General features: G+C 52.4%; 49 protein-coding genes (2 of these 49 running past the window's edge). 32 read left to right on the top strand and 17 right to left on the bottom strand.

Annotated elements, in window-relative coordinates; all coding sequences use genetic code 11:
- The 3 genes in view from P2W70_RS11740 to lacZ are tightly spaced (at most 36 nt apart) and all read left to right on the top strand, a layout consistent with a single transcriptional unit that may run on beyond the window.
- On the top strand, positions 1 to 279 hold the 3' portion of the coding sequence (locus P2W70_RS11740; RefSeq protein WP_276481651.1) for a RagB/SusD family nutrient uptake outer membrane protein. The gene continues 1470 nt to the left of window position 1, outside the view; 279 of the gene's 1749 nt are visible here — the last part of the coding sequence; its start codon lies off the left edge, out of view; it ends in the stop codon at positions 277 to 279.
- Between the two features lie 29 nt (positions 280 to 308).
- Complete coding sequence (locus P2W70_RS11735; protein WP_276481650.1) at positions 309 to 1283, top strand: discoidin domain-containing protein; 975 nt, start codon at positions 309 to 311, stop codon at positions 1281 to 1283.
- 36 nt (positions 1284 to 1319) lie between these two features.
- Positions 1320 to 4940 carry a beta-galactosidase, LacZ type gene (gene lacZ / locus P2W70_RS11730; protein ID WP_276481649.1) on the top strand — a complete coding sequence of 1207 codons (3621 nt, stop codon included), beginning with the start codon at positions 1320 to 1322 and terminating at the stop codon, positions 4938 to 4940.
- A gap of 90 nt (positions 4941 to 5030) precedes the next feature.
- Here the strand turns inward: lacZ and P2W70_RS11725 are convergent, their stop codons facing one another.
- The gene (locus P2W70_RS11725) at positions 5031 to 6770 is read right to left on the bottom strand and encodes an SGNH/GDSL hydrolase family protein (protein WP_276481648.1); all 1740 of its coding nucleotides are present in this window, start codon (positions 6768 to 6770) and stop codon (positions 5031 to 5033) included.
- Between the two features lie 256 nt (positions 6771 to 7026).
- Between P2W70_RS11725 and P2W70_RS11720 the strand changes: the two genes are divergently transcribed.
- The 4 genes from P2W70_RS11720 (at position 7027) to P2W70_RS11705 (ending at position 13302) form a co-directional block, all read left to right on the top strand.
- Complete coding sequence (locus tag P2W70_RS11720) at positions 7027 to 7446, top strand: hypothetical protein (protein ID WP_276481647.1); 420 nt, start codon at positions 7027 to 7029, stop codon at positions 7444 to 7446.
- Between the two features lie 152 nt (positions 7447 to 7598).
- On the top strand, positions 7599 to 8681 hold the full coding sequence (locus tag P2W70_RS11715; protein ID WP_276481646.1) for an efflux RND transporter periplasmic adaptor subunit: 1083 nt from the start codon (positions 7599 to 7601) through the stop codon (positions 8679 to 8681).
- 24 nt (positions 8682 to 8705) lie between these two features.
- A complete protein-coding gene (locus P2W70_RS11710) occupies positions 8706 to 11873 on the top strand; it encodes an efflux RND transporter permease subunit (RefSeq protein WP_276481645.1) in 3168 nt (1055 codons plus the stop codon).
- Positions 11866 to 13302 carry a TolC family protein gene (locus P2W70_RS11705; RefSeq protein ID WP_276481644.1) on the top strand — a complete coding sequence of 479 codons (1437 nt, stop codon included), beginning with the start codon at positions 11866 to 11868 and terminating at the stop codon, positions 13300 to 13302. The genes P2W70_RS11710 and P2W70_RS11705 overlap by 8 nt, the downstream gene beginning before the upstream one ends.
- Before the next feature lie 180 nt (positions 13303 to 13482).
- Here P2W70_RS11705 and P2W70_RS11700 read toward each other — a convergent pair whose 3' ends face one another.
- From P2W70_RS11700 to P2W70_RS11690, 3 genes are read right to left on the bottom strand one after another with little or no spacing between them, the layout of a single operon-like run.
- A complete protein-coding gene (locus P2W70_RS11700; protein WP_276481643.1) occupies positions 13483 to 14277 on the bottom strand; it encodes a helix-turn-helix domain-containing protein in 795 nt (264 codons plus the stop codon).
- 35 nt (positions 14278 to 14312) lie between these two features.
- Positions 14313 to 15266: an SDR family oxidoreductase gene (locus P2W70_RS11695; protein ID WP_276481642.1), complete on the bottom strand. Its 954-nt coding sequence runs from the start codon at positions 15264 to 15266 to the stop codon at positions 14313 to 14315.
- Positions 15267 to 15280: 14 nt separating this feature from the next.
- Positions 15281 to 16180, bottom strand: a complete 900-nt coding sequence (locus P2W70_RS11690) for an oxidoreductase (protein WP_276481641.1) — start codon at positions 16178 to 16180, stop codon at positions 15281 to 15283.
- A gap of 223 nt (positions 16181 to 16403) precedes the next feature.
- Between P2W70_RS11690 and P2W70_RS11685 the strand changes: the two genes are divergently transcribed.
- Positions 16404 to 16949, top strand: a complete 546-nt coding sequence (locus tag P2W70_RS11685) for a hypothetical protein (RefSeq protein ID WP_276481640.1) — start codon at positions 16404 to 16406, stop codon at positions 16947 to 16949.
- A gap of 17 nt (positions 16950 to 16966) precedes the next feature.
- Here P2W70_RS11685 and P2W70_RS11680 read toward each other — a convergent pair whose 3' ends face one another.
- Positions 16967 to 18382: a phage tail sheath family protein gene (locus P2W70_RS11680; protein WP_276481639.1), complete on the bottom strand. Its 1416-nt coding sequence runs from the start codon at positions 18380 to 18382 to the stop codon at positions 16967 to 16969.
- A 131-nt stretch (positions 18383 to 18513) separates the two neighbouring features.
- On the opposite strand from P2W70_RS11680, the gene P2W70_RS11675 reads away from it, so the two are divergent.
- From P2W70_RS11675 to P2W70_RS11640, 8 genes are all read left to right on the top strand, one after another.
- Positions 18514 to 19518 (top strand): glycoside hydrolase family 43 protein, encoded by a 1005-nt coding sequence (locus P2W70_RS11675; protein WP_276481638.1) that lies wholly within the window; start codon positions 18514 to 18516, stop codon positions 19516 to 19518.
- Positions 19519 to 19603: 85 nt separating this feature from the next.
- Positions 19604 to 21580 (top strand): carboxypeptidase-like regulatory domain-containing protein, encoded by a 1977-nt coding sequence (locus tag P2W70_RS11670; RefSeq protein WP_276481637.1) that lies wholly within the window; start codon positions 19604 to 19606, stop codon positions 21578 to 21580.
- Positions 21577 to 23004: a hypothetical protein gene (locus tag P2W70_RS11665; RefSeq protein WP_276481636.1), complete on the top strand. Its 1428-nt coding sequence runs from the start codon at positions 21577 to 21579 to the stop codon at positions 23002 to 23004. The genes P2W70_RS11670 and P2W70_RS11665 overlap by 4 nt, the downstream gene beginning before the upstream one ends.
- A 43-nt stretch (positions 23005 to 23047) precedes the next feature.
- On the top strand, positions 23048 to 25018 hold the full coding sequence (locus P2W70_RS11660) for a tetratricopeptide repeat-containing sensor histidine kinase (RefSeq protein ID WP_276481635.1): 1971 nt from the start codon (positions 23048 to 23050) through the stop codon (positions 25016 to 25018).
- A gap of 4 nt (positions 25019 to 25022) precedes the next feature.
- Entirely contained in the window at positions 25023 to 25700 is a 678-nt protein-coding gene (locus P2W70_RS11655) for a response regulator transcription factor (RefSeq protein WP_276481634.1), read from the top strand.
- A 114-nt stretch (positions 25701 to 25814) separates the two neighbouring features.
- Positions 25815 to 27137 (top strand): MFS transporter, encoded by a 1323-nt coding sequence (locus tag P2W70_RS11650; RefSeq protein ID WP_338119833.1) that lies wholly within the window; start codon positions 25815 to 25817, stop codon positions 27135 to 27137.
- The gene (locus tag P2W70_RS11645; RefSeq protein ID WP_276481633.1) at positions 27125 to 27733 is read left to right on the top strand and encodes a CDP-alcohol phosphatidyltransferase family protein; all 609 of its coding nucleotides are present in this window, start codon (positions 27125 to 27127) and stop codon (positions 27731 to 27733) included. Before P2W70_RS11650 ends, P2W70_RS11645 begins: the two co-directional genes overlap by 13 nt.
- Before the next feature lie 41 nt (positions 27734 to 27774).
- Positions 27775 to 28548, top strand: a complete 774-nt coding sequence (locus tag P2W70_RS11640; RefSeq protein ID WP_276481632.1) for a hypothetical protein — start codon at positions 27775 to 27777, stop codon at positions 28546 to 28548.
- A gap of 41 nt (positions 28549 to 28589) precedes the next feature.
- Here the strand turns inward: P2W70_RS11640 and P2W70_RS11635 are convergent, their stop codons facing one another.
- The 3 genes from P2W70_RS11635 to P2W70_RS11625 are packed head-to-tail and all read right to left on the bottom strand — an operon-like array spanning position 28590 to position 30498.
- Positions 28590 to 29036 carry a VOC family protein gene (locus P2W70_RS11635; RefSeq protein ID WP_276481631.1) on the bottom strand — a complete coding sequence of 149 codons (447 nt, stop codon included), beginning with the start codon at positions 29034 to 29036 and terminating at the stop codon, positions 28590 to 28592.
- A 23-nt stretch (positions 29037 to 29059) separates the two neighbouring features.
- Entirely contained in the window at positions 29060 to 29809 is a 750-nt protein-coding gene (locus P2W70_RS11630) for a helix-turn-helix domain-containing protein (RefSeq protein ID WP_276481630.1), read from the bottom strand.
- 44 nt (positions 29810 to 29853) lie between these two features.
- Positions 29854 to 30498: an FISUMP domain-containing protein gene (locus P2W70_RS11625; protein ID WP_276481629.1), complete on the bottom strand. Its 645-nt coding sequence runs from the start codon at positions 30496 to 30498 to the stop codon at positions 29854 to 29856.
- Between the two features lie 156 nt (positions 30499 to 30654).
- Between P2W70_RS11625 and P2W70_RS11620 the strand changes: the two genes are divergently transcribed.
- Positions 30655 to 31434, top strand: a complete 780-nt coding sequence (locus P2W70_RS11620) for a PLDc N-terminal domain-containing protein (protein WP_276481628.1) — start codon at positions 30655 to 30657, stop codon at positions 31432 to 31434.
- A gap of 76 nt (positions 31435 to 31510) precedes the next feature.
- On the opposite strand, the gene P2W70_RS11615 is transcribed toward P2W70_RS11620, so the two are convergent.
- The 3 genes from P2W70_RS11615 to P2W70_RS11605 form a co-directional block, all read right to left on the bottom strand.
- A complete protein-coding gene (locus tag P2W70_RS11615; protein WP_276481627.1) occupies positions 31511 to 32875 on the bottom strand; it encodes an alkaline phosphatase family protein in 1365 nt (454 codons plus the stop codon).
- Between the two features lie 190 nt (positions 32876 to 33065).
- Positions 33066 to 34349 carry an MFS transporter gene (locus tag P2W70_RS11610; protein ID WP_276481626.1) on the bottom strand — a complete coding sequence of 428 codons (1284 nt, stop codon included), beginning with the start codon at positions 34347 to 34349 and terminating at the stop codon, positions 33066 to 33068.
- A gap of 3 nt (positions 34350 to 34352) precedes the next feature.
- Positions 34353 to 35066 (bottom strand): MarC family protein, encoded by a 714-nt coding sequence (locus tag P2W70_RS11605; RefSeq protein ID WP_276481625.1) that lies wholly within the window; start codon positions 35064 to 35066, stop codon positions 34353 to 34355.
- Positions 35067 to 35217: 151 nt separating this feature from the next.
- Here P2W70_RS11605 and P2W70_RS11600 point away from each other — a divergent pair, with 151 nt between their 5' ends.
- The 5 genes from P2W70_RS11600 to P2W70_RS11580 all read left to right on the top strand — a co-directional run bounded on the left by P2W70_RS11600 (position 35218) and on the right by P2W70_RS11580 (position 38675).
- Complete coding sequence (locus tag P2W70_RS11600) at positions 35218 to 35457, top strand: hypothetical protein (RefSeq protein ID WP_276481624.1); 240 nt, start codon at positions 35218 to 35220, stop codon at positions 35455 to 35457.
- Between the two features lie 112 nt (positions 35458 to 35569).
- The gene (locus tag P2W70_RS11595) at positions 35570 to 36574 is read left to right on the top strand and encodes a hypothetical protein (protein ID WP_276481623.1); all 1005 of its coding nucleotides are present in this window, start codon (positions 35570 to 35572) and stop codon (positions 36572 to 36574) included.
- Positions 36571 to 37170, top strand: coding sequence for a hypothetical protein (locus P2W70_RS11590; RefSeq protein ID WP_276481622.1), 600 nt, complete (start codon positions 36571 to 36573; stop codon positions 37168 to 37170). The genes P2W70_RS11595 and P2W70_RS11590 overlap by 4 nt, the downstream gene beginning before the upstream one ends.
- 88 nt (positions 37171 to 37258) lie before the next feature.
- A complete protein-coding gene (locus P2W70_RS11585) occupies positions 37259 to 37861 on the top strand; it encodes a hypothetical protein (protein ID WP_276481621.1) in 603 nt (200 codons plus the stop codon).
- A 148-nt stretch (positions 37862 to 38009) separates the two neighbouring features.
- Entirely contained in the window at positions 38010 to 38675 is a 666-nt protein-coding gene (locus tag P2W70_RS11580; RefSeq protein ID WP_276481620.1) for a hypothetical protein, read from the top strand.
- 99 nt (positions 38676 to 38774) lie between these two features.
- Here the strand turns inward: P2W70_RS11580 and leuB are convergent, their stop codons facing one another.
- The 4 genes from leuB to leuC all read right to left on the bottom strand — a co-directional run bounded on the left by leuB (position 38775) and on the right by leuC (position 43597).
- Positions 38775 to 39848, bottom strand: a complete 1074-nt coding sequence (gene leuB, locus P2W70_RS11575; RefSeq protein ID WP_276481619.1) for a 3-isopropylmalate dehydrogenase — start codon at positions 39846 to 39848, stop codon at positions 38775 to 38777.
- 92 nt (positions 39849 to 39940) lie between these two features.
- The gene (locus P2W70_RS11570; RefSeq protein ID WP_276481618.1) at positions 39941 to 41434 is read right to left on the bottom strand and encodes an alpha-isopropylmalate synthase regulatory domain-containing protein; all 1494 of its coding nucleotides are present in this window, start codon (positions 41432 to 41434) and stop codon (positions 39941 to 39943) included.
- Positions 41435 to 41484: 50 nt separating this feature from the next.
- On the bottom strand, positions 41485 to 42081 hold the full coding sequence (gene leuD, locus P2W70_RS11565) for a 3-isopropylmalate dehydratase small subunit (protein ID WP_276481617.1): 597 nt from the start codon (positions 42079 to 42081) through the stop codon (positions 41485 to 41487).
- A 112-nt stretch (positions 42082 to 42193) separates the two neighbouring features.
- Entirely contained in the window at positions 42194 to 43597 is a 1404-nt protein-coding gene (gene leuC / locus P2W70_RS11560; RefSeq protein WP_276481616.1) for a 3-isopropylmalate dehydratase large subunit, read from the bottom strand.
- A 426-nt stretch (positions 43598 to 44023) separates the two neighbouring features.
- Between leuC and P2W70_RS11555 the strand changes: the two genes are divergently transcribed.
- From P2W70_RS11555 to P2W70_RS11545, 3 genes are all read left to right on the top strand, one after another.
- Positions 44024 to 46147, top strand: a complete 2124-nt coding sequence (locus tag P2W70_RS11555; RefSeq protein ID WP_276481615.1) for a tetratricopeptide repeat protein — start codon at positions 44024 to 44026, stop codon at positions 46145 to 46147.
- Complete coding sequence (locus tag P2W70_RS11550) at positions 46029 to 46772, top strand: NIPSNAP family protein (protein ID WP_276481804.1); 744 nt, start codon at positions 46029 to 46031, stop codon at positions 46770 to 46772. The genes P2W70_RS11555 and P2W70_RS11550 overlap by 119 nt, the downstream gene beginning before the upstream one ends.
- 1039 nt (positions 46773 to 47811) lie before the next feature.
- On the top strand, positions 47812 to 49023 hold the full coding sequence (locus tag P2W70_RS11545; RefSeq protein WP_276481614.1) for a DUF763 domain-containing protein: 1212 nt from the start codon (positions 47812 to 47814) through the stop codon (positions 49021 to 49023).
- A 107-nt stretch (positions 49024 to 49130) separates the two neighbouring features.
- Here the strand turns inward: P2W70_RS11545 and P2W70_RS11540 are convergent, their stop codons facing one another.
- Together P2W70_RS11540 and P2W70_RS11535 are read right to left on the bottom strand one after the other, a co-directional pair.
- On the bottom strand, positions 49131 to 50033 hold the full coding sequence (locus tag P2W70_RS11540; RefSeq protein WP_276481613.1) for a glycoside hydrolase family 43 protein: 903 nt from the start codon (positions 50031 to 50033) through the stop codon (positions 49131 to 49133).
- A 53-nt stretch (positions 50034 to 50086) separates the two neighbouring features.
- Positions 50087 to 50617, bottom strand: coding sequence for an SRPBCC family protein (locus tag P2W70_RS11535; protein ID WP_276481612.1), 531 nt, complete (start codon positions 50615 to 50617; stop codon positions 50087 to 50089).
- A gap of 242 nt (positions 50618 to 50859) precedes the next feature.
- On the opposite strand from P2W70_RS11535, the gene P2W70_RS11530 reads away from it, so the two are divergent.
- From P2W70_RS11530 to P2W70_RS11500, 7 genes are all read left to right on the top strand, one after another.
- Positions 50860 to 52386 (top strand): sulfatase family protein, encoded by a 1527-nt coding sequence (locus P2W70_RS11530; protein WP_276481611.1) that lies wholly within the window; start codon positions 50860 to 50862, stop codon positions 52384 to 52386.
- A 138-nt stretch (positions 52387 to 52524) separates the two neighbouring features.
- Complete coding sequence (locus tag P2W70_RS11525; protein WP_276481610.1) at positions 52525 to 53370, top strand: aldo/keto reductase; 846 nt, start codon at positions 52525 to 52527, stop codon at positions 53368 to 53370.
- Positions 53371 to 53541: 171 nt separating this feature from the next.
- Entirely contained in the window at positions 53542 to 54555 is a 1014-nt protein-coding gene (locus tag P2W70_RS11520; protein WP_276481609.1) for a lipid A deacylase LpxR family protein, read from the top strand.
- A 56-nt stretch (positions 54556 to 54611) separates the two neighbouring features.
- Positions 54612 to 54995, top strand: a complete 384-nt coding sequence (locus P2W70_RS11515) for a hypothetical protein (RefSeq protein WP_276481608.1) — start codon at positions 54612 to 54614, stop codon at positions 54993 to 54995.
- Positions 54996 to 54997: 2 nt separating this feature from the next.
- Positions 54998 to 55816, top strand: coding sequence for a sterol desaturase family protein (locus P2W70_RS11510; RefSeq protein ID WP_276481607.1), 819 nt, complete (start codon positions 54998 to 55000; stop codon positions 55814 to 55816).
- 92 nt (positions 55817 to 55908) lie between these two features.
- A complete protein-coding gene (locus P2W70_RS11505; RefSeq protein WP_276481606.1) occupies positions 55909 to 57156 on the top strand; it encodes a cation:proton antiporter in 1248 nt (415 codons plus the stop codon).
- Positions 57157 to 57203: 47 nt separating this feature from the next.
- Positions 57204 to 57671: the 5' portion of a sulfatase family protein gene (locus tag P2W70_RS11500; protein ID WP_276481605.1), read on the top strand. Its footprint extends 885 nt past the window's final position; only the first 468 of its 1353 coding nucleotides appear in the window; its start codon is at positions 57204 to 57206; the stop codon falls past the right edge of the window.

Here is a 57671-nt window from a genome sequence, read left to right as displayed (position 1 = left end):
CCCATTGTAAACGGCCAGGAACTGGTACAGAAGATCCGCGCCGAACGCCGTATCGAACTCGCGTATGAAAGCCACCGCTGGTTCGATGTGCGCCGCTGGAAGATCGTAAAGTCAGCCATGGGTGACCTGCATGGCATGGATGTCAACAAAGATGGTAATGACTTTTACAAGCGCGTAGTAGCCGACAACCATATCTGGAAAGACGCCTACTACTTCTTCCCACTCGCCCAATATGAAATGGACCGTGGCCTGAAGCTGGTACAAAACCCCGGCTGGTAACCTTTATTGACAACTTTTATCAAAACACCATGAACACAACATACAGATCCATGACGTGGCTGGCAGCCATCCTGGCAACTGGCGCAGGCATCTCCGGATGCAAAAAGGTCGCCATTCCCCGGGAAGAGCTGACCGACTCCTTCAACCGCATCTATATCGCCGCTGCAGCCAGAAACCCCAATATCACCACGCTGAAGATGGTAGACTCAACCTATACGATCACGTATGGGGCTACCTTTGGCGGATACGGTACAGCCCCCGAAGACATCGAACTGCAGTTTACCGTAGACCAACAACGCGCGGAAGCCTACAACAAAAACAATGGTACCAGCTACCCCCTGTTACCCGCCTCAGCGTACCAATTGAAGCAATCCACTGCCGTTCTGACCAAAGGCACCCTGTCGACCGCACCGCTGGTGCTCGCGATCAATCCTACCAAAGGGTTGGATTTGTTCAAAGAATACATTATTGCCGTGACGGTCACCCCGACCAAAAGCCAGGTACCCGTCAGCGAATCCCTACGCACCGCTTATTTTATCGTAAAAGGATCGTTGGATTTTGCCGACTTCCCCGAATTTGACCGCAGCAATTGGTCGATTCTGGGCGTATCGTCGGAAGAACCGGAAGAAAAAAGCAATGGAGGTTTAGGTATACACGCGATCGACAACAACGCGGCCACTTTCTGGCATACCAAATGGAATGGCGGATACCCACCTCCCCCACATTGGATAGCCGTCGATATGGGTAGCTCAAAAATGTTGCGTGGCCTGTCGTTTACAGGCCGCCAATCCACCAACAATGGTAAACCCAATGTGGTATTGGTGGAGGTAAGTACCAATGCGACCGACTGGCTGGCCCTGGGCACCTTGCAATTGCAGAATAACAATACCACCCAGAAGTTCTTTTTACCCAGCTTCCAGCAAGCGAGATATGTGCGTATCATGGTCCTGTCTAATTACGGCAATACCGAATTCACGCATCTTGCAGAATTGAAAGCATTCTAATTCATCCATAAACAATTCCCGCAAAGTAGTAAAGCTATGAAGTCCAGGTTTTGGAAGTCCGTACCCGCCGTGATCGTATTTTTTCTCACCGGCCAAGCGCCCGTAAGCGCGCAATCGTTTGTCGCCAGCAAGCATTACCGGCTTGTTTCAGCCCGGCAGCTGACAGCCGATGTATCAGACAACAGCGACAACAATGCCCCCATCGTAGCAGTCCCGTTGGGCAAGCCACAGCCGCTACAAGCATGGCGCCTGCATTTGCTGGATAATGGCGCTTACAACATCAGTATGGCCGGTGCCTCAAAAAGTATCGATAATGGCAACCGGAAAAGACAGGAAGGCAATCCGGTCATTCTCTGGGATAGTGAACCGGCGAATAAGAACCAGCAATGGTATGTGCAACCCGCCGATACAGGATACAGGATCTACAACGCAGCCAGCGGGCAATATCTATCTACCCGGCGCAGGAACGACAGAACCGTGTTGTTTCAGGCGCCTGGTGATACCACTGATGCTGCCCAGCTCTGGCAGATTGAATCCGTGAAAGTTAAACTGCCCCGCCCCTCCAACACCAAACCTGAAGACTGGGAAAATGAAGCGGTATTTGCCATCAACAAAGAACCAGCACACGCTACTTATATTCCCTATCCTACGATGCAACAGGCACAGGCGCCGGATACCAACAGGTTCCGGTCGCCCTGGTGCCAGTTGCTGAACGGGACCTGGAAGTTCAATTGGGTGAAGCAGCCCGCCGAAAGGCCCATCGATTTTTATCGCAAAGATTTTAACGATAGCAAGTGGTCGACCATCTCCGTTCCGTCCAATATGGAAATGCAAGGATATGGTACGCCAATCTACACCAACATCACTTACCCCTTCAACAACAATCCGCCCAAAGTAATGGGCCGGGTACCGGCAGACTGGACGGCCGCCAAAGAGCCCAATCCTGTCGGCTCCTACCGGCGAAGCTTTACCATTCCGGCTGATTGGGGTGATAAAGAAGTGTTCGTGCATTTTGAAGGTGTCATCAGCGCCCTATATGTGTGGGTAAACGGGAAAAAAGTAGGCTATAGTGAAAACAGCTTCAGCCCAGCCGAATTCAACATCACCCGGTATGTACGTCCTGGCAACAATACTATAGCTGTTCAAGTATACAAATACAGCGATGGCAGTTACCTCGAAGACCAGGACATGACGCGCTTCAGTGGCATTCACCGGAACGTATTCCTCTTTGCCACTCCTAAGCTGCACATCCGTGACTTCTTCATCAAAGCCGACTTCAATAAAACATTGACCAGTGCCCAGCTGTCGATCAACACCGACATCGTCAACAGCCAGCAAAAAACAAATGGCGTCGCTACCGTAGAGGCCTTGCTACTGCGTCCGGATGGAACAGTAGCAGGCAAATACGGTCCTATCTCGATCGCACCGTTGAAACCAGGCGCAGCAACCAGCTATGCCATCACAGGAACGGTCGATCACCCCGTGCTCTGGTCAGCCGAACAACCGGTACAATACACCGTGGCCTTGACCCTGAAGGATGCCAAGGGCCAAACACTCGAAACCATCACCACGCCCTTCGGCTTCCGGAAAGTAGAGATCGTCAATAGCCAATTGCTCGTAAACGGCGAACCCATCCTACTGAAAGGCGTTAACAGACACGAGATTCACCCAGTACTAGGCAAAGCAGTAACTATTGAAAGCATGATCCAGGATATCCTGTTGATGAAGCAGCACAATGTCAATACCGTGCGCACTTGCCACTACCCCAACGATCCAGTCTGGCTAACCCTGTGCGATGCCTATGGTTTATACGTCATCGACGAAGCCAACCACGAAACGCATGGTCATCAGCGGATCGCTACATACCCTTCCTGGCAGCCCGCGATCATCGACCGTACCGTACGCCTGGTACAACGGGATAAGAACCACCCCTCTGTGATCATCTGGTCATTGGGCAACGAAGCCGGTGGTGGCGACAACTTCGTAGCTGCCCGGGCAGCTGTACGACAGCTCGACCTTTCGCGGCCTATACATTATGAGGGCATGAATAGCGTGGGGGATATCGAATCCAATATGTACCCCTCCGTCAACTTTATCATAGAACGGGGTAAGGCAGCTTCGGAAAAACCTTATTTCATGTGCGAGTACGCCCATGCCATGGGCAATTCCGTAGGTAACCTGAAAGAGTACTGGGATGCTATTGAAAGCCACCAACGACTGATCGGCGGTTGTATCTGGGAGTGGGTCGACCAGGGCATCACCGCACCAGTACCAGGCGACAACAGTGGTAAAACCTACTACGCCTACGGTGGTCAGTTGGGCGATAAACCCAATGACGGTACTTTCAGCATCAAAGGTCTGGTCACCTCCGACCGGCAGGTAAAACCAGCCTTGCTGGAAGTGAAGAAAGTGTATCAATACATCAAGTTTGCCGATGCTGGTGTGTTGACCGGCAAAGTCCGGATCAGCAACCGGTACGACTTTACCCACCTCGATCAATTTGAGGTTACCTGGAAACTGTTGGAAAACGGTGTAGCGGTACAGCGTGGCGTACTGCCCGCCCTTTCCATCCGTCCCAACTTCGACAGCACCATCACTGTTCCATTCAGACAACCGGCAGGCAAACCTGGTGCAGAATATTTCCTCACCCTCGAAGCACGCTTACGGCAAACTGCCTCCTGGGCACCCAAAGGTCATGTAGTAGCGCAGGAGCAACTGGCAGTGATGATAGCAGTTCCGGCATTAACAGCCGGTAATGCCGGCAGTTTCCCCACACCAACGCTGGAAAACAACACCCAGGAGATCGTGGTGAAGGGACAGCAATTCGAAGCACGTTTCCACAAAGGCACCGGCCGGCTATCGCAACTGAAGTATGGAACCTACCAATACATTGACGGCCTGCAAAATGGCCTGGTGTTTAATTTGTATCGTGCCATGCTCGACAATGACCATACCAGCGATTGGGGACAACCTTATGATACACGTGCATACGGGTTTGACAATCCCGGTTACGAAGTGCAAAATCTACATGCCACAGCATACCCTGACTACATAGGGGTCTACCTCACCATGCGTGCACACACGGGCAGCGGTTTTGGCACGGATGTACAGGTGAATTACAGCATCTATCCCAACGGACATATCAAGGTGCAGGCATTACTGAAGCCAGATGAAACACGCCTGTTCATTCCCCGTCTCGGATTACGCATGTCCTTATCGGGCGGACTGGAAAACGTAACCTGGTATGGGCGTGGCCCACACGAAAACTATATCGACCGGAAAGAATCGGCCTTCATTGGCCTGTACAATCGAACCGTTTCGGAGATGGCAGAGCAGTATGAGAAGCCCCAAAGCATGGGCAATCGCGAAGATGTTCGCTGGTTACAACTGACCACACCCGGAGGAGGCAATGGTATCCGCATCACGGCACAAGGCCCCTTACAGTTCAGTGCCCTGCATTTTACAGACCAGGACCTGGGCAATGCAGTCCATCGCTACGCGCTGAAACCAAGGCCCGAAACCGTTGTATGCCTCGACTACCGGCAAATGGGACTGGGCAATGGTAGTTGCGGCCCGATGCAACTGCCGCAATACCTGGTACCGCAGCAACCGGTGGAACTGGTATTCACCATCGCTCCGGTAGACTCTGCCCAATAAATGATACACTTACTATACGCATAACGCCAGGAGGCTGTCTCGACCAGCGACAGCCTCCTGGCATTAACTTCAGTGGGTTAGCCATACAACTTACCGCCCGATCAATCCGCTAAGCCCCTTCCCCAACACCTCGTACCCCTTACTGTTCGGATGCAGCCCATCGGGTTGAAAAAGCGATGCGTTGATCGTTTGGCCAAGCAGGAAAGAAGCAGACAGATCCACAAACCGTACCTGCTGCAACGTCGCCATACGTTTGATCTGTTGATTGAGCAACCGCACGCGCGGTTCCTTCCCCTTCCTGGGCAGTATGCCGACCATCGTTAGTTTAACACCCGGTTTGCGTACAGCGATCTGTTGCAACAGAAAGGAAAGCCCCTGCACGATCTCTTCATCGGTATTGACAGAGAGGTTATTGGTACCGATCATCACGACGATCTGCTGGCCCCGGAAATCGTCCAGCAAGCCATGGTATACCCGCCACAACACGTTCTCGATACGGTCATACCCGAAGCCCGCATTCTGTACGCGCAGCGGCTCCATGTAACGGAGCCAGGCACTATCTGCCACAGGCGGCATTTTCGTAGACCTCGGTTCACCACCCCAAAAGTTGATGATGGAATTACCGATCAGCAAAGTGGAAGGATTGGTTTGTTGGATGCGCTCGATGATCTGGGCATGGCGCAGTTCCCAATCGAACCCATCCCGGTATTGCGACACGGGCTGCCGGGCAGTGCCCGTCGCTTTCGGCTCACGCAGTATCTCCCGCACCTTTTTTTCGTAGGCGACCGCGTATTGCTGCATGCCGATATCGTTGGGATGCGTCATTTCGGTCAGACTATTGATATCAAACCCGATCTCTTTCTCCGTCAGCAAATAGAGCTGCTGAACACCTTCCTGTTGCAAAGTCTTGAAAAGCTTTACCAGGAAGGCGTTGGCCGCATGACGTGGACGCAGCAAGGCGGTATCGGTGTAATAAGGAATATCGCCGTTGGGATACTCAGTAAACAGGATCGGTGTGTTGGGATGCGCAGCCCGCAAGGTCTGAACGCCATACCGTATGCGCTTTTCCACAGAGTCTGGCTGACTCAATACTTCGGCCGTCAGGTTGGGCATACAGTCCAGGATATACAAAGCCGCATCGACCTTGGCCATATGATCGAAAAGAGGCTTTTCGTACCGGCCATTACCCGAGAATCCCAGGTTGATGATCAGGCGATCCAGTTGACGACTGAGCACATTGGTCCAGGTGAGCCCGGGGCGGGAAGTAACCGCCCCCTGCATGATAGAAGTACCATACGCTACAATAGGTTTTCCCCGCAGCTCCGGCACCCAGCTAAACGATTCCGATGTGCGTGCCCCGACCGACAGCCACTGCACGGTATTGTACAACGGTAAAAACAGGTAAAAATCAACCAGGGCGCCGGGCGCTATGCCGATGTTATTATAGGTATACACACAGGTATCACCGAAACGATAGCGCGGCGGCATCCAGTTCCATTGCCCGTCCTTGTCTTTGATATACAGATCGAGGCCACTAACACCGGTAGACGGCATATGCGGCATGCCCATCGTTTTATTCGCCACGCCATACCGCACTTCAAAAGAGCGTGCGGAGGTTCTGAAATGAATGAATTCACCAGCCGTTTGCAGCGACAGGTTCCAGACGACCGGCCGCACCGAGTCTTTGAGCGACAGCGGCAGGCGGTAAAAGATATGGGAGCTATCCCGGACGGCGATTCCTTCTATCCGGGTGGGTGTGTGCCAGGTAGAATCCTGGGCTGGCAGGCGGGCAATCGATAACAGCAGCAAAAGGGTGGCAAGTAGTCTCATGAAATGGGTTGTTCTAAGTAGTTTGGAGGTAAATATAACCATGGACCGCAGCATTTACACCATCATTTTCACCGCAGCGTACAATGGGCCACCCTCACATTAATCCAATTTTAATATCATTCTCAGCAGCTACTAATGGCAAAGATTTAGGCGGGAAGGCCTTTTATTTATCGAGTAAAGCTTGCCTGGTTATTCATTTGTTAACGACACCCTTCAAAAAGGCAACCCATTGACTACCGACTACATTTGCCGGCAGATGAAGGTTTTGTTCCGATTCGTATTGATGGTGTCACTCCTCCTGTTGCAGAGTTACTTCTTTCTGCGACCGACTTCGAATCCCGGCCACCACAACCGTGTTCGGGTCATCATGCCACGGGGTGTTGACCAATACACCGCTTTCACCCGGCAGGTAGAACAAAAAACCAGCCTCCGGCAACAGGACCCACTAGACAGCAGTACCCCGTTCGATGCAGAAGCGCCGGTCGAAGCGGAAGAAGAGGAAGACGAAGAAACGGCCAAAAAGCAAAACAACACCAGCCCTCATCACACCCGCACCAGCGCCTATTTCACCTCCGGTCTATGCACCGCTACCACCGATCATCACCTGCCGCCCGAACAGCAACAAGCGGCACCACCCAACTATAAGAATATCTTTCATTGCGTATTCAGGATCTGATCCTGCGGCACCCCCATAAGCTTTACCACCACCTTTGCCATATACCAACCATTGCTTGCTGCCTGTGCCATAGCACAGGGGTAAAGCCCGTTTTTGCCGTCACCCACCCATAACAAGCGACCAATCCTCCAATCATCACCCATAAATCATTTATGAAAAGTACACTCCTGCTCATGGGTTTGTGTGCCACCATTGGCTACACAAGCTGTAAGTCTGAACACCACGAAAAAGAAGAGACCACCAAATTGCTGGTCACCAGCCCGCTGAAAATGGACACCACGATCATCAATGAATACGTGTGTCAGATCCGTTCCATCCGCAATATCGAATTGCGGGCACAGGAAAAAGGGTATCTGCAGGCCATCTATGTAGACGAAGGCCAGGCCGTCAAAAAAGGCCAGCTGCTGTATAAGATCATGCCTACCCTGTACGAAGCAGAACTGCAAAAAGCCCAGGCCGAAGTGGACGTTACACAGATCGAGGTGCAGAACACCGAGTCGCTGACCGATAAGAATATCGTTTCCAAGAACGAACTGGCCATGGCCAGGGCCAAATACAACCGCGCCAAAGCAGAACTCGAACTGGCGAAAGCACACCTGGCCTTTACCGAGATCAGGGCCCCCTTCGATGGACTGATCAACCGCCTCGATATGAAACTGGGTAGCCTGGTAGAAGAAGGAGAATTGCTCACCAGCCTGTCAGACAACAGTCAGATGTGGGTGTACTTCAATGTATCGGAACCAGAATACCTCAACTATACCGCCCATAGTGGTTCGTCTGAAAGAAAGACCGTGAACCTGCTCATGGCCAACAAAGAAAAATTCAATCACCCCGGCGTGGTAGAAACCATCGAAAGCGAGTTCAACAACGAAACCGGCAACATCGCTTTCCGGGCCACCTTCCCCAATCCCGAACGCCGCCTGCGCCATGGAGAAACCGGTAATATCCTGATGGAGGTATCGCTGAAAAATGCGTTGATCATCCCCCAGAAAGCAACGATGGAAATTATGGACAAACGTTATGTCTATATCGTCGACAAGAACAATGTGGTAACCCTGAAGCCCATTACAGTAGGGGCAGAAATGCCCGACCTGTTTGTCGTCAGCGAAGGCATTGCCGAAGGTGATAAGATCCTGCTCGAAGGCCTGCGCAAGGTGAAGAACAACGATAAGATCGCTTATGATTTTGAAGCACCCCAACAGGTGATCGCGCACCTGAAGTTACCGACCGAATAATTCTGTACCCCAAAAAGCAAGTTCATGTTTAATATATTTATGAAGCGGCCGGTCTTCGCGATCGTGATCTCACTCGTGATCATCTTCATGGGGATACTGGCCATCAACACACTGCCAACGTCGCAGTTTCCTTCCATTGCGCCACCGCGGGTAATCGTCAGTGTGGCCTACCCCGGTGCCAGCGCCGATGTACTGGTACAATCCGTACTCATCCCGATGGAAAAAGCGGTAAACGGCGTACCTGGCATGAAATACATCACGTCCGATGCGGTGAGTGCCGGTGAAGCGAATATCCAGGTGGTATTCGACCTCGAGACCGATCCGAACGTTGCCGTGGTCAACGTGAAGAACCGCATCGAGCAGGTAACGAGCCGTCTGCCAGAGCTCGTGCAGCGGGAAGGTATCACCGTAAGTGTACTGCAGCCAAACATGCTGATGTATGTGAACGTATACAGTACCGATACCAAGGCCGACGAAAACTTCCTGTACAACTATGCCAGCATCAACATCCTGCAGGAGCTGCGCCGGGTAAAAGGCATCGGTAGCGCCCAGATCCTCGGTAGCCGGCAATACGCCATGCGTATCTGGCTCAAACCCGACCGCATGCGGGCCTACAACGTATCCACCGAAGAAGTGATGGAAGCATTGGGTTCACAAAGCATTATCGGATCGCCCGGCCGACTTGGACGAAGCGACGGCAAACGCTCCCAGGCCCTGGAATACGTACTCACCTACAAAGGACGTTACAACAAACCCGAGCAATACCAGGATGTGATCATCCGCGCCAATCCCGAAGGCGAGATCCTCTACCTCAAAGACGTGGCCGATGTGGAGTTTGGCAGCGAATTCTATGATATCTACTCCAACCTCAACGGACACCCTTCCGCGGCGATCGTGCTGAAACAAACCTATGGCAGTAATGCCAGCGATGTGATCAAGCGCATCAAGGCCAAACTGCAGGAGATCAAAGTGGGTCAGTTCCCCCCCGGAATGGATTACGAGATCAGTTACGACGTATCGAGCTTCCTCGACGCCTCGATCGAAAAGGTGATACATACCCTCACTGAAGCGTTTATCCTGGTAGCCATCGTGGTATTCCTGTTCCTCGGCGACTGGCGCTCTACCCTCATCCCTACCCTGGCGGTACCCGTATCGCTGGTGGGTGCCTTCTTCTTCATGCAGCTATTTGGGCTCACGATCAACCTCATCACGCTGTTTGCCCTCGTACTGGCCATCGGTATCGTGGTGGATAATGCGATCGTGGTGATCGAAGCCGTGCATGCCAAGATGGAAGAAGAACACCTCTCGCCTTACCAGGCAACCGTAAAAGTGGTACACGAGATCGCAGGGGCCATCATCGCCATCACCTTCGTTATGGCAGCGGTATTTATCCCGGTGGCATTTATGTCGGGCCCGGTGGGGATCTTCTACCGCCAGTTCTCGATCACCATGGCAACGGCCATCGTGTTGTCGGGTGTGGTAGCCCTGACGCTCACACCGGTGCTTTGTGCCATCATCCTCAAGAATAACCACGGCAAGCCGCGTAAGAAGTCGCCGATCAACCGTTTGATCGATGGTTTCAACCGGCTCTTCGAAAAGCTCACCGGTCGGTATACCAGCCTGCTGAAAGTCATCGTCAACCGCCGTCTCATCACCTTTGGTATGCTGGCTGCCTTTGCGTTCGGCATCTTCGGCATCAGCCGCGTACTGCCATCCGGCTTCATCCCCAGCGAAGACCAGGGCATGATCTATGCCATCATACAAACACCGCCGGGCTCTACCCTGGAAAGAACCAACGATGTATCCCGTCACGTACAGGAGATCGCTGAAAAGATCGAGGGTATCCAATCCGTATCTGCCCTGGCAGGTTATGAAGTATTGACGGAAGGCCGTGGATCCAACGCCGGCACCTGTTTGATCAACCTGAAACCCTGGGACGAACGCAAGCAGTCGGTGACGCAGGTCATCGAAGAACTGGAAGAAAAAGCGAAAGAGATACCAGGTGCTACCATCGAGTTCTTTGGTCCGCCCGCCGTACCGGGTTATGGCGCCGCTGGTGGCTTTGCCTTGCGCCTGCTCGATAAGACCAACAGCGACGACTACCGCGATCTCGAGAAAGTGAACGACGAGTTCATGGCCGCCCTGGAAAAACGCAAAGAGCTCACCGGTCTGTTTACCTTCTTTAGTGCCAACTATCCGCAGTTTGAGCTAGAGATAGACAACAAGGCAGCCATGCAAAAAGGGGTTTCCATCGGTAAGGCAATGGACAACCTGTCGATCCTCATCGGTAGTACCTACGAGCTGGGCTTTATTCGCTTTGGTACTGCGCTGAAAGTATATGTACAGGCATCGCCCGAATACCGCGCCCTGCCCGATGACCTCATGAAACTGTATGTGAAGAACAACCGCGATGAGATGGTGCCGTACTCGGCCTTCATGTCGGTGAAGAAAACACATGGCCTCAATGAGATCACCCGGTACAATATGTACACCTCATCCGCCATTCGCGGGGAACCCGCTGCCGGCTTCAGCAGTGGAGAAGCCACCAAGGCCATCCAGGAAGTCGCCGCACAAATACTGCCCCGCGGCTACGACATCGATTGGGAAGGTCTTTCCAAAGATGAAAACGAACGTGGCAACGAGGCCGTCTACATCTTCATTATCGTACTGGCCTTTGTGTACCTCATCCTCGCCGCGCAATACGAAAGCTTCATCCTGCCGTTGGTCGTGATCCTGTCACTGCCTGCTGGTGTATTTGGCGCCTTTGCCCTGGTTAAGGTCATGGGGCTGGCCAACGATATCTACGCGCAGGTGGGGTTGGTGATGCTCGTGGGACTGTTGGGTAAAAATGCGGTACTGATCGTAGAGTTTGCCGTGCAGCAACACCGCGCAGGCGCTACCGTGTTGCAGGCAGCTATCGAGGGAGCCCGCGTGCGTTTCCGCCCGATCCTGATGACCTCCCTGGCCTTCATTGCCGGTCTGATACCGCTGTTGTTTGCGACAGGTCCGGGCGCGATCGGCAACCACACCATTGGCGCGGCTTCTGCCGGAGGTATGTTGCTGGGTACCATTTTCGGGGTCATCCTCATTCCCGGATTGTATTACATATTCGGCAGCCTCGCCGCCAAACGCAAGCTCATCCGGGGTGAAGATGAGAATCCATTAACAGAAGAAATCGATCACAATGTGTAAGCACACGATAGTCAAAACACTGGGGGCGATCGCTTGTATCGCCCTCCTTTACCCGGCTTGTAAAATTCCCGTGCTCACAAACCGGGAAGCCAACAACAAGACACCTGACAGTTATGCCGGCAGTCAGGATTCCACCAACTCCGGTTCGGTGGCCTGGAATACCTTCTTTACCGATCCCCACCTGCGGGCGCTGATCGATACAGCGATCAAGAATAACCAGGAGCTCAACATCACCCTGCAGGAGATCAAGATCACCCGTAACGAGATCCAGGCCCGTAAAGGGGAATACCTGCCCTTTGTAGGCGTGAAAGCAGGCGCTGGTATCGACAAGGTAGGCCGCTACACCAGCCAGGGTGCCGGCGATGCCACGACCGAGATCAAACCCGGCAAAGAAATGCCGGAGCCACTGCCCGATTTTCTGATTGGCGCTTACGCCACCTGGGAGCTCGACGTGTGGCACAAGCTGCGCAACGCCACCAAAGCATCCGTCAACAGGTACCTCGCTACGGTAGAAGGCCGGAATTTCGTGATCACCAACCTGATCGCAGAGATCGCCAATTCGTATTACGAGCTGCTGGCACTCGACAACCAGCTGGCGATCGTAAAACAGAATATCGCCATCCAGCAGAACGCCCTGGAAATTGTAAAGGCACAGAAAGAAGCAGCCCGTGCCACGGAACTGGCTGTACGAAAATTCGAGGCGGAAGTACTGAACACCAAAAGCCTCCAGTTTGGCATCCAGCAACAGATCACGGAAACCGAAAACAGGATCAACTTCCTGCTGGCCCGGTTTCCCCAACCGATCCAGCGCGATGCGCAGGCTTTCAACAAGGATATGCTGACACCGGTGCATGCTGGCTTGCCTTCTCAGCTGCTGGTCAACCGGCCAGATATCAGGCAGGCAGAATTGGAATTGACCGCCAGCAAACTCGATGTACAGGTAGCCAGGGCGCAATTCCTGCCTTCCATTGGCCTGTCGGCTTCACTGGGCTACAATGCCTTTAGTCCGGGCCTCTTGTTCAAGACGCCCGAGTCGTTGTTATACTCGCTGGCCGGCGACCTGATGGCGCCGCTCGTCAACAGAAATGCGATCAAGGCGGGCTATTCCAATGCGAATGCCAAACAAACCCAGGCCATTTACCAGTATGAGCGTACGATCCTCAACGCCTATATCGAGGTGGCCAACCAGTTGAGCAATATCGGCAACCTGGAAAAGAGTTATGCGCTGAAAGCACAACAGGTGGAAGCGCTGACCCAATCGATCAGTATCTCCGGCGACCTGTTCAAATCAGCGCGCGCCGATTATATGGAGGTGTTGCTGACACAGCGCGACGCACTCGAATCTAAATTCGAATTGCTTGAAACGCAGAAACAACAGATGAACGCAGTCGTGAATATTTACCGCGCACTCGGCGGTGGTTGGAAATAACGACATCCTGTAAATAATTGGGCAGCCTCGAAAGGGCTGCCCAATTTATTCAAACCTATAGAGCACATATAGAGCCGTCCGCTTATGGTATCCTGCAGGGTCGCTGTATGTCTGCCAATGGGTTGTCAGTATACCTACCCTGCCCGAGCCGTATCGTTTCCCGTTTACAAGACAGCTGCCCTACGCCGCCAGCCTGCGCACTTCCGCCGGCGTTTTCCCAAATCGCTTCTTAAAAGCGAAGGAGAAATGCGACAGGTCCTCAAATCCAACTTCCGCGTATACGTCATTGGGCTTGCGCTTTTCCGTGTGCAGCAAGAAATACGCTTCCTCCAGCCGCTTTTGCGTTAGCCAATGTCCTGGCGTACTGCCAAAGGTTTTCTGAAAATCCCGTTTGAAAGACGACAGGCTTCTCCCCGTCATCAGGGCAAACCGCTCGAGACTCAGGTTGAACCGGAAATTCCGGTTCATATAATCCTCCAGGTCGATCTTTTCCGGGATGGTGAAATTGAACAAAATATCCGCCAGTCCGGGTTGTTGCGACAAGAGGATCAGCAGCAACTCCTCCCGTTTTACATCTACAAATGTTTCCTCGATTTGCTCACCCCCATTGTAATACGGCTCCAGCGATTGAATGAAAGGATGGATGCGTCCCTTGTCTTCAATAAACAAAAAGGCTTCTTCGTTTTGCACCGGGTGCACCACATAAGGATGCCTTTCCAGGAACCGTTGCAGAAAAGGTTCATCCAACGTGATGATGATCTTCTCAAACACATCCCCGTCTTTGTATTTCGTATACCGTATGGGATAGTTCTTGCGGGCGATGGCAAAATCACCGGGTTGCAGCGTGTATTCCTTGCGACCATCATAGGCCACCATCGATCCGGCGAGCAGGTACAGGAAGAAATGTTCCGGAATAAAATGCTCCGGCGATATTTCAGGGCCCAACTGACAGGAATGAATATTGTTGAATTTCACCTTGCTTTGTTTTACACCACACCAAATTTACACCATTACACCGTATCGACACTGGCCAGCAGCGCTTCCTCTTTGGAGCGGGGTTGCCAACCCAATACGTTACGCGCCTTCTCATTGGAGAGCGTAATATAAAACGCTTTATCGGTGGGGTTCATCGCTGCTATATGAGCAGCACGGTGGGGCCGCTCCTGCCGGATCAATTGTGCCACATCGTAAAAACTCAGGGCACCTTCGGCGGTAGCGAGGAAACGTTGTCCCGCAGCAGCAGGAAGCACCATGGCCTTCAGGTGTATATCGGCCACGTCACGCACATCTACCACGCCCAGGGTAAAGTCGGGGCTGACATTGGTGGTACCATTAATGATCCCTTTCACCACCACATCGATAGAAGAAGAAGTAATGCCGCCAATAGCAGGCCCAAAGATTCCCACGGGATTGACTACCGACAGTTCCAGCGCACCACCCTCATTGGCGATAAAATCCCAGGCTGCGATTTCAGCTACCGTCTTTGATTTGATATAGGCCGGCAGCGGGATGGCAGGGTCCGTCCAATCCCGTTCGGTATAGACGTGATCCTGCGGAGGCGTGCTGTAACCAATAGCGGCAAATGAAGATGTCAGCACCACACGCTTCACGCCGGCATCCCGGGCAGCTTGCAGCACCCGCAAGGCACCGTCACGGGCAGGCAGAATCAGTTCATTTTCATCGGCAGGCTGACCAGTCGGAAAAGGCGAAGCGACATGCAATACATAATCGCAACCCGCCACCGCAGCTGCCCAGCCCTCGTCTGCGTTCAGGTCTGCCTCGTAGTAAGAAAGCCGTTCGAAGGAAGAAAGGCCGGCTTCCTGCAACGCCTTTTCGATCTCTGTTTTCCGCGACAGGGAGCGCAAAGTCGTCTTAACGGTATATCCCTGCTGTAATAATTGCAAGAGGATATGAATACCTACAAAGCCAGTTCCACCGGTTACGAGTACGGTTTGATTGTTCATGCTATAGAATGGATTTAGAATGAAAAATGGATGCCGGTGACTTCGGTGGCATAGTCCCACAGGCGGGCTGCCAGTTGCTCATCCTGCATAGCGGGCGTGTTGTAATGGGATAAGGCGGGGTAACCGGAAAACTCCTGGTCGCCATCCGGGCCATAAAAAGCCCCACCTGCAATACCAGGCGCCGTAGCGGTGTACAGTTGCGGCAAAGCACCCTGCCAGGGTTCCATCACCGTATCGAACCGGGCAAACAATCCTGCCAGTTCTTCGGCGGGTATATGACGTTGCAGGTCTGTTCTGGTAACACCCGGGTGGGCGGCTACAGACAGGATACCGGACGCTTTTCTGTCGAGTTCTCGGGTAAAGAGGATATCGGCCAGTTTGCTCACGGCATACTCGCGCCAGGCATCGTAGGGTTTCTCCAGCCGCAGGTTGTCGAAGTCGATGCCATCTACCCGGATGGCCGCACCGCTGCTGACGGTCACTACGCGGGCATGAGCGGCCTGTTGCAACAGCGGCAGCAAATGTCCCGTCAGGGCAAAATGTCCCAGGAAATTGACCCCAAATTGCAGTTCGTAGCCATCGTCGGTGGTGGAGGCTGGAGGGATCATCACGCCTGCGTTGTTGACGAGGATATCGAGGGAATTGTAATCGGTTTTGACAGCATCCGCAAAGGTCCCGATGCTGGTAAGATTGGCCAGGTTCAACAGGCCCACGCTCATTTGCCCACGCCCTGGTCCGGCCGCCTGGATCGCATCGATGGCAGCCTGTGCTTTTCCGTAGTCCCGCGCCGCCACGATGACCGTGGCGCCGGCCTTGTACAATGCTTTCACCGTTTCATAACCCACTCCGGTATTGCCTCCGGTAACGATCGCCGTTTTACCCGTCAGATCGGGTATGTTTGCTGTTGTCCACATAACCTATTCGTTTTATGGACACAAAGGTCGGCCCGAAACAACCAGGGCTATTTGTTCAAAAGTTCAATTTTTATGTGCTGAAAAGTTCAGGCCGAGGCGATCATCGTGAAAACCTGAACTTCCGCGGGCATCTACAATTCAGGAAATGGTTTTATCAATTCACCAACGATCCGTTTTTACAGGGTACCTCCCGTATCGACCTTTGCTCCATTAAATCATAGCCATGAACAAAATACTCATCGTCACGACGATCGTGTTATCGTCCTTATTCGCCAATTGCCAGAAAGACAAAGGCAGTTCTGACAATTACGGCAACGGACCCCGCACAACAGTCTCCACGGCCCTGCAAGGCAACTGGATGTACGGACAATTCTCGATGACCGAATACTGGAGTCAAAACCCGGCAGATTATCTCGGCAATGCTTTCGAACTGGCCATAGCCTTTAACTTCAATGCCAATGGTACCTATGCGCAATACTTCACCTCGCGCACCACCACAGGTACACTTTCTACCTACCACCAATCGCTGAGCAAGGGAACCGTGGAAATCGATGAGGCAGCCGGCACCATCATCACACATGCCAACACCGCGCACTACAAGAGAACGGAGAACGGCAAAACCAAAGAAGACAGGGATCTGGGCAAAAGTGAAATGACGGTCACTACCCGCTATACCTATACGGTGGGCACGGACAACAATGGCACCAAAGCGCTTTACCTGAAGCTGAACGGAACCGGTGACGCGATTACCTTCCTGCAGAAGTTTTGAGGTAGCACGATCGCACCCTAACTTTCCGCCAGCATCTTGTGCATAATTCGGAGGATCATGAATTCTGCGGGACTTGTTACCGCCATGCCGATCTCGATAATCATCCGGCCTTCCTGGATATCCAATTCCGTCATGGTCTCCCCCAGACCAACCTTGACAAAAAAGGCATCGTGGGCGGTGCTACCCTGCAGTGCGCCGGCCTTCCATTGCTGGGTCAGGAAAAGATCGATCATACTTTTCACCCGCACCCAGGTGTTGCGATCATTGGGTTCGAATACAAACTGTTCGGTACCTTTCTTCACCGATTCCTCCACCATCATATAAAAACGGCGCACCGGTATGTAGCGCCAATCATTGTCGTTACCCGCCAGCGTACGCGCCCCCCACACCACCGTCCCTTTGCCTTTAAAAAAGCGGATCGCATTGATCGACCGGCCCGTTTCCACATCTACATTCATATCACCCTGATTGGCATCATTGATACCCCAGTAAGGACCAACCACCAATTCCAGCCCCACATTCGCTGGCGCCTTCCAAACACCCCGTGTACTATCAATTTGTGTATAGATACCCGCCATCGCCGGTGCAGCAGGCAGGTTCATGGCCAGGCTGCGCACGGCATCCTTCGCCCGCAGGTAATCGGTATTACTATTTTCCTTTAGTTCGGCCAGGGTATGGCCATGTTTATTCCCTTCTATCTTCACCAGCGCATCATCGTCGTCATCGGTGCCGGGCAGTTTGTATTCGAAATTGACCCGGGTCACCAGCACCGGCCAGTATACTGCAGCATTCCGCAGGCCATCGACCGTTCCGGGTAAATGATCCCGCAGCATTTGGCGGTCGGCCCGCCAATCATCGCGTGGCGCATACAGGTCCATGAGCACAAATCGATTGTTCAATGCCTCCGCCTGGTTGATCGCCTCGCCCATCAGCAGATAGTAGGTGGGTGCATCCGGCAGCCCCAGTGCATCGGGAAAACACAGCAACGTTACCTCTTCCACCTGCCCAGCCGCTTCTAATCCGGCCAGCAACAGTTCTACATATACCTGTCGTCCGCTGGTAGCGTAATTTCCTACCGAAACGATATAACAGGGACCGCCACCATTGGCAAAGTACAATTGCAGGCTATAGTACAGGACGAATTTGGAGCGGGTTGCTTCCTCCGACCGCGGATTCATTTCCACCGAGGTCCCGGTCGACCGTCCGAAACTAACCACCAGGCTTTGCTCCGCATCCGCCCGGCCAAAATAGTGCTCATACTCATACCAGGAACTAATACGCCTGGGCGTCAGCAGCAGGTCATCGTCTGCCTGGTCACGCGCGCGTTCCGTATAACCGATAAAGGCCGGGATGGCGGTGTCTACCGCAGTAATGGACGGAGGCAATTGAGGCACTTCCTCGATATAAACGCCGGGTGTTGTATAGTCAGCCATAAGAAGAATTTAGGTAATGAGCGACAACGGTATCATTCACAGGGGATCGAAAAAAGGGCATTGCCAGGGGAAGAAAGGACAGCCCCGTTTCAAAGCTAAGCAATAAAATCTTTTTCAGTAAATTGACCCCTATGAAGCCTTCCGTTTGCCTGACACTGCTAGCGCTATTGCTGATAACGATGACCACTACCGCCCAGCAACGCATGCCCCCTGCACCGCGCAAGAACGTTCCGCTCGACTCCATCCGCCTCAGCGATCCGTTCATACTGGCCGATCAGCCTACAAAAACCTATTATATGACGGGCACCGGCGGCATGCTCTGGAAAAGCAAAGACCTGAAATGGTGGGAAGGACCCTATGCTATTGCTAAAACAGACTCTACTTCCTGGATGGGTCCGCGCCCCATGATCTGGGCCGCCGAGATCCACGCCTACCAAGGAAAATATTACTACTTCGCTACGTTCACCAACCGCGCCGTCTTCATCGATACGGTAAAAGGTACCCCCATCGAACGACGCGCCTCGCATGTACTCGTGAGTGACCGCCCCGACGGCCCTTATGTACCCATGAAAGACCCCACCTATCTGCCGGCTAATATGCCCACCCTCGACGGCACTTTCTGGGTCGATAAAAATGGTAAGCCCTATATGGTGTATTGCTATGAATGGTTGCAGAACTGGGACGGCACCATCGAAAAGATCGAACTCAAGCCCGACCTCAGTGGTTCGGTAGGAAAAGCGAAACTCCTGTTCCGCGCCAGCGAAGCGCCCTGGAGCCGCGAGAAAGATGAAAACGGGAAGGATAAACCCAACAAGGTAACAGACGGCCCTTATTTGTTCACCACGGGCACCGGTCGCCTCGGCATGATCTGGACGAGCTGGATCTATGATGTGTACACACAGGGCGTCGCCTACTCCACCAGCGGTACCCTCGATGGCCCCTGGATACAGGAAAAAGACCCCATCACACCGCCCAACTTCGGCCATGGTATGCTGTTCCGCACCTTCGAGGGCAAACTGTTGATGTCGCTGCACAGCCACCGGTCAGAAAATGGCCGCACCATCCGGATACCGAAGCTATTTGAAGTTGACCTGTCGGGTGACAAACTGAAAGTCGGCCAACTCATCGCCCCTTAAAACCACCACCTACTACAAATTAAGTATTTCCTACGCGCCGGGAACTTGGAAGATTTGCAACATCAATCATCTTAAGTTTCCCGCAATGAAAAAGATATTCCACTACTTACTGCTGTTCACCCTCCTCGCCTACGGCTGTCGCAAGAACGACAAAACAGGCGACAACAACAACCAGCCGCCCATACCCGGCCTGCCCAAAGAAGGCGTACTGGTCACCACCAGTGTGTTTGGCCGCATCGTCGATGAACAGGACAAACCGCTCTCCGGTGTCACCATCACCGGCGGCGGTAAAACCACCAGTACCGATGAGAACGGTATCTACATGCTCACCAGTATTCGCCTCGACGAGGCACGCGCCTACCTGGTAGCCACCAAACAAGGCTATTTCAAAGGCTCGCGCATCTTTCAGCCGAAGAAAGACGGCATGTCGAAACCGCCACTGATCAAAATGCTGGCTATGAAAAGCATCGGAACCATCAGCGCCACCACCGGCGGTGCCGTGGAGTCTACCGGCGGTATCAAGATAGAAATACCAGCCAACGCCATTCAGGGTTACACCGGCGTCGTCCATGTAGTCGCCAACTACATCAACTCCACCAGCCCCGACTTCTTTGCCCGCATGCCCGGTGACCTCGCCGCCGACAATGCCGACAACAAAAGAGGGTCACTCGTCTCTTACGGTATGTCGAACCTCGACCTGCTCGACGACAAAGGCAACAAGCTCACCATCAAAGCCGGACAGGAAGTAACCGTCACCCTGCCCGTGCCGCAAAAGCTGCAAAGCTCGGCTACCCCTACCATCGATATGTGGTACTTCAATGAAGAGAAAGGCATCTGGCAACAGGAAGGCAAAGGCACCTACCAGAACGGCAAATACATCGGTAAGGTCAAACACTTCTCCGTGTGGAACTACGACCACTGGAACCCACTCATGATACTGCCGATGATCCTGCGCTGGATCATTCCCAATATCACCAGCATGCCACCCGAAGACATCGACAACATCGCCAACAACCCGCCCGACTTCATCCTCAACGTGCGCGATAAGCAAACACAGACCACGCTTTACACCAATACCTTCCCTACCCCCACGCCTAACCCCAACCGCAATCCACCCGGTGGCACTACGTCTGTTACCTTTCCATTGCCCAGCATGACCACCGAAATGGAAGTGACGGTGACACCCGTGCAACCCGGGGGTCCCGACTACCCCACCAATCCCAACTACACCCCCACCGGTGGCGAAGTTCCGCCGGCTGCACCCACATACGCCGAAGAAGGGCAAAGCGTTACCATTACCGTCAGGCCCACCAACCCGCCTTCTACGATCACCATTACCGTTCCTCCGCAAAGCAGCGGCGGCGGTGGCAACGGCGAAACGGTTGTCAACGTGAATGGTAAAGCCGTCAATTGCAACAACCAGCCCATCACCACCGGCTATGCCTTCCTCAGCATGCGCAGCGGCAACACCATCGTGAAGAGCACTACTGCCCCCATCTATGGCAATGAAGGACGCTTCACCGTACAATACCTGTTTGCCCGCGCCCTCACCAACCGTGTCGACAACGTCGTACTCACGGTATTCGATGTCGCTACCGGTAAGCGCAGCCAGGACATAAAGATCAATGTCAATCCTTCCGTGGCACACATGATACAGGAGCCTGTGAAAGTGTGTGAAACGCCTGGCACTGGCAATCCCGGAACAGGCGATCCAGGAAAGATCTTCCAGGGAGACTACAACATCGGCAACGCGGAAAACCTGAAAGCCTTCATCGACTCCGGATATACTGCGGTCAGTGGCACGCTCTATATTTCCAATCAATCGGACTTAAGCGGCATCGTGAAATTGAAGAAGCTAGGAGGCCTCGCGCTGGAGCGCAATACGATCACCAGCCTTGGTGGCCTGGCAGAACTGGAAGAACTATCCTACCTCAAGATCTCCGCCAATGGCCAATTGCTCAATGCCCCCTTTCCTAAACTGGCCAGTAAGACCTTGCAGGCGATCGTCATCACCCACAACCTGACACTAACGCGCTCACCCTGCCATCTATTGAATCGGTGAGCCCGCTGACCAATGGCAGCATCACCATCGTCGGCAACCCATTGTTGAAAACCTTCTCCATCCCCAACCTGAAGTCGGTCGACAAGTGTGGGAATATCGAGATCACCAATACCCTGCTGCCCAACCTCAATATGTTTGCCAATGCCAGCGGTACGCTCGGTGGCTGGGGACTTACCCTGGTCGACAATCCGGAAATGACCTCGGTGGCCGGCATGAAGAATATAGTTGCCACGGCCCGCCTCACCATCGATCAGCATCCCAAACTGACCAGTCTGGAAGGCATCAATATTCCGGCCGCGATGACCGACTGGGTCAGCATTACCAGAAACGATCTGCTCACCGATATCACGGCCGTGAGCAACAAACTCCGGTCGACGGGAGGACTCTCCATCAACCAGCATAAAGTCTTGAAGACCGCCAACTTCCCGAGCTACGAAAAAGGCAACCTGACCTGCAAAGACAATGGCGAACTCACCAGCCTCACCCTGCCCAACATGAAAGAGGCCGACGCCGTTGACCTCAACCACAACGTCAAACTGGTCACCATCAACCTCAACGCCCTGGAAAAAGTACCCAATAGCTTTTACCTGTGGGGAGGGTATGAAACCACGCAGGCCCTCACGAGCTTCGACCTGCCCGCACTCAAGACCTGTGGCCGGTTTGTGATCGAGAACTGCCCCGGCATCACCAACCTCGATGGCTTCAACAACCTGGAAACCGTCAGCGGCGACTTCACCATTTCCCTCGGCAATATTCCCGGCGCCAATGCGAAGCTGAAGACCATCAATGGTTTCAATAAACTCACCGGCGTCAAATACTCCCTGTTCCTCGAATCCGCTTCGGCTGCCGGATACACCGGACCACTCAATGCTATCAAAGGATTCAAAAGCCTGAAGTCCGTAGGCGCCATGTTGCACATCGGTGGTAAAAACCTCACAGATATATCCGGGTTTGCCAAACTTGAATCCGTCGGTCAGGACCTGCGTGTCGTACAAACGGCGCTGACCGACCTGAGTGGTTTGGCTAAACTTTCCTCTTCCGGCACCAACGAAAACCGTTTGATCTACATTACCGACAACAGCAAGCTCACTTCGCTGAAAGGCCTGAGTTCCATCACCACCGTCATGGGGTTGTTTATCACGCGCAATCCCGAACTGGTGGACATCGACGGACTCGAAAAGGTGAAATCACTGCGTTGGGGCATCACCATTGGGCAAAACGATAAGCTCGCCAGCCTCGCCGGACTGGCCAATGTAGAAGGAACAACCGCCAGCATCAGCATCACCGAGAATAAAGTGCTGAAGAACTTCTGCGGCATCACCAAACTCGTGAAATCTGCCGCCATCCTGAACGGCTATGGTGTAATCAGTAATGCCTATAACCCCACCCAGGCTCAAATAATCGCCGGACAATGCAGCCAGTAACCCATAAACCGGTATGTTTGATGAACAATAAGCAGTATACCCCATGACGCGCATCGCTGCTGTCCTGATCATACTCCTCGCTTCGTCGAAAGGGCTCGTTGCCCAGACACACACGATAGACAGCCTCCTGCAGGCTGTCTATCGTGCCGGCAACGACCGTGACCAACTGACTGCCATGCTCCACCTCTGTGAAGAATATGCCAGCATCAACCGCGACACCCTCGATCACTATAGTTTTCGGGCGAGGGCATTGGCAGCACAGACCGGTGACAAACGATCAGTAGCACAAGCCGAGATCGCGGTTGCCAATGATTACTTTCGCTGGGGATGGATCGATAGTGCCCTCGTCACCATCGCCCCCGTCGTAAAAAACCACCAGGTCACTAATGCCGAAGAAAGGCCCCTGTATTTTAAAGCAGCCCGCCAACAAGCCCTGTATTATGGCAGCCACAGCAAGAACCAGGAGGCACTCACCATACTGTACAGGATCGTACACGAGGCAGAACAATACAACGACACGGCTGTGATGGTCGCCAACATGAATACCATCGGGTCGATCGATCTCTCGCGGGAAACGCCTGCTACCGCCCTGCCCTGGTTTCGTACGGCGCTGGCCAAACTGGGCAACACCGCATACTTCGATCCTATCCGGGCTTCGATCTACATCAACCTGGCACAAGCGCACCGCATGCTGAACCGGTCCGACTCGGCAGTTTACTACGGCGAACAGGGCATCCGGCTGATGCGGGCCAGTCACAATCTCAACAACCTCGCCCTCTCCCTGCAACGGCAATCCGATATTTACCTGCAGGCCGGACAGATCGATAAGGCCGAGACCGCCTTACAGGAAATGATCGACGTGCGGCAACAACTACACGATGATGCCTGGGTCGATGACAACATTTCCCTCGTCAATTTCTACATCACCACGAAACAGCTCGATAAGGCCATTGCTTTTTGCCAGGAAAAACTGCAACGCGGCGATGTGCGCAACGCGCCCAACGGCCCCTCCCGCACCTATACCAACAAGCTGGGTATGCGGATCGGGTTTTACGAACTGCTGGCCAGGTGTTACAAAGAAAAAGGCGATAGCCATGCCTATGAAGGCATGCTGGAACAGATCATCCTGGCCAAAGACTCCCTGGCCAATGCCGAATCTGAACTGGCCATAGCAGAAATGCAAACCAAATACGCCGTACAGAAAAAAGAGAATACCATCATTCAACAACAACTGACTATTGCTCAAAAGAACAATATCCTGCTACTCGGCGTGAGCGCCGGCGCCATTGTGATCGTAACTGGTTTCATGTTGTTTCGCGACTTCCGTAAAAAACAACGACTGCGTATGCAACAGGCCATCGAGCAGGAAAAGCTAACAACAGCCAAAGCCATTGCCGATGCCGAAGAGAACGAACGCAAGCGGATCGCCGCCGACCTGCACGACAGCCTCGGTGCCTATGCCGCCTCCATCGCCTCCAATGTAGACATCCTGCAAACCAATGGCATCAGCGAGGACAACAGGACCGCGATGCACGAACTCAACAGCAATTCACAAACCATGGTAGCCCAGTTGAGCGATACCATCTGGGCCTTGAACAAAGACACGTTGTCACTGACGGCCATCAGCGACCGCCTCAAAGTGTTTCTGCATCGTATCCGCAAAAGTCACCAACACATCGAAATGGAGGTGATCGAAAAGATCGGTCAGGATATTTCGCTGCCACCCACACAGGCCTTTCACCTGTTTCAGGTAATACAGGAGGCCGTCACCAATGCCGTGAAGCACAGCGGTGCCAACCTGATACAGGTACACATCGAAGTCAACAGCAGCTGGCAGATCAAAGTACAGGACAATGGACGCGGCTTTTCCCCCCTTCAAACAACCAAAGGAGGAGGACATGGGCTGAAGAATATGCAGGCCCGCGCAGCTGCCGCAGGCTGGACGCTCGGCTGGACAAACGGAGTCGCTACCGGAACAACCGTACGCATTGAACCCATCCACCATAAAAACTGATCACATGGAATTCAGGATCGCGCTGACAGAAGACAATGCCGTGAACAGGAACACCTTTATGCAGAAGCTGAAAGTATCCGGCCGTATGGAACTGGTGTTTGTCGCGCACAATGGCAATGAATGCCTGGAAGAATTAAAGGGGCTGCCACACAACAGCCTGCCGGAAGTGATCTTCATGGACCTTGAAATGCCAGAACTCGATGGCATCGAAACCATCCGCCTGGCCAAGACGCTGTTTCCACACATACAGTTTATCGTACTGACGGTATTTGATGACGACAACAAGATCTTTGAAGCCATTCGCGCTGGTGCATCGGGGTATATCCTCAAACATGAACCCGCTGCCGTGCTGGAAGCGGCCGTGGTAGAAGTACTACAAACAGGAGGTGCTCCCATGAGTCCGGCGATCGCCCGCAAAGCCTTGCAATTGCTGAGCCGCGCCACCAACCCCGCGCCCGACCAGACACAAACGCAAGAACTGCCCGTCAATATCACGGAGAGAGAACAGGAGATACTGCAGCATATGGTGAGCGGATGGGACGCGAAAAGGATTGCGTCGGAACTACAGGTCAGCGTGTTGACCATTCGCAAACACATCGCCAATATCTACGATAAATTACACGTCAACTCGCGGGCGCAGGTCATTTCCCTCGCCCATAAACATAAATGGCTGAAAGGGTAAACAGGCCCGGCAGCGGGATGCCCGTGATCTGCATACAGGCCCCGCTGTTTTTTTAACATTTCTACTGCAAAAAGAAACGACAGGAGGCGCTGCACCATTTGATCAAGTAAAAGAATCGCCTTATTTTTAGCAGCAGCCAAACCCCGCATACTGCAAAGCAAACCTACCAAAACGATCAAAGCCTGGTGCTGGTACGACTGGGCCAACTCGAGTTACTCACTCGTCATCACTTCGGCCATCTTTCCCAGTTATTTTTTAAGTCTGACAACCAGCGGTACGCAACCTGCCTGGTGGCAATCGATCGGTAATTCAGTACTGTATGCATACCTGTATTCGCTTGCCTCGTTGATGATCTTATTGCTGAGTCCCTTGTTTGGGTCTATTGCCGACTATGCCGGCAACAAGAAAAAGTTCATGCGCTTGTTTTCCTACACCGGTGCCATTAGCTGCGCGGGGCTCTTTTTCGCTACCGGCGAGTCGATGGTACTCACTGGCGCACTATTCCTCGTATCGAGCACCTGCTATAGCCTGGGTGTAGTATTTTACAACGCTTATCTGCCAGAGATCGCTGCACCCGCCGACTACGACAGCGTAAGCGCCAAAGGATTCGCCTGGGGTTACCTGGGAGGCCTGCTCGCACTCATCCTTTGCCTCGTGCTGATCCGGTTTGCCGAACCACTTGGCTTCCCCCGCGACAGCATAGCGTCGGCACTACCGGTACGGATCACCTTTGTGTTGATCGGGGGCTGGTGGTGGCTGTTTGCGGCGTACGCCTTCAAGGGACTTCCACCCGATAGCAACACCCAACCGATCACCCGCACCATCATCGCACAATCTTATGTCCGCATCGGCACAGCCTTCCGGCAGGCACGTGGGCACCGCATCATCGGGCTGTTCCTCCTGGCCTTTTTCTTTTACAATATGGGGGTGACCACCATCATGGGCATGTCAAGTGTATTTGCCACCAAGACCCTGCACCTCACCACCGAACACCTGATCGGTGTCATACTGGCCTTGCAGGTGCTCGCCATTGCCGGCTCCTGGCTGTTTGTAGAGGTAGCCAACAGGTACAATAACATCATGGCGGTAAGAATTGCACTAATCCTGTGGGTGGTGATCTGTGGTATTGGTTACTCGGTACAAAACCTCACACAGTTCTATGGCATGGCCAGCCTGGTGGGCCTCGTAATGGGCGGCACACAGGCCTTATCCCGTTCTGCCTTTGCGACCCTCATACAGGGAGAGCAACATGAATATGCCACCTGGTTCAGCGTATACGATGTGCTGGATAAGGTAGGTGTGGTGGCCGGCACTTTTTTATTTGGATGGATCGAATGGCTGACCGGCTCCATGCGCGCCAGTGTAGCCACCCTCAGTATATTTTTCATCACTGGACTTATCATACTCTTATCAATCAAATCACCGTGGAAAAAATAAAACGCTCCATTCCCTTTGCGCTGATCCTGTTCCGCCTCCTGTTGGCCCCCGTCATGCTGCTATGGACTGTACAAACCCACCAGAGCGGCTGGTTCCTGGTAGCTTGCCTTTGGGCTGGCTTGCTGTCCGATATATTTGACGGCATCATCGCCCGCAACCTGGGCGTTGCGGACAACCGGTTACGCAAATGGGATGGCAATGTCGATATTGTGTTCTGGCTGGCAGCAGGCGTTTGCGTGTGGATACTCAATGGCCAGCTGATGAAAGAACATATTTACTGGATCGTCGCCCTTTTTGTATTGGAGCCCATCTCCGACCTCATCAACTTCGTCAAGTTCCGGAAAAGTGGTTGCGCACACAACTGGACCTCCAAAACCTGGGGACTCTTTCTCCTCGTCACCTTCACCAGTTTCTTTGCCGGTCAACAGCCTGTTGTACTGTTCCGCATCTGCCTGGCACTGGGATTGGTCTCCCAACTGGACCGGATCATCATCTCTTCGCTCCTGCCCAAACCGGAGTGCGATATACCTTCCTGTTACCATGCCTGGCTACGCCGGCAGGGAAAGACATTCAAACGCTACAAACTGTTCAATTGAAATCTTACCTTTAACCACAATGGCAATCGCCACATCGTGCTATGAACAAATTTTACCTCTACCTACTACTTTTACTACCATTCGGTGCCCAGGCCCAGCAATATGTGTTGTTCGACACCTCGACGATCAACTACAAATCAAAGCTGATCGGTTATTACAAGACCGACCCCTACAGCGACAAAATGGATTTCATCATCGATAATCCCGACGATATCAAGGAACTGATCGTCAGTTTTACAGCGGGAGCTGAACAGGACCCACAAATGCCACGGGATTATTATATTGTCACCTTGTCGCAGAACAACAACGAGGTAAAATCCTGGACCTTCGACATGGTCCGTGGTTGTACCCTGTATGAAGGACGCAGCTATGCGTACGATGTCAAAAAGATCAGGAAGCTCGCCAAACAAAACCCTTTACGGGTGAAAGAGGTCACCGCCACCTTCAAGACCAATGAAGAAGCCGAGCAATTCCTGAAAAAGCAACAACTCGATCGCAACCTGCTGTATTCAAAACTCAACAAAGTACGGCACGAAGGACAATTCACCCTGAGAGTACCACGCCTCACCACCGATCCCAGGATCAGAATAGCCACCGACACGGTGCGCAAACAGTTATCACGGCTGGCAGCTCCCGGTACGTTTACCGTACTGTATGTCAACAACCGCAGTGTTGCGGCAGACAATAAGCACTACACGTTTACGATATACAGTAAAAAAGACACCTACGACTACCTGGATATTCCCAAATGGGAAAAAGGCAAATGGGGCGCCATAGAAGCCACCGTATTCCTGTACTACCGGAAGTATAAATAGCTGGATTGGCAGGCAGTGGGTCAATAGCCTACTTGTTTGGCCTACTCTGCCGTGTATTGTTTGGCATTTTCCTGCAATCCCTCCGACCATTGTTCTTTGGGCAATTCCGAATACAGTTCAAAGAGATTGTTTTCGGTATCCCGGAAATGCACCACCCGGATGCCCCAGGCAGCCATATCCTGCGGGGTATCGATAAACACCACGCCTTTCTGTGACAGCTTGGTGTAGGCATCCTGCACATTGTCCACCTGTACCAGGATCATCGTACTATCCCCTTGCGCACCAGCCTGTTTGGCTTGATAACCGGGAAGGGCCATTGCCATCAGTTCGGCTTTGAAAATGGCGATTCCCGCTCCATCTCCCAGGCTGAAACTGGCAAAATTCTCTCCTGGTTTCCCCCAGGTACAGGTCAGTTCGAGGATGTCATGGTAAAAAGCATAAGCTCTGTCGAAGTCATTCACGAGAAGTGTGATATTGTTGATGCGCATAGTCGGTGATTGTAACCACAAAGCTACTCGGCAGGCAGGATCTTCAATTGTAAAAAACGGTCGTTTTTATTCTGGTACAATTCCAGGGGGCTGCAGCCGGTAAGTTTCCTGACGTATTTGATAAAATGTGACTGATCGAAGAAGTTGCCGGCGGGATACAGTTGTCCTTTCCTGATCTGCCGGAAAGAAGCGAAGAGCTTGAGAATGGTACAGTATTGTTTGAGCGAGATCCCAAAACGTTCATTGCAGTACCGATTGATCTGCCGGGCCGACCAAAATACCTGACACGCGTACCAATCGATGGTTTGCTCACCCCCAGTTTGATGCAACAGATCAAACAATTGCTGCTTTTTTGCGTCCACTGGCTTACCGCCCGCCAGGATGGCAACCATTACCTGGTCAAAATGGGCGACAGCCGCCGGCTGGTTGGTCATATCTACCTGGTGGGCCTCCCAGTAGTCCGTGGCTACGGATCGCTCACCATCACAAATAGCAGCGATGGATTGACGGAAAAGATAGTCCACGGCCAGCAAACGGAAGCGGATCGCAAAGGACTGGCTGCCGGGCTCGATGGTAACATCGACCGGCCTGGTCCACAATCCTGTCAGCGACGCCTCGATAATCTTACCAGCCTTCAGGTGAAAGATCAGGTCAAAGCAGCCGTCGGGCAGGATGGTAAAATCAAGTGGTTGTGGTGTAGTATTCTCAAACCACCAGTAGTTGCTGACAAAACCGGCAAGGCGGCTATCGGGCTGAAATTCCTGGTAAACCATGTATAAGTGTAACGATGAAATGTATAGCGAAGGTAGTATATGAATTATTTCCCTCGCACACAACGCACCGATAAAGCCTCTTCCTTTTCGCCGTCCGTTTGCAGGTATAATGCTTTCGATCCTTTCGCGAAATTGCCATAATAAGCCATCGAGCTATCCAGGGAAGTAGATGTCCAGTAGAAGCCATGGGCCTCCCCCCGCGCATAACCGCCTTCCGGCGCTCGGCCTCCACCCAGTACTGCCTCAAAACCAGCGGCACCACCTGTCATCAGTTGCTGAAAGGCCAGCCTACGCGCCGCCATCGTATCACCGCTGAAACGTCCCTGCAACAAGGTCAGGCGCTGCCACTCGGCCGCGGTAGGCAATCGCCAATCTGATCCCAGTAAAGCACATCCGGCTCCTGCCTCCTTCCACGTATACAATCGTCCGTAACGGGCACACTGCGCTGCTGCATCGTCGTAACAAAAAGAACCCGGCAATACCGTTTGCAGGTTGACGGTCATCCATTGTAGCCCATCCTGCATCGTTTTTACTGCGTAGTGGTGTCCTTGCTGGTCCACCACCACCGTATCACGAGCGACGGGCGCTACAGCAACCGCTGGTTGCCCATGAGCACGATCATTGCTCAGCATCGATACGAACGTCATTGCGACGATTGCCCAACAGGATGGACTGGCTGCACTTTCCATGACAAAAAGTTTTAATAAATATACAATTAATATCAGCCAGGGACTGATGAATCGTCGTAGCCGCCTGATACTGGGCAGACTGGTGGGCGCAAAGGAAGTACCCGCCAGGAATTATCAGCCTATTGTGGGCAACTACTATTTGATCATTCACGTCTGATGTATATTTTTGGCCCCGACCCTACAACCCAAACCATGTTCCCTTTCTTCGACACCAACTTTTACTACATCACCGGAGCCATACAGGTTATTTGTGTTATCCATTGCATCCGCAAAGGCAACCAGCAAAAATGGATCTGGATCATCGTGTTTCTTCCCCTGATCGGCGGCATCGCTTATATTTTCACGGAAATGTTCAGCCGGCGGGATGTGCAACAGGTACAGGCCAACCTGGGCTCTATCCTGAACCCTACTGGCACTGTTCGTAAACTCGAGGAGAACCTTCGTTTTTCCGATACATTCAACAACCGCATGGCACTCGCCGATGCCTATCTCGCTACCGGGGAAACCAGTAGAGCATTGGACTTGTACGAAGGCAGCTATACGGGCGCCTTTACAGAAAACGAAGACCTGTTGAAACAGCTCATCATCGCTTACTCGCTCCAAAAGCAGTACGAAAAGGTCATTCCCCTGGCAAAGAAGCTGTATAAAACGCCCTCCTTTGCCCGCTCCAAAACACATATACTCTATGCCATTGCGCTGGAACATACCGGCAACAGCCAGCTGGCCGACCAGGAATTCAAAGGCATGAATGTTCGTTTCTCTTATTTCGAGGCCAGGTACGAATATGCCCAATTCCTGCAACGGGCAGGTCGTGCACAGGAAGCCCGGGACGTGTTGAAGGCCCTGATCGACGAAGCAGGTCACCTGAGCCCACGCGAAAGAAGCCTCAACCGCCAGTGGATCGGCCAGGCCAAGGAAGAACTCCGGCGCGCGTAGTGGCCAGCATTCGTTGCACAAAAAAGGCTGCCCTTGCGGAGCAGCCTGTCTTCTTCTTATATATCGTTCACAAAAACTACTTGGTCAGCACCCCGTTCAGCAACAGACCGTCGCCGGCCGGCATTTCGAGGTTCAGCAGCTTGCTGATGAGTGGCGCTATATCCACCAGTCCCATACGTGGTATGACAGCACCCTTTTTAACGTTCTTACCGAATACGACAAAACCGGTTTGTATTTCTTTGAAGTCGGGGAAGAAACCGTGTGTACCGCCCTTGCCAGCGCGAACGAATTCGCCGGCAGCAGCACCACTGAAGGTATATCCCTGCTGACCAGCCAGCGCAAAAGCAGCGGTAGCATCGGCACCTACTGCATCCAGCTCTTCACGCGACTTGATGAGGAACGCATTTCGTTGAGCAGCCGGTAACGCGTTAAGCAGCTGCAATACCTTATCTTTTGTTTGTTTGTCGTTCTTGTCTTTCAGTTGCAGAAAGGCGCCACCACCAGACGGATGAAAATAAGCCTTCCAGTTCTCGGGTTTCTTCGGATCATACAAGCCGGCCTGTGCCAGCAATACATTCGGAGCCAGCGCTGCATAGATGTCAACAAAACCGTGATCGCCAGTAACGATGAAAGTGGTATTCTTTTCAATACCGGCTTTTTGCACCGCTTCCCGAATGGTTTTGATGGCGCGGTCTACACCGGCAATGGCTGCACGGACTTTATCGCCATCACGGCCCTGCTCATGTTCGAAGTGGTCGACCGTGACGAGGTGCACGGCCAACAGGGAAGGTTTATAGGTACGGATCAGGTAGCCGCTCATGCGGGCCAGGTTTTCATCGATGCCCAGGTAATCACCGTTAAAGTCGATCTCTTCTAGTTTACCCACGGCGTTTTTTTCCAGCTCTTCGTACAAGCCCGGCGGGTTGGCATGTTCCTGCAAAGCCTTCGTCATCACACGCTCGGCTCCTTTCTTCGCAGGCAGGTACCAGTATTCGGGAATGTTATAGGTAGCAGGGCCGCCTACCGATACAGGCCAGAAAACAGAGGCTGTCTTCAGTCCTTTCGCTTTTGCGACGCTGAATACCGTAGGCACCTTGATATTTTCGTATTGCCAGATCCAGTTGCCGGTAACACCCAAGGGCTCTGAAGGCACGTTATAATAGATACCATGCTTCAAGGGTTTTACACCGGAGATCATCGTCGTATGCGAAGGATAGGTAACCGTCGGGAATACACCATCCACCCCATCGGCGTAAGATCCCTCGGCCATGGCCTGGCGCAGGTGCACCATGTTCCAGGAAGGGTCCTTATAGAATTCTGGACGAAGACCATCGATACTGATGAGGATCACGTGTTGATCGGGAGTAGCCTGCTGTGCCTGTTGGGCTTGCAGCGGCCATTGTGCTGCCAGGAAAGCAGCAGCCAGGAGCGTTTGTTTCATATCAAAAATAGGTCAGGTGGCAGATCAGGTAACAGTTCGTTAACCGGGCGCGAAAGTACAGGTTCTGCCACAGGATCACCACTACACAGTATGAACTTTATGTTAAGAGCAACACTTGCATCCATCATTACGCGGTACCCTAACACTTGCTGTATTCCCTCGCTGCCTTGTTGCCTCGGTGCCTTGATGCCTATATCTTCGAAGTATGCTTCGTATCCTTCATCGTCACATACACCAGCAACGAAATGCCGATACAAACCGTGATGTACCAATAGAACCACGATTCATGACCGCCATTCTTCAGCCACAACGCCACATATTCGGCGCTGCCACCAAAGATGGCTACCGTAAGGGCATAGGGCAAACCCACGCCCAGCGCCCGCACCTCGGCTGGAAACAACTCTGCTTTTACCACTGCATTGATGCTGGTATAGCCGCTGACGATGATCAACGCCGCCATCAGTAGCAGGAAGGCGGTGAACAGCGATGTCGTATGGCTCAATGCCGTCAGCAACGGCACCGTACACCCTACGCCCAATATCCCGAAGCCCATGAGCAACGGGCGGCGGCCAATGCGGTCACTCAGGCTGCCAAACAGGGGTTGCAGGGCAGCAAACAACAATAGGGAGATAAAGGACAGCATCGTACTTTGTTCCTTGCTCAGGTGTACCGTATTCACCAGGAACTTTTGCATATAGGTGGTATAGGTATAAAAGGCCAGGGTGCCGCCAAGCGTTAGCCCCACCACCGTCAGGATGGCTTTCGGATGCTTCAACAACTCTTTGACCGAACCTTTTTTCACATCGGCCTTTGCACCTTGTTGCTGGAAAGAAGGTGTCTCCTGCAAACTGCTGCGCAGGTAGAGTGCTACCACCGATAAGATGGCGCCGATCACAAAAGGAATACGCCAGCCCCAATCGTGTAGTTGGTCTGTCGTCAGGAGGCGTTGCAGTATGAGTTGTATACCCAGGGCGATCAGCTGACCGCCGATCAGCGTTACGTATTGAAAGCTGGAATAAAAGCCGCGGCGATTGCGGGTAGCCATCTCGCTCAGGTAGGTGGCCGACACACCGTATTCGCCACCCACGCTAAGGCCTTGCAGCAATCGCGCCACCAACAGGATCACCGGCGCCAGGATACCAATCGCGTGAAAAGTGGGTGTACAGGCGATCATCAGCGATCCCAGCGACATCAGCAACACCGACCAGGTCATGGAGATCTTGCGGCCACGTTTGTCGGCCAGCCAGCCAAACAACCAACCACCGATGGGCCGCATCAGAAAGCCGAGCGCGAAGACCCCGGCCGTATTCAACAACTGCGCCGTGGCATTGCCGGTGGGGAAGAAAGATCCGGAAAAATACAGGGCAAAGGCGGCATAGGCGTACCAGTCATACCATTCCACAAGATTACCGATGGATCCGCCAATGATGGCCTTCAGCCTGTCTACGGAAATACGCTCATTCGATGCTTGCATAGCCTAGCCTTTCAGGTTATTGCTCACTTGTTTGATAAAATCTTCTACGCCACCAAACAGGATCTGACCGCCGATACAAAGCAGGATGAATGAGAAGATCTTCATGATCACCTTGCGCATCTGAAGGGTGAGCCTGCCCAATACAAAGTCGGTACTGCCGTAACAGATATACACGGTGAAAGCGATCAGGATGATGGCCGTGATCGCCCCGGCAAACTGCAGCATGCTATTGGCACTGTTGCCCCGGTGCACGAGCGATTCGGCACTGATGGTGAGGGCTACGGAGATGGTACCAGGCCCCACGGTAAAGGGAAAGGTAAATGGATAGAACAACTTGCTCTTATAGGCTTCAAAGCCACGCATGCTGTTGGCCATCTTTACTTTTTCGTCGCTGTCGTTGGCGTCTTCATCTTTTGTCAGTGAGCGCCAGCCCATAGCCAGGATGACCAAACCACCGCAGATCTTCACGATCGGCACGGTGATACCAAACAATTTCAGGATATAGATACCCCCCAACAGGATCACAACAAGCATGATGCAGGCATTGATGGCCACTTTACGGGCCATCAGGCGACGTTCCTTACCATCCGCGCCGGGCGTAATATTGTAAAACAACACCCCCGAGCCGATCGGATTGATGACGTGAAACAACGCCACGTACGTGAGCGGAATGATGCTGGCGAAATACTCCAACTGGGCCATAAAATTGTCGGGCATGGCCCAAACCTAGCAAAAAACCGGTAACAGGCAAGGGATTGTGCTGAAAATCACAGCACATAAGTCCGTATACGGTCTGTTTGCTGTATTCGCGGCAAATAATTATATTACGGTGACCCGTACCCACCCCTACAAGCCCAAACCGACCAATATGCAACTGAATAAGATCGCCGAAGTAAGATTTATCAGATACTACGCATCCTCTATCGACTACTATAAAGATGTCGACATTGAAATGACGACGGCAGTGCCAGCTTTTTGCTTGGTGGCAATAAAGGCTTTTCAATCCGTTTTACCTGTACAAATTGTAAGAAGACTCATTACCACCAGTACGAAAGAGAGCATGGCAGCCTACCCATTATATTCACCTTCTCTGGCAGGTAGAACTTGACATCAACGAATTCAGGGAGCAATGGTCCAAACTGGATCATTCTTTTATCGGCTAGGCCACCCAATCACCACAATCGCAGCACCAGACCAACCAATGTTTCCAAAAATCCATTATGTATAAATTCTTAACAAGAATCCCTAGCCCTGCCGCCTATGGATTTGGCATTCTTCCCGATGGCAGCGTATTGATCCGGGACACGAGAGGCGTGAAACTACTAGATGATCAATCATACAGATATGGAAACGACCAGCCACTCGACCACCTGCTTTTTGACAACAAGATCATCATTACAGACTGGGCCGGCAAATATTCCATATTCGACTTTCAGTCCTGGCAACAAATTCTAAGCGGCGTAAACCAGGGATTCTTTCTTGTCAACGACGAATATCTGGGTACTGCGATCATCGACAATGGCAAAATCTCCTTTGGTTTATTAAACAGGGACCTGACTTTGGCGGAGCAATGGCCATACCGCCCATATAGTTACTTCAACCAGCTTGTTCAAAAAAACTGGATCTTGCTGGATTCATATGAAAAATGCTACGCACTCAGCATTGGTGACCAGGGTAAGCAATGGGAATTCAGCTTTTCGACGGCAGCACCTGCCCAATTCTCAGCGTTCGCTGGGCAATATGGCCAACTTGTAGCGATCACCTTAAACAATGGAAGTTTTCTACTGAACGATGCTGAAACAGGTAAACTTAGGCAGCAGTTCAACAACACCAATGTAACAACGGATATGTTACAATATGCTCCAGGCAGTCCACGATTTTTAGGGGTTGGATTTGAAACTTTTATAGAAATCAATATCGAGCAAAACAAAGTGATTAGAAAAATAGATTTCACGCAATCTCTACAACAACTAGCCGGGGAAACTGTCTTCATGAGAAAAGCAAAGATCTATGGCAACAAGCTGTATTTTATCGCTGGCACAAACCATATAGGTGTCTTCGACATTGAAACTGCGCGTATCGAATGGCTTCACAAGTTCAAATTTAAAAGTAGAAATACGCTAATCCCTGTAGATGAAGCTCAGATCCAGCTCTATCAAAACAAGCTATTCGTCATGGACAATGCTGGCGACTTGCATGTATTCGAACAACAAAACACGCCATGACCATCAATACCGAAGGCTTTTATCGCACCCCCGGCGTTTATTTTGAAAAGCAATTGTCAGGCTGCCTGATAAAAGGATACGCTTATGAATACCTGAAGCTCGAAGAGGACGGTACTTATTTTCGTACCACCTCACACGACCCCGATTGGGATTTTCTGCTTTACTTATCCTCGCTATCGTCGCAGGCGCGGAAAATCGGGGATATGCAGGGCCAGTCCCCCAACTTACAAGGTTTGCCACAGGAAAAAATCGATTACGAACGTGGTTCCTACACCTTGTCGCCGGGCTTGCCGGACCGCATAATTTTCCAATTCTATTACAACCCGATGCAAAGCACTTTTGAGTATGGGTGCACCATCATCAACGACCACGAATTATTGATGGATCGGGGCCATCCCTTTCACTTACTCTTTCCGGTGCCGGCGGTCAGGCAGCACCGGGCATTACCGGAAAACCATATACCCATAAGAACCGATGGCTATTATCAGTCGGAAGGACTTTACTGGGAAGTTCCAATGGCATCCTTTACATTACCACAATCAACCCACCATTTCTATTTGAAGAACCTATTTGACCCATATGTTTTATACGCTTAGACATCAATCGATCGTTGACTTCGGGGAAGAAGTCATTCCTACAGCAAACATGCGAACTGTACGGGTATCGCAAGAATATTTCACCAGGATGAACGACCAGGAGTTGATTGACAACGCCCCGCTCTTTGATCACTTCTCGCTGATCAGGCAATTCCACGACGACCCAACAACCTGGGAATGGATACTGCTCGACATATTCTCCTTCAGTGGAGGCGACCAACCAGGAGGATGGTTAATCTCAGATCATTTCAAATTAATTCTTGAACAATTCATCATTGCACAGCCACATCGTTTTTATCCGGCAAAACTACTTTACAAGGGAAACAAGCTCGACTACTCTATCTTTAACCTATTGTGGACAGCTATCGAATCGACCGTCCAAATCGATGCGTTAACCTTTAATGTAACAGACGTCGATACAGAAACCGATAAAGGACCGCTGCAAGAAAGATTCCACTCAGCAGAGGAAATACACAACAGGCAGCATGCTTTGCGGATGCAACAAAGGTTGAGAATGCATCTCAGCTCTATCACCATCAACCAATACTACGATCTCATTCCGCTCTTTGGTCTATTTGCAGACGTCATCATCTCCGAACGACTAAAAATAGCCATAGAGCAATCACGGATTGAAGGCGTCGACATCAAGGAATGTCCCTACGAAGTTATTATGCCCCCGATGAACCTATAAAGCAAACGTCCCGGCAGCTAACATACCGTTATCTATAATTCACTCACCAAACCCGTTATCATGACCTAACCAACCATGCCATCTCCAGACTATAGAGACTACAGGGAACCAGTGACACCAATCAAACCAATCATCAAAACACGCACCAATGAAAAGAATGTTTCTATGGGTTTCCCTGCTCGGGAGCCTTGCATGCGCATGCCCCGTCAACAGTCTGGCCCAGGGGCAAATGGATCCTTGTCCCGCCAAAAGGATTTATCTTAACGGCAACTACGTTGGCCTCTCGCTCAGCGATTCATTACCAGCCAGCATCAATGGCGATTATACCTTTTATGTCTTTGCAGAGTCTGCCATGTGCCTGATAGAAACAGCAGGGGTCAGCCCTGTCTTCGTTACCGGTAGTTTCTCGTCGTATTTCCCCGATGCCGCGTATGAGCCAGGCAGTACCAATATTGGTCTCGTATTTGACATCAGTGGCGCCAGCAGTTGCCCGGGCCTTACCACGAGCGACCTGCGGCAACAGGCAACTGCCATCTCTGCCGTAAGAACAGTGCCGTGGACCGTACTCTCCTTCACGATGATCGACGGTGAACTGCAGGAATGCCTGTACGATACGAGTGAGGTGGCGCGTTTATCGCTGCCCCCTTCCGCGAACGCACCCAACAACCATGCCTGGGCGACCGCCGTCGAAAGCATCGCTTCACCTTATGTAAAACAGCGTAGCATGTTAGTTGGTCAAAGCAGAAAAACAGGGTGTGCCGGCAAGAAGGCAACTGCCCCAGCCCTATCCACAAACTTGTCGCTGCTGCCTTAACAGCTGCATCGATGAAAGGACCATTTCCCGGGCAACACGGTACATAAACAAATGGGCATCCCACGCGGGATGCCCATTTGTTTATGTAAGCTCATTCGATTACAAATACTTCAATACTTCCACACCCATCGCCTCGGTACCGAGGATCTTATCAGCAGGTGTGGTTGCATCGGCGATATCGCGCGTGCGGAAGCCGGCTTTCAATACCTTGTCGACGGCGGTGATCACCAGCTCCGACTCTTCCTTCATACCGAAGGAGATGTCCAGCAGCAAGGCAGCAGACAGGATCGACGCTAGTGGGTTGGCTACGCCTTTGCCAGTGATATCGTGTGCGGAACCATGGATCGGCTCATAAACACCGGTACCATCGCCTACAGAAGCGGAAGCCAGCATACCCATCGAACCAGCGATCTGAGACGCTTCGTCGGTCAGGATATCACCAAACAGGTTGGCCGTCACGACCACGTCGAAACGGCGGGGATCTTTGATCAACATCATCGCCGCTGCATCCACAAACTGGTGCTCCAGTTCCACATCGGGATATTCTTTCGCCACCTGCAGTACCACTTCTCTCCAGAGACGGCTTGTTTCGAGTACGTTGGCTTTATCAACACTGCACAACTTTTTGCGACGGGTACGGGCAGCATCGAATGCTTTGCGCGCAATGCGCTCTACTTCGAAACGGCTGTACTCGGCAATATCATATGCGGTACCACCATCGTTCTTGCGGCCTTTTTCGCCGAAATAGATATCGCCGGTCAGTTCGCGGAAGAACAGGATATCGGCACCTTTCAGTATTTCTGGCTTGATGCTGGAAGCACCGAGCAACTCATCGAATAATTTGATGGGACGCAGGTTGGCGTACAGGCCCAGCTCCTTGCGCATCTTCAACAATCCCTGCTCAGGACGTACCTTGGCCGAAGGGTCGTTGTCGTATTTGGGATGGCCCACCGCGCCAAACAGCACAGCATCAGACTTCCTCATCTTCTCCAGTGACTCATCGGGCAAAGGGTTGCCGGTAGCCTCGATCGCTACGTGACCGATCAGGGCTTCGTCGTACGTAAAAGTATGTCCAAACTTTGCTGCGATCTTGTCCAGCACTTGTTTACCAACTGCTGTTACTTCCTGTCCGATACCATCACCGGGTACGATTAGAATGTGCTTTTGAGCCATGAGGTTTAGTTATGTTGTAAATTCTTGGATAAAATAATCTTGGAGCCGCAAGGTACAGGATTATGGTCAACCCTGTTGTCAGCGCAACGTCATCAGATCTGGTTGAGCATCTTCTGCGTTGCCTTGATCGCCGACACCGTCTGGTCGCTGTCGAGACCGCGGGTGATGAACTCCTTGTCGTTGTGGCGCCAGGTGATCAGGGTTTCGCACAAGGCGTCCGTTTTACCACCGGGTGGAATGCGCACCGTATAATCCGTCAGCAACGGCAGTTCCCGTTTCAGCTTTTTATAGATCTTTTTGAGGGCATTCATGAAAGCATCATACTGGCCATCACCCTGCGCATGCTCTTCATACAGTTCCCCCTCAATATTGATCTTCACCGTGGCCGAAGGGTTCAGGTTCTTGGAGTGCGTCAAAACATAGTTCTCGACACTCACTTTGTCTTCGATCGCCTTGCTGTTGAGCACGTCGGAAATGATGTACGGCAGGTCGGCCTGTGTCACCACTTCCTTGCGATCGCCCAGCTCGATGATGCGCTGCGTCACCATCTTCAGGTCAGCATCGGCCAGTTGAATACCCAGCTGCGCCAGGTTGTTTTCGATATTGGCTTTGCCACTGGTTTTACCGAGGGCATATTTGCGTTGACGACCGAAACGCTCGGGCATCAGGTCGCTGAAATACAGTTTATTCTTCTTATCGCCATCCGCATGGATCCCGGCCGTTTGTGTAAAGACATTCTCCCCCACCACCGGCTTGTTAACCGGTACGCGGAAACCGGAGAAAGATTCTACCAGTTTGCTGATCATGTACAGCGAATTCTCGGCTACACTCGTCTTCACCCCGGGCATGAAGTCGTTTAATACGGCGATGGTACTGGCGAGCGGTGCATTACCGGCCCTTTCACCCATGCCGTTAATGGTAAGGTGAATACCGTGCGCACCGGCCTTGATGCCTTCCAGCACGTTGGCAGTACCGAGGTCATAATCGTTGTGCGCGTGAAAATCGAAATGCAGCTTGGGATAGCGTTGTACGATCTGCGAAACAAACTCATATACTTCCGAGGGGATCAGCACGCCCAGCGTATCGGGCAGCATGACCCGCTTTACCGGTTGCGTCTGCAGGAAGTCGAGGTACTGAAATACATACTCGGGGGAATGCCGCATGCCATTACTCCAGTCTTCCAGGTACACATTGCACTCCAGTCCTTTCTTACGAGCCAGTGAGATCACCGCAGCGATCTCTGCAAAATGTTGTTCGGGCTTTTTCTTGAGCTGGTGTGTGAGGTGGTTGAGCGACCCCTTGGTGAGGAGGTTCATCACTTTGGCGCCGGCTTTCTGCATCCATTGTACAGACACATCGCCATCGACAAAGGTGAGCACCTCTACTTTATGCAGCAATCCATTGGCCTTGGCCCATTTGGTGATGGCCTTTACAGCCGCAAATTCACCTTCAGACACACGGGCGGAAGCTATTTCAATGCGATCGACCTTTACTTCTGTCAACAGGAGCTGGGCAATGGTTAGCTTTTCGGAAGCAGAAAACGAAACTCCGCTGGTTTGTTCACCATCGCGGAGTGTCGTATCCATTATTTCAATGTAACGCTGGGCGGAAGACATAAATCGTTAGTGGCTGTTTGTTAGTAGGGACTGTTGGCAGCAAAAGCGGTGATCTCGCTTTTCAATGACTGCAGGTAGTCGATATCATCGAAACCATTCATCATGTTGTGCTTTTTATAGCCATTGATATCGAATGACTCCTTATCGCCGGTAGCCAGGATCGTGATCGACTGCTCGGGCAGGTTTACTTCGAGTTCAGTATTGGGATCTTTCTCGATAGCCGTAAAGATCTTATCCAGGAAGGCGGGGCTTACAGTCACCGGCAGGATACCAATATTGAGTGAGTTGTTCTTGAAGATATCGGCAAAGAAGCTCGATACCACGCAGCGGAAACCATAGTCGTAAATGGCCCAGGCAGCGTGTTCACGGCTGCTACCGCTACCGAAGTTACGGCCGCCGACGAGGATCTTGCCGGAGTATATCGGATTGTTGAGTACAAAGTCTTGTTTGGGCGTATCGTCGCCATTGAAGCGCCAGTCGCGGAAGAGGTTATCACCAAAACCTTTGCGTTCGGTGGCTTTTAAGAAACGGGCGGGAATGATCTGGTCGGTATCTACGTTCTCGATCGGCATGGGCACCGCGGAACTTTTCAATACGGTAAATTTATCGTAAGCCATGTTATTAGAAGCTATGGGCTATGCAAGCAGCATGGACCCCGTTGATTGAATTTGTTATTGACAGTTCGACACAAAGCCGGCAGCAAGCTGCTGGCGAATAATAAGCGATCACTTAGATCAGCTCGCGGGGATCGGTCACCACACCGGTCACAGCGGCGGCAGCAGCTACCAGCGGGCTGGCGAGCATGGTACGAGCGCCAGGTCCCTGACGGCCTTCAAAGTTGCGGTTGCTGGTGCTCACGGCGTACATACCGGCGGGAATCTTGTCGTCGTTCATCGCCAGACAAGCCGAGCAACCAGGTTGACGCAGCTGGAAGCCAGCTTCGGTGAGGATATCCAGGATACCTTCTTCTTTGATCTGCGCTTCTACGATATGCGAACCGGGAACGATCCAGGCAGTTACATGGGCTGCTTTCTTACGGCCTTTTACCACAGAGGCAAAAGCGCGGAAGTCTTCGATGCGGCCGTTGGTACAGCTACCGATGAATACATAATCCACCTTCTTGCCGATCATGACATCATCTTCATGGAAACCCATGTACTCGAGTGATTTGTCGTAGCTCGCTTTGCTGCCACCTACCTGTGCAGCAGTAGGGATATGCTTGGTGATGCCCATGCCCATACCGGGGTTGGTACCATAAGTGATCATCGGCTCGATGTCGGCAGCATCGTATACGTGCTCTACATCGAACGTAGCGCCTTCATCGGTCTTCAGGGTTTTCCAGTAAGCGAGGGCTTTGTCCCAGGCTTCGCCTTTGGGCGCTTTCTCACGTCCTTTGATATAGTTGAAAGTCGTTTCGTCGGGAGCGATCATACCACCGCGGGCGCCCATTTCGATGCTCATGTTACAAACCGTCATACGGCCTTCCATGGTCATCTGCTCGAATACCTCACCGGCAAACTCTACGAAATAACCGGTAGCACCGGCGGCCGTCAGTTTGGAGATGATGTACAGCACTACGTCTTTGGGAGTAATGCCTTTGCCCAATTTGCCATTGACCACGAGGCGCATCTTTTTGGGCTTGGGCTGCATGATACACTGAGAAGACAGTACCATTTCCACCTCGGAAGTACCGATACCGAAGGCGATGGCGCCAAAAGCACCGTGGGTGGACGTGTGCGAGTCACCGCACACGATGGTCATACCTGGCAGGGTGATGCCGTTTTCTGGTCCTACTACGTGTACGATACCGTTTTTGGGATTACCGAGCCCCCAGTGCGAAATGCCGTATTTGGCGGAGTTGGACTCCAGGGCTTTCAGCTGGTTGGCCGACAGCGGGTCCTGAACGGGCAGGTGCTGGTTGATGGTGGGCGTATTGTGATCGGCGGTGGCAAAAGTCTTTTCGGGGAATACCACCTTCAGACCGCGGCTCTCCAGACCCAGAAAAGCAACCGGGCTGGTCACCTCGTGAATGAAGTGACGATCAATGAAAAACACATCAGGTCCATCTTCAATTTTCCTGACCACATGGGAGTCCCATACTTTGTCGAATAACGTAGCAGGCGTCTTACTCATTTTTTAGAATTTAAAACAGAATTGCGAATTTCTTAAAATATATCCGGATAAACAGGAATATAGCCTCCTTTTTTCCAACCTAAATCATAATTTGGTTGAAAACTTCCACCCGACCCGTGCATTTCGGGCGGGCTCTATTCAGTTCCCCACTCCACCTATTTTACTATGTTTAGGCGCGTTACGCAAATGTAACTCAATTATTTAACGCTTCCCTACACTCCCATTCCAAGCCTTTCGCCATACGGTATTCCGGAATAATGCGATTGGGATTTTGTGTATCTTTAAGCAGCCGGACTTTCTTCCCCGGCCATTCTCTCCTGTACCCGTTCCATTGCCGCACTTATTCACGCTAATCAAATCAGCAGCCCCTTAGGGCTGGCAGTCGATCCGTGCCCACCCATCTCCCAAACTCATCATTTTGCGTGTATGAAAAAGCCATGGTTACAATTCTCGCTGGGGGTAGTCACCCTCGCACTCGCCTTCATCGCCTTTGTGGGTAGTAATAGCCGTAGCCTGTCATCGATTGCGGATTGGCTGACCGTTACTTCGGCAGCCTATATCACGGCGATATGCGGCGTATTGACGGTCACCGTGCTCGTACTGATGCGTTATCGCGCCTTACCCTGGACGGGCAAAAACGGCGAACGCCTGCGCATCAAAAAACTGAACAAATCCATCTACTTCGTCCTGGGGCTGCTGGTGTGCTGCTGCTGGATCACCGCCATCGTCAATGCTCAAACGGCACGTATGGCGGTACCGCCCGCCATCACCAGGAACACGCCCCCTTTTGACCGAACTGTCAAAGGGAACAAGGTATTGATACTCCCCTTCCGGAAGGAATGCGAATACATGGGCATGTCGTATGATATCGGTTATGTGATCCGTCAGCGCCTGGAAGCCATGCGCCTGCAGGATTCCGTGCTTATTCAAACACGCTACTTCATAGACTCCATCGATCTGCGCAACTTTACCACTGAAATGGCCGACAGCCTGATGAAGATCACGGGTGCCAACCAGATCGTGTATGGATCGTATTCGCTCGCGGCTTGTGAAGGAAAACCTTCCGACAAGATCTGTTACAACTACCGCACCGATCGCAAGAGCCTGCACATGGAAGAGGACCTATTGGATCATGAATACAAGATCTTCGACTTCTATGGCCTGGAAGACATTCGCAACGGCGCCGGGATGGAAACCATCGATTACGTGATCTACTCGGTGAGTGGTACGGCGCAATACTGGGGCGGAAAATACAAATCGGCCATTGCCTTGTTTCAAAAGATCAAAGACTACCAACACAAAGCCGCAGCCCTGTTTGGCATCGGCAATTGCTATATGATGATGCGCGATCACCAAACGGCACGCAGCTACTACCAGCAAACGCTGGCCATCAAACCCGATTATGCCGAAGCCTTGTCGCACTACAGCATCATTGCCATGCGCAATAACCAGCCCGACAGCGCCCGACAACTGATCGCGCTGGCGCAGCAAGCCAATCCCGACAATCCCTGCGTGAACCGCATCCTGGGCGATATCAGTCTGCTCGACAGGGATACCACCCAGGCGAAAGAGGCCTACCGGCGGGTCACCCGGCAGTTCCAGGAAAGTGACCAGGTACTAATATCTCTCGCCAAAGAATTCTTTCAATTCAAGGATTACGCAGACGCCCTGGAGACCCTGCACCAGGCGGTCAAGGTTCACCCGAGCCATCCGGGTATCTGGAACTTGCTGGGCCAATTGTATTTCGTACTGGAAGACGACGCAACGGCCATCATCTGCTTCGACAACGCCCTGGCCTTCGACCGGCAGGATGTGAAGGCCTTGCACAATAAAGGGCTTGTGCACCTGAAAAACGAGCGCTTCCGCGAAGCCATCTGTTGCTTCCGGGAGGCCACGGCCATATCGCCCCGCATGCATGAAGCCTGGATCGCGCTGGCCGATTGCTACCGGCAGCAGCAACAAGATGAGTTGGCCATCGACTGCCTGCAGGACGCCTTATCGTACGACCCCAAAGCAGAGAACGTATTGGCCTGCGCAGCGGACCTGTTTACCAGGCTGGGCCGCTATTCCGAAGCTACGATCCATTATGCTGCGCTGACGAGGCTGCGGCCTTCCAGTGTAGGCTATTTCAGCCAACTGGCCGAAGGCTATATCAGCCTCAATGATCATGCAAGCGCCTTGTTGTGCTATGAGAAGATCTGCCGGTTGTCGCCCCGCAACGGGGAGGCCTACTACAAAATGGCGCAGTCGCAAAGTCTGCTCAACCGGCCGGCGCAAACCATCCAATCGCTAACGGTGGCGATTGGGCTCAACCCATCCCTGTTGGTTCTGGCGCAGGGAGACTGGGCTTTCCGGTCGCTGGCCGACAACAAAAACTTTTCACTACTCGTAAAAAATTATAGCTTGGTCGTAAAATCGTTCCATGAAACGCCTGCCTGTCATCCTCCTCTTCATTTTCCTGGCCGCATTACAGCCGGTATCAGCACAAACAACCGACCAACGCTGTTTCGAACTGCGCATATACTATTGCCATCCTGGCAAGCTAAATGACCTGGTACAACGGTTTACCAACCATACCACGCGCATCTTCGAAAAACATGGCATGACCAATATCGGCTACTGGCTACCCATCAACAATGCGGATAGTGCCCTGTATTACATACTCGCCTATCCTTCACGGGCAGCCCGCGACAGTTCCTGGAAAGCCTTCGGCGCCGATCCCGAATGGAAGCAGGTGGCCGGACAATCGGAAGCCAATGGCAAGATCGTAGCCAAAGTAGTGTCGACCTTCCTGGCCGTGAGCGATGTATCGCCCGTTATCCAGCCATCGGTCAAGAGCCCCGAGCGCACCTTCGAATTGCGAACCTATACCTGCAACCCCGGTAAGCTGCCCACCCTCATCACCCGTTTCCGCGACCATACGCTCAAGCTGTTTGAAAAACACGGCATGACCAATATTGCCTATTGGACGACCGTGGAAAAGGATACCACGCAACCCAAGCTGGTATACCTGCTGGCGCATGCCAGTGAAGAAGCGGGCAAGAACTCCTTCAAGACCTTTGTGGCCGACCCTGCCTGGATCTCTGCCCGCGACAACTCCGAAAAAGACGGCAAGATCATCGAGAAGCTGGAATCGGTGTACATGAAGCCGCTGCCGTTCTCGAAGCTGCGGTAACACGCGCCGATCCTGGCTAAGCCTGCCTTAAGTCCAGGCCGCATTCGGCAGCTATCGCGGCAGACTTAAAATCCTGTTTGGCTCGCCGCCGGATGCTATCACACTCCTATCCTTCCCGCAGGGAGATGCTTGTACACTCCTACGGATATGGTATGTATATGCTAATGCGCCAGTACCAGTGTTATACCAGTTCCATACCAGTCTTATACCAGTCTCCTACCAGTGGGATACCAGTCGGAAGGCAGTGAAAGAGCTGTAGCCGACGGTTTACTTGTCATTTTACGCCCGCTTACGGGCATTTTAGTCATGCCGATCACAATGCCCCTGCTCTGGCAATGCTCTGTCACAGTTCTGGCACTGCTCTGAAATACCAGTTTTCACCTGTGCAGTGACAGAAAACCGGCAGTGGACTGCCAGGGCATTGCCAGCGCTATCACGCGCCTCGCTGCCCGTCCACGGCTATAGGCGCAAACTATTTATAACTGAATCAGGCATTAACTAACCGATAGCGGTAAAACGGAGCATTTTGGCGACGCTGGCAATCTTTTCGGACTTCAAACATCTTTCATTCAATTAATTTCGTATATTTACGGGTAAGCATTTGCGCTTCAGTACGTTACCTGGATTTACGCTGATTGCCTGCTATATGCCTACACATTGCCTAAACACTGGGAAAACATTGCCTGCTTTCATTGAGCAGCCAGGCAATGCGTAGGCAAGCTGTAGGCGATACGTAGGCAATGTACTGGTTTATATGGCTATAACTGTGACCATGGCTGAACTTGTTATTGCAGGACGAGCCAGTTAGCTGAACGATCAATAAAAGTATACAACACATATACTTTTGCCACATGAAAGGGAAATTTGAGCCCTAAAGATACCGAAAGGAATAGTCTGCCATACGTGCTATCAGGCAACAAAAACCGTAGACAAATCAGGCTTTTTGTTATTTGTTTGATGCCTCCCGGGTTGTTGGTCCCTCTGCATGCAGCCCACGGGCACACCAGCCCCCTGCCCCATTTTCCGTACCTTTATCGGCATGAAACGTTCGGGTTCTGCAGACCTGCCCCTGCATTATGGATATGTGCCAAAATGGTTGGCGGAAAGAATGGCCTCGCTGGGACTGGCGATCACGGAAACCATCCTGGCCGATTATGGCAAAGAAGAAGTATTACGCCGCCTCGCCGATCCTTTCTGGTTCCAAAGCCTCGGCGCCGTCATGGGCATGGACTGGCATAGCTCCGGCATCACCACCTCCGTGATGGGCGCCCTCAAACGCGCCATCAATCCCCACGGCGCTTCCTTGGGCATTTACATTTGCGGCGGTAAAGGAAAGTTTTCTACCGAAACACCAGCCGAACTGGCCCGCCTCGCTGAAAGTACCGGCCTTGATGGCCACGAACTGGTACATGCCAGCAAGCTCAGCGCCAAGGTCGACAACACAGCCGTTCAGGACGGCTTTCAACTCTACACCCACAACTTCATCGTGAGCGATACCGGTCAGTGGACCGTGGTACAGCAAGGCATGAATCCCGGCAGCAAAACGGCCCGCCGCTATCACTGGCATTCGGCCAATGTGCAATCTTTCGTAGAGGAACCACATACCGGCGTCTGCGGCATCAGCCAGGGCGACATCCTCAACCTCACCGCCAACGAAGCAGGCACCACCCGCCAGGGCATCCTACAGATCACCGGTGAAGACCCGATGCAAATGGTGCGCGACTTCCAGCGGCTTATCATGCCTAACCACCACGAAGTACATGCTAAAGACGTAGACCTGAAAAGACTCGGCTCCGTACTCTGGGTGGCCCATGACCGTGGGATCAACAATTTCGAGGAGTTGCTGGCTTTACAAGGCGTAGGCCCACGCACACTACAATCATTGACGCTGGTGAGCGAGGTGATACACGGCACACCGTCACGGTTCCGTGACCCGGCCCGCTTTTCTTTTGCGCATGGCGGTAAAGATGGCCATCCCTTCCCCGTACCGGTGAACGTGTACGACGAGACCATCAGCATCCTGCAAACCGCCGTACAAAAAGCGAAGATCGGCAACAGCGATAAGGCGGAAGCCATTCAGAAACTACACGAGATTGCCGCAAGGGCCGAGAAAGATTTTGTACCCAATGACAACTTCGATGCCCTGGTGCAACAGGAAAGAGACGAGTCATGGAAGTATAGCGGTAATACGGTGTTTGGGGAAGCCAAGCCCCCGCAGAAGCCGAAGTCGGATCAGTTGTCGTTGTTTTGATGCGGAGCTACAGGTTGACTTGCACGTGCCCGACAAGTTGATTTGCACGTGCCAAACAGGTTGATCTTCATCGGTCAATTGCTTTGTGAGGCAGCTGACGGATCAACTCACAGCACTTCCTGCACCCCTTCGGTCGTCATGGCTACGCGCTTCATCGTTCCATCTTCAAAATAATAGAGGTCATCCACACATACGGAGCGGCGGTGACTGCCACCTTCGGGCAAGGCGCCATTGTGGTAGAAGAAATAAGATTGCCCTTTGAATTCGATGACCGCCGGCCTGTTGGTGGCACAATTGCCAGCGATCTCATTGAGAATGCCTTTGTATTCCCAGGGGCCATCGATGTTGCGGCTCATGGCATAAGCCACCTTCTCCGGATAACCATAACCATACGATAAGTAATACCAGCCATTGGCGTGGTGCAGGTGCGCCCCTTCGGTAAAACCGGGTAAGGGCACCCGCTGTATGGGACCATCGATGGATAGCAGGTCGGCGCTGAGTCGTGCCGCATAACAAACCGTGTTGCCCCAGTAGATATAGGGGGCACCCTGCTCGTCGATAAGTACGGTGGGATCGAGGTTGGCTTTTTCGAGGTGCTGGTCCGGTATCATGTCCTGGGTGATCAGGGCCGAACCTTTTGCGTCGGCAAAAGGTCCGGCCGGATGATCTGCCACAGCGATCCCGATCGCTTTGCCTGGAATGGTGGCGTGCGTTACCGACACGAACCAATAGAACCGGTTGTTGTATTCAATGACCTTAGAAGCATAGGCATCGCCACTGGACCAGGTAAAATCGGTGGCCTTCAGTAAGGCCCCATGATCTTCCCAATCGATGAGGTTGGCCGAGGAAAAACAATGCCAATCCTTCATCACATAATCGTCGACACCTGCGGGCGGTTCATCATGCCCGGTATAACAATAAAGTTTCCCCTGGAAGCTGATCACCGTAGGGTCGGCGGTATACAGGTGGCGAATGATCGGATTGCCGGCAGGTGTTACATTGTTTGTCATGGTCGGATATTTATCCTACCGATGCAACATAGGTGCCAGCCCGTTGATCCCAATTAATTGCTTTCCGATTGCTCCTTCAGGTTGTTCAATCCATTCTGGAACATATCGCCCAGGCTTCCCTTCATCAGGTTGCCCATGACGTTCATCGGGTATTTATATTCCGATTCGAATCCCCAGGTTACATTGGTGGCATTGCCGGCAGGGGTCAGTTTGATATAAGTATCCGCTTCCCCTTCGAAGGGTTTTATAAAGTGCAGGTGCGAATCAACACGCTGTCCTGGCTCCAGTTTGGTAATGGTTTGCGTACCCTCGCCTACTTTCTCGCTTTTCCAGGCATAGGAAGAGCCGACAGTGCCCGATTGACCCGAATAAGAAACGACCGTATTGGGATCTTCTTCTACAAAGGGACTCCATTTATGGCAGGCCTCGAGGTTATTGACGTGCTGCCATACCTGCTCACCTGTCGCATTGATGGTGATGCTTTTTTCTAGTGCGACTTTCTTCGGCAGCATGAGGCCGGCAATCAATACCAGCACGATCAGCGATAAAAGAATGATGCCGGCAATCTTGAAGAACTTTTTCATACAAGTTGTTTTAGGTTATAAAAAGGTAGTCTGTGTTTGTAGCTGCAAGGTAGAATTACCCCACAACATTTTCAGGGGGACATTCTGACCTTGTGACGGGCCGTTTGCGACTTCACTTAGGTGCCTTCATAAGCCCTTTCTGCAAGCTGGCCGCCGCACAACCGGTTGCTCAAATTAATCGCAGTATACTACCAACGATCTGGAGCATAGATCGTAGTTTCATCAGTCAAAACTACCTGGTCATGATCCGACTTTCATTCACCTGCCTTACGGTCTTTGTATTATGCACGGCAACGGTGCTGGGGCAGTCGCGCGACAAGCCCAATATTATCATCATCATGACCGATGATCTTGGTTACGGCGATCTGAGTTGTTATGGCGCCACCAGGATCCAAACGCCCCATATCGACCAGCTGGCACGCCACGGATTGCGGCTCACCAATGGCCATGCCACTTCCGCCACCTGTACACCTTCCCGGTATGCACTGATGACAGGGCAATACCCCTGGCGCAGGAATGGCACCGGCATCCTGCCGGGCGATGCAGCACTGATCATAGAGCCCGGTACTACCACGCTTCCATCAATGCTGCAAAAGGCCGGATACAAGACGGGCATCGTGGGTAAATGGCATCTCGGCCTGGGAACTACAGTAGAGAAAAACTGGAATGACCTTGTGAAACCCGGACCACTGGAAGTAGGTTTCGATTACTCCTATATATTTCCGGCCACCGCCGACCGTGTACCTACTGTGTTCCTCGACAACCAACGGGTTGTAGCGCTCGACAGCAGCGACCCCATACACGTCAGCTATAAAAATAAGATTGGCACAGACCCTACCGGAAAAGAACACCCTGAGCTGCTGAAACTGTTGTCATCACCCGGTCAGGGACATAACCAGACTATCGTCAACGGCATCGGCCGCATAGGCTATATGAGCGGCGGCAAAGCTGCCCGCTGGACGGATGAAGAATTGTCGACAACCTTTCTGGCGAAAGCCAAAGCCTTCATCGACACGAACCAACGGCATCCTTTCTTCCTGTACTTTGCCCTTACCGAACCACATGTGCCCCGCATGCCAGCCACCATGTTCAAAGGTAAAAGTGGACTGGGGTTGCGGGGGGATGCCATTTTGCAGCTCGACTGGACTGTTGGGCAGCTGCGCCAGCACCTCGTTCAGCTTGGCCTTGAAAAAAATACGATCATCCTTTTCACCAGCGACAACGGACCTGTACTGGATGATGGCTACCAGGATGGCGCTGTAACCCAGCTACAGGGACATACACCAGCCGGCATCCTGCGCGGCGGCAAATACAGCGCTTTCGAAGCCGGCACCCGCGTGCCCTGGATCATGTATTGGCCCGGTCATATCAAACCCGGCGTCAGCGATGCATTGGTTTGCCAGGTCGACCTGCTGCATTCGCTGGCACGGCTTACCCAACAATCCTTCGGCAAGGAAGACGCTCCCGACAGCTTCGACGCCTGGGATGCGCTAACCGGCAAGTCTGCTAAAGCCCGTTCTGTGCTGGTAGAGCAAGGCGGTGCATTTGCCCTTGTACAAGATAACTGGAAGTACATCGAACCCCGTAAAGGACCAGCCATCCTGGAAGGTGTGGATATAGAATCGGGCTATAGTGAAGTTCCCCAACTATACGACCTCACCCATGATCCGCGCGAGCAAACGAACCTCGCCACTACCCATCCTGCTACAGTAAAGGCATTGCAGGCGTTGCTGGAGCAGATCAGAATGGCCGGCCGTACACGACCTTAGCGTATGGCGACTGCCCCAACACCATACCCGCCTATTTGAATCTTACAAGAAATGCATTGAATTGCGCAAGCGATCGACTGAACCACCCTGCCTCCCTGGTTGTAATTTTATGTATACAGCATCTAAAACGATTTCATCATGAGTACACAAACAATTTCAACTACCTGGAAACTGGGTGGCACACTGAACATAAACAGATTGGGTTACGGCGCCATGCAGCTGACCGGAACCGGCGTTTGGGGAGAGGTCAACAACCGCGAAAACGCCAAAAAGGTATTGCAGGCTGCCGTGGCCGGCGGTGTTAATTTCATCGATACGGCGGAAGCTTATGGACCGAAGCTCAACGAGTCATTGATCGCCGATGCCCTGCATCCCTATCAAAAAGGCCTGGTGATCGCCACGAAGGGCGGCTTCGACAGAACGGGCCCAGGTCAATGGATCCCCAAAGGAACCCCCGAGTTCATCCGCAGCAATATCGAGGGCAGTTTAAAACGACTAAAAGTCGATACCATCGACCTCTGGCAGTTGCACCGGTTCGATGCCAACGTACCCGTCGAAGAAACCCTGGGGCCGGTGGCGGAGGCCGTGAAAGCCGGGAAGATCCGGTATGTGGGCCTCTCGGAAGTAGGCATCGAACAGATCGAGCGGGCGGAGAAGATCGTTCCCATCGTATCCGTACAAAACCGGTATAACCTGGGCGACCGCCAATGGGAGCCCATTCTGGACTACACCATCAAAAGAAATATGGCCTTTATACCCTGGTATCCATTGGCTTCCGGTCCGGAAAGCTTGTCGGACAAGATCAACCACATTGCCCGGGTGCACAATGCCACCACGGCCCAGATCGCCCTGGCGTGGCTGTTGCGTCGTGCAGAGAACATCTTGCTGATACCCGGTACCAGTTCCATCGGCCACCTGCAGGAAAACCTGGCTGCCGGTGATATCGTGCTCAGCGACGCGGAGTTCGAGGCGCTATCGAAATAAAAATATACACCACCGTAAAGGGGGCTGCCTGACCAGGTGGCCCCTTTTTCATGTCGTGTTTATGAAGTTTCGACGGCAGAAAAACAAATTCCATTCATCAACCGTTGTAACGGAACGACCAGTCACGTACCTTCGGACAGCCTGGAAATAAAGCACTTATTCAACATCAGTATGAAGCGGATTTATTGGCGTTTATGGATCGGTTTGCAACTCTTGCTGCCTGCCACCCTGGTCAAGGCACAAGAGGCGCCCGTGAACCGGTACCTGATCCGGGTATACGAAGACAATGACGCTATGAACCTGTTTGACCCGGGCAGCGACCAGGGCTATACCAACGGCACGCGGCTCGACTTTTTCTGGGTACCCCGCAAACGGCCTTTTCTCGCCGGACTTTTCCCACAGGCGGGCCCCCAAAGCACGAATACCCATAGCTGGAGCCTGATGCACCAGATGATCACCCCCGACAACATTGTACGGCGTGTGCCCGACCGGGAGGACTTCCCTTATTCAGGCGGCCTGTTCATTACTCGTGGCCTGCATTCGGCCAATGCCCATCGCCGCCTGGCGTTGCAATCGGAATTATTATTGGGTGTGATGGGGCCACCAGCCATGGCCGAAGGCTTGCAGAAACTGATACACCGGGTTATTGCTGCCCAACCACCCCGCGGCTGGGACTACCAGAAACCGACAGACCTGCTGCTCAATTACAATTTCAGTGTCAGTCAACAATTGAGCCGACCAGCTCCTGGCTTCGAATTCATCGGTGTGGGGCAGGCACAGGTGGGTACGATGCAAAACAGCCTCGCCGTATCGGGACTGATGCGCTTTGGTAAAATGAATCCCTATTTTGACGGGCTGATCCCGCAATTTTCGATCGATAAGCGCCGCGCCAATCGTTGGCAATTGTATTTTACGGTGCAGCCCGGTATTGAGTGGATGATCACCAATGCCCTGCTGGATGGCGGCGTGTTCAACGACAAGCCCTCCAAGGGCGCGGAAGCCGCCGGCCCCTATGATGTTCCTATTACCCTCGAGCGCCGCAAGATCCTGGGTCACCTCGACCTGGGCGCCGTATTGACCCATGGTAATTTTGGCGCCTCTTTCACCCAACGCAGCACCACCTCAATGTTCAAGGGCATCGGTGGACAGGGATTTGGCAATGTATCGGTGTACATCGCCTGGTAAAAATTCCTTTGTGTAATTTTCCGGGAGTTCGCATCTATCCGGTAAATACGCCACGCATGCTGCCAAAGCTATCCAAATTGCTCACCCTTATTTGCTTTGTTCTTTTCATCGGCTTGTTCTTATCGTACCGCACCGGCCACCTCGACCGGATGTTGTCGTTTGCCGATAACACGGCGCCGGTGCTAACGACTGACACGCTGCCACAAGCATACAAAGATTCACTGGCGCTAGACTTCTTACAGGATTCACTTTCTCCGCCCAATCGGTTATCCACCTCCAAAAGCATCATACTGATGAGAACGCCCAATCCCGTGCTCAGGGACAAACTTCGTGCAGACACTGCCCGGCTGCGGCGGGTATGGCGTAGTCGGGAGCGGCTGCTTATTATACAGGATAGCGTAGAGCGGGAAAACAAGGCCTATTATCGTCAACGTCACTAGTTATGTATTGGCTACAACTCTTACTCGGCACGGGCGTTAGCCTGTTTTTTCTGGCGGTGGTATTTATACCGATGGAAAAAGCTTTCCCGGCCAAGCCGGGCCAAAAGATCTTCCGGCCGCAATGGCTGCTGGACCTGTGTTATTTTCTCGGGCAGTATTTACTGTGGAATGGATTGGTGCTCTGGGCGCTCAATTACGTGGAGCAATGGTTGCAGGGCATTTTGCCAGGCACGCTGCGCGCAACAGTTGCTCGCCAACCCATCTGGTTACAGTCGATCGAAATATTACTGCTGAGCGACCTGGCTATCTATTGGGGGCATCGCCTGCAACACCGGGTGGAGTTTCTCTGGCGTTTTCACAAGGTGCACCACAGCGCTGAGCATATGGATTGGCTGGCGGCGCACCGCGAACATCCACTAGATTCGATCTATACGGTGGGACTGATCAACCTGCCGGCGATGTTGCTCGGCTTTAACCTGTCGTCGCTCGCCGCTATTGTAGCCTTCCGGGGCATTTGGGCCATCTATATTCACTCCAATGTTCGGTTGCCGCTGGGGCCTTTGAAATACCTGATCGGATCACCCGAAATGCACCACTGGCACCACGACGTGGAAAGGGACCGGGGCAACTACGCCAACCTGTCGCCGCTGATGGACCTGTTGTTTGGTACGCATTACTGTCCGCCGCACGAGCCCGAACAATTTGGTATCAAAGAAAAGCTGCCCGCTGATTATGTGGGCCAGCTGCTGCAACCGCTACTGCCCAGCGCGCCTCCAAAAACAACAGATAATCAACCGGATACATCGCTGGCCAACAGCTGATCTTATTCAATTCTAATATCATTCTAAGTTAGTGCCCCCTGCGTGCTTCGTATCTTTGCGCCTTTTAAAGGAACAAAGAATCGACTTGTGCCATGGAATTATACTACTCCTTTTCTGTCCTGATCGTACTGGCTTCGTTTTTTGCTTATATCAACCTGCGGGTATTGAAGTTGCCCTCGTCTATCGGGGTCATGATCATCGCGATGATCAGCTCGATCCTGCTGGTTATTGGTGGTAGCTTGTTTCCCAAGTTCTTCACGCACTTCTCTACGTTGCTGATGGATGTGGACTTTACCGAAGTGTTGATGGGTGCTATGCTCAACTTCCTCTTGTTTGCCGGGGCGATCCACATCAACCTGAAAGCACTGAAGGAGCAGAAAGCCCCGATCATCGTGTTCTCTACGGTAAGCGTCTTGATATCGACCTTCGCGATCGGGTTTATCCTGTATTATATTTTTAAGTTTTCCCATATCGACCTGCCCTTCATTTACTGTTTACTGTTTGGCTCTCTCATCTCCCCGACCGACCCTATTGCGGTGCTGGGCATTCTCAAGAAAGCCAATGTGCGCAAATCGCTGGAAGTAAAGGTGGCGGGCGAATCGCTTTTCAATGATGGCGTAGCGGTCGTCGTGTTTGCCGTGATCCTGCAACTGGCACAGGGTTCGGAAGTCGATACTTCATTCGGCAGCGTGAGCTGGTTGCTGGTAAAGGAAGCGGCGGGTGGTTTTGTCCTGGGCGCTTTGCTGGGGCTGGGTTCTTCCAATGCCATCCGCAAGATCGACGACTACAATGTGACCGTGTTGATCACGCTGTCGGTGGTGATGGGTGGTTACCTGATTGCCCATGCCATGCATATCTCGGGTCCGCTGACGATGGTAGCTGCCGGCATTGTGATCGGCAACTACGGCAAGCGTACGGCCATGTCGCCCACTACGAAAGATTATGTCAACAAGTTTTGGGAGCTGATCGATGAGATCATGAATGCGATCCTGTTCCTCTTCATCGGGTTTGAATTGTTGCTGATTCCCGACCTTAATAAATACTGGGTAATGGGCAGTATCGCCATCGTGGTGGTATTGCTGGCCCGCTTTATTTCGATCTGGCTGCCGGTGAAGCTGATCCCTTTCCGCAACAAGTTCAGCAGCGGCACCATTAAGATCCTGGTATGGGGTGGCTTGCGTGGTGGGGTGTCGATTGCGCTGGCGTTGTCGATTGACAATGGTCCCTACAAGCAGGCGATCATTGCGATTACTTATTTCGTGGTGGTGTTCTCCATCATTGTGCAGGGGTTGTCGATCGGCAAGGTGGCCAACAAGGTGTTGTCGAAGGAAGAGATATGATAAAAGGTTGTGCTGCGATGGCCCGTAATTATGGGTTACCTTGCGGCATGAAGTTTTCTACCTTACTGGTCGCCGGTCTGCTGATGGCTGGCGCTGTCCGGTCGCAGACCCGTCCCAACATCATCCTGGTGTTTGCCGATGATATGGGGTACAGCGACCTCAGCTGTTTTGGCAGTCCACTCATCAAAACGCCTTTCCTGGACAGGATGGCCAACCGTGGTATCAAGGCCACTAATTTCCTGGTCGCTTCTCCTACCTGTAGCCCTTCCCGCGCTTCTTTACTGACGGGTCGCTATGCGACGCGGTTTAATTTGCCGGTGCCGATTGGTCCGGGTGCTCCCAATGGCTTACCCAATGAAGAATTTACGCTGGCAGAGTTGCTGAAGCAGCGCGGCTATCATACGGCCCTCGTGGGCAAATGGCACCTGGGCGATAAACCGGAATACCATCCCAATGCGCAGGGCTTCGACCAGTTTTTTGGCACCCTCTATAGCCATGATTATCGTCCGCCCTAT

Source organism: Paraflavitalea pollutisoli, assembly GCF_029360705.1.
Classification (GTDB): domain Bacteria; phylum Bacteroidota; class Bacteroidia; order Chitinophagales; family Chitinophagaceae; genus Paraflavitalea; species Paraflavitalea pollutisoli.
This window is presented reverse-complemented; position numbering and strand designations above follow the sequence as displayed.

Coding starts and splice junctions, on each gene's coding strand:
- P2W70_RS11735 (WP_276481650.1), top strand. CDS start 309: ATGAACACAACATACAGATCCATGACGTGGCTGGCAGCCATCCTGGCA.
- P2W70_RS11585 (WP_276481621.1), top strand. CDS start 37,259: ATGAACGACCAGGAGTTGATTGACAACGCCCCGCTCTTTGATCACTTC.
- P2W70_RS11540 (WP_276481613.1), bottom strand. CDS start 50,033: ATGACAAACAATGTAACACCTGCCGGCAATCCGATCATTCGCCACCTG.
- P2W70_RS11535 (WP_276481612.1), bottom strand. CDS start 50,617: ATGAAAAAGTTCTTCAAGATTGCCGGCATCATTCTTTTATCGCTGATC.
- P2W70_RS11580 (WP_276481620.1), top strand. CDS start 38,010: ATGAAAAGAATGTTTCTATGGGTTTCCCTGCTCGGGAGCCTTGCATGC.
- P2W70_RS11520 (WP_276481609.1), top strand. CDS start 53,542: ATGAAGCGGATTTATTGGCGTTTATGGATCGGTTTGCAACTCTTGCTG.
- P2W70_RS11630 (WP_276481630.1), bottom strand. CDS start 29,809: ATGGTTTACCAGGAATTTCAGCCCGATAGCCGCCTTGCCGGTTTTGTC.
- P2W70_RS11600 (WP_276481624.1), top strand. CDS start 35,218: ATGCAACTGAATAAGATCGCCGAAGTAAGATTTATCAGATACTACGCA.
- P2W70_RS11670 (WP_276481637.1), top strand. CDS start 19,604: ATGAAAAAGATATTCCACTACTTACTGCTGTTCACCCTCCTCGCCTAC.
- P2W70_RS11685 (WP_276481640.1), top strand. CDS start 16,404: ATGAACAAAATACTCATCGTCACGACGATCGTGTTATCGTCCTTATTC.
- P2W70_RS11660 (WP_276481635.1), top strand. CDS start 23,048: ATGACGCGCATCGCTGCTGTCCTGATCATACTCCTCGCTTCGTCGAAA.
- P2W70_RS11610 (WP_276481626.1), bottom strand. CDS start 34,349: ATGCAAGCATCGAATGAGCGTATTTCCGTAGACAGGCTGAAGGCCATC.
- P2W70_RS11720 (WP_276481647.1), top strand. CDS start 7,027: ATGAAGGTTTTGTTCCGATTCGTATTGATGGTGTCACTCCTCCTGTTG.
- P2W70_RS11640 (WP_276481632.1), top strand. CDS start 27,775: ATGAACAAATTTTACCTCTACCTACTACTTTTACTACCATTCGGTGCC.
- P2W70_RS11605 (WP_276481625.1), bottom strand. CDS start 35,066: ATGCCCGACAATTTTATGGCCCAGTTGGAGTATTTCGCCAGCATCATT.
- P2W70_RS11690 (WP_276481641.1), bottom strand. CDS start 16,180: ATGTGGACAACAGCAAACATACCCGATCTGACGGGTAAAACGGCGATC.
- P2W70_RS11545 (WP_276481614.1), top strand. CDS start 47,812: ATGAAACGTTCGGGTTCTGCAGACCTGCCCCTGCATTATGGATATGTG.
- P2W70_RS11595 (WP_276481623.1), top strand. CDS start 35,570: ATGTATAAATTCTTAACAAGAATCCCTAGCCCTGCCGCCTATGGATTT.
- P2W70_RS11510 (WP_276481607.1), top strand. CDS start 54,998: ATGTATTGGCTACAACTCTTACTCGGCACGGGCGTTAGCCTGTTTTTT.
- P2W70_RS11710 (WP_276481645.1), top strand. CDS start 8,706: ATGTTTAATATATTTATGAAGCGGCCGGTCTTCGCGATCGTGATCTCA.
- P2W70_RS11635 (WP_276481631.1), bottom strand. CDS start 29,036: ATGCGCATCAACAATATCACACTTCTCGTGAATGACTTCGACAGAGCT.
- P2W70_RS11705 (WP_276481644.1), top strand. CDS start 11,866: ATGTGTAAGCACACGATAGTCAAAACACTGGGGGCGATCGCTTGTATC.
- leuB (WP_276481619.1), bottom strand. CDS start 39,848: ATGGCTCAAAAGCACATTCTAATCGTACCCGGTGATGGTATCGGACAG.
- P2W70_RS11680 (WP_276481639.1), bottom strand. CDS start 18,382: ATGGCTGACTATACAACACCCGGCGTTTATATCGAGGAAGTGCCTCAA.
- P2W70_RS11570 (WP_276481618.1), bottom strand. CDS start 41,434: ATGGATACGACACTCCGCGATGGTGAACAAACCAGCGGAGTTTCGTTT.
- leuC (WP_276481616.1), bottom strand. CDS start 43,597: ATGAGTAAGACGCCTGCTACGTTATTCGACAAAGTATGGGACTCCCAT.
- P2W70_RS11715 (WP_276481646.1), top strand. CDS start 7,599: ATGAAAAGTACACTCCTGCTCATGGGTTTGTGTGCCACCATTGGCTAC.
- P2W70_RS11555 (WP_276481615.1), top strand. CDS start 44,024: ATGAAAAAGCCATGGTTACAATTCTCGCTGGGGGTAGTCACCCTCGCA.
- P2W70_RS11515 (WP_276481608.1), top strand. CDS start 54,612: ATGCTGCCAAAGCTATCCAAATTGCTCACCCTTATTTGCTTTGTTCTT.
- P2W70_RS11620 (WP_276481628.1), top strand. CDS start 30,655: ATGTATATTTTTGGCCCCGACCCTACAACCCAAACCATGTTCCCTTTC.
- P2W70_RS11590 (WP_276481622.1), top strand. CDS start 36,571: ATGACCATCAATACCGAAGGCTTTTATCGCACCCCCGGCGTTTATTTT.
- P2W70_RS11525 (WP_276481610.1), top strand. CDS start 52,525: ATGAGTACACAAACAATTTCAACTACCTGGAAACTGGGTGGCACACTG.
- P2W70_RS11655 (WP_276481634.1), top strand. CDS start 25,023: ATGGAATTCAGGATCGCGCTGACAGAAGACAATGCCGTGAACAGGAAC.
- P2W70_RS11675 (WP_276481638.1), top strand. CDS start 18,514: ATGAAGCCTTCCGTTTGCCTGACACTGCTAGCGCTATTGCTGATAACG.
- lacZ (WP_276481649.1), top strand. CDS start 1,320: ATGAAGTCCAGGTTTTGGAAGTCCGTACCCGCCGTGATCGTATTTTTT.
- leuD (WP_276481617.1), bottom strand. CDS start 42,081: ATGGCTTACGATAAATTTACCGTATTGAAAAGTTCCGCGGTGCCCATG.
- P2W70_RS11530 (WP_276481611.1), top strand. CDS start 50,860: ATGATCCGACTTTCATTCACCTGCCTTACGGTCTTTGTATTATGCACG.
- P2W70_RS11725 (WP_276481648.1), bottom strand. CDS start 6,770: ATGAGACTACTTGCCACCCTTTTGCTGCTGTTATCGATTGCCCGCCTG.
- P2W70_RS11505 (WP_276481606.1), top strand. CDS start 55,909: ATGGAATTATACTACTCCTTTTCTGTCCTGATCGTACTGGCTTCGTTT.
- P2W70_RS11625 (WP_276481629.1), bottom strand. CDS start 30,498: ATGGAAAGTGCAGCCAGTCCATCCTGTTGGGCAATCGTCGCAATGACG.
- P2W70_RS11695 (WP_276481642.1), bottom strand. CDS start 15,266: ATGAACAATCAAACCGTACTCGTAACCGGTGGAACTGGCTTTGTAGGT.
- P2W70_RS11615 (WP_276481627.1), bottom strand. CDS start 32,875: ATGAAACAAACGCTCCTGGCTGCTGCTTTCCTGGCAGCACAATGGCCG.